This is a genomic window from Cecembia rubra (assembly GCF_003014575.1).
GTDB lineage: Bacteria > Bacteroidota > Bacteroidia > Cytophagales > Cyclobacteriaceae > Cecembia_A > Cecembia_A rubra.
This window is the reverse complement of sequence record NZ_PYGF01000013.1, coordinates 1-57,671: the sequence shown is the minus strand read 5'-3', so window position 1 is coordinate 57,671 and position 57,671 is coordinate 1. Positions and strand designations below refer to the sequence as shown.

Genomic DNA, 57,671 nt, shown 5'->3' with positions numbered 1-57,671 from the left:
TTATAGGCGTGTATCAATCCACCAACACCCAATTTGGTACCCCCGAAATACCTCACTACGACGATCAGGACATTGCAGAGTTGATGGGATCTAATCTGACCCAAAATGGGATCTCCTGCCGAGTGATTGGGCTCGCCATCATCATTTGCCCTGAAAATTGACTGGTCTTTACCCAATATGTAAGCATAACAATGGTGCCTTGCATCGTAATACTTTTTTCTTAACTGATCCAATTTGTCTTTTATCTCGGCTTCATTCCTTACAGGATAGGCAAAAGCCAAAAACTTGCTGCCCTTCTCTTTGTAGAGGCCTTCGGAATCCTCCTTTAATGTCAAATAAGTGTCAATTTGATTGATTGCCGACATATTACTGAAATCCTTTCTCCGCCAAAATTAATAAAATCGGATGGGGATAGGTGGATTTAACTGGATAAGTTAATTTTGGATTCATGAAAACAAAACTTCAAAGGCCTGAATTGATATACCTTCATAGCCATGTTTCTGAAACTGGCAAACTCACCTTTTTTGAAGGAGATGGCCTTTTCCCTTTTCCCATTCGTAGATCATTCTGGATATTGGACGTGCCTAATGGTAATCAGCGTGGGATACATGCCCATAAAGAGGAAAATCAGCTTTTAATTTGTCTGAAAGGAGAAGTTGATGTTAACCTCGAATGCATTGACGGCAAGCAATACCAATTTAAGCTTCATAAAGAAAATGAGGCCTTGTATCTTCCAAGGATGACCTGGTCCTCTGTTAAATTTGGTGAAGGAGCAGTATTGCTTGTGATGTCCGATAGGGCATTCGATGAAGATGATTATCTGAGAGATAAAAATCTGTTTAGGCAATTACAGCTGGACTATCTTAAAACTTTTGAATAAGGAAAAATGAATTCAGCTCCATTGGTAAGTATCATTTGTACGGTATATAATCAAGAAGATTATGTCAATGAGGCATTGGATGCTGTGCTTGAGATTGAATATCCAAATTTGGAGCTGATTATTGTGGACAATGGAAGTACAGACTATTCCGGTCGGCAGATCAAGAATTGGCTGGAGGAACATGGAGGGAAGCTGCAGGTGATTTTTATCTCCCGTTCACCCGGAATGCCATATTGCAAAAGTTTTAATATGGCCTTTGAACAAGCAAAAGGGGATTACTTTATAGACCTTTCAGGAGATGATTTAATTTGTAAAGAACATGTTCAGAAATCAGTAGCCCATCTTGAGAAAAATCCCTTTGCAGCAGTTTGCTTTTCGGATGCCCTCCTTTTTTCCAAGGGGAAGCAATTAAGAACTTTCTATAAAAGAAAGGTTTCCGGAGAGCTTCAGTCAGCTGTAAGTGAGGGGGATATTTATGAACTTTTGGTTGCCAAGCACCATTGTCTTTCTGTCACTATGGTTATCCGGTCTTCGGCTTTTAAATTTGAGGGAGCTTATGATGAGAGTTTGGCATATGAGGATTTTGATATTCAGGTAAGGTTGGCAAGGAAGTATCCCTTTGTTTTTTCGGATCATATCGGAATCAAAAAAAGAATACACTCCAAAGCCATGTCAGTAGACCAATATAAGAGGTACAAATCTGTCATGCTTCCTTCGACTTTGAAAGTCTGTCAAAAAATCAAAACCATGAATAGGACCCAAAAGGAAGATTTGGCACTATTGAACCGTGTGCAATTTGAATTGAAGCATGCCCTTCTCTCAGCCAATTTTCAGGTAGCAGGAGAATTTGTCGAATTGGCCCAGGAACTGGGTGCTGAAGGATTGGGTTTCAGGCTATATAAAAAATGGCTGAAACACCATTGGGATGTTTCAGCCATCTATAGTTTTTTAGAGCAGCTTCGAAGGAATTAACCCACAATGATCTCTACCATTTTTTCTTTTGAAAGGTATTTTTTGCCAATCTCCTGAATCTGCTCAGCTTGGAATGTCTTGATAAATTCTAATTGCTTTTTGTAAAATCCAAAATCCAATCCCGACTGATGGATAGACTTAAATCTCGAGATCAGTTCAAAAGCTGAACTGAAATTGGAAAGTAAATTTCCGATCAGGTAATTGCGTACAGTTTCCAGTTCATCTAATGGAATTTCCTCCATTTGAAGTTTATGGATTTCTTTATAGATCTCATCAATGACTGCTTCTCTGTGTTCTTTGATGACATCGGCCATGACCACCCAATAGTCAGTGGCCTGAAGGCTTCCTATACTACTGTAAATGCCATAAGTATGTCCTTTGTCTTCACGGATATTTTTGATCAACCTGCTTCCAAAATATCCTCCAAGGAACACATTGAATACCCAAAGGCCGAAATATTCAGGGTGGTTTTTTGGAATAAGATGGCAACCGACCCTAATGCTGGACTGCAATGCTTTTTCTCTATCTTCTACCAATCTTAAATGATTGCCATTTCCAAAATTAGGGAGCTTTTTCTCAATTTGAACTACCGGTAATTCACCAAAAAGCCCTTCTATAAGTTTGATTTCCTCCGTGCTCAAATTGCCAGTAAGGAAAATTTCAGGATTTATCCATAATTGCTTATGATAGAATTCAATAAGATCTAATCTTTGAATTTCCTCTACATCTTTTTCTTCTGTTATCTGACCATATGGATGGGACTTCCCAAAGAGTTCCTGCCGGAATAATTGGGATGCCCGATTCCCGGTTTTCTCTTTTAGGATGTTTAAACTCAGGATTTTTTGTGATTTCCTTTTAGCGAGTTCTTTCTCAGGAAATAAAGCTTCTGTAAGTAATTTGAAAAATATGGGTAAAACGGTTTGAAAGTGCTTTTTGGTCGTCAAAAGAGACAAACCATGATGCTCAAAGGTATTGATGACTTCGACCTCTGAAGCATAGGTATCAAAGAAATCATCCAATTCGGCTGAAGTTTTGCCTTTAATCCCCTCCATTAGCATATGAAGGGTAAAATAAGAAGCAAGTTTTTTTTCCTCCATCCCTAGTGTTGCCGGTGCATCTGAATTGATTTCCAGCCTGATGGCACTGATTTCTGGTGTGGGTATAAAATACAAACGGACTCCATTTTTTAGAGTCCTGTGTATAGGTAAAGGAAAGTCAATTCTTTCCGGAATTTGGAATGCCGGAGCAATTGATCTGTCTACAGTCATAATCTTGGAATATTGTAAGTAAGGGATACCCTAAGAGTCTCTGCTAATGGATGGTTCTGTGTTTGTGGTACAAGGTAAGAAAAGTCAAAAGCAAATTTTTCTTTATAGAGGTAACCCAGTCCCATGGTAAAATACCTTCTGCCTCCCTTGTTTGGGTTTTCAAAGAAATAACCCGTCCTTAAGGCAAACATATCATTGTATTTATACTCCATGCCATATGAAATCATCACCTCCTGCATCTCCTCCCTGAAACCTCCTGGCGCATCTGCGAAGGATCCAAACATACCGGACAATAAGGGTCTGTTAGGATTCCTTCCTGATTCAACAATAAGGTTTCCATTGGAATCTGTTGCCAATGAACCGTCCTCATTTCTTCTCCAAATTGGAGGAGAAGGCACCAGTAATTTATTGAAATCCAGGGCAAATGTCAGGGAGTTCATTTCGTTGAAGTTGACAGTGTAAGCTGTCCCCAATCTTAGATTGGCAGGAATGAAGTCCAAATCTTCAGCACTGTTGTAAGTGATCTTAGGGCCGATATTTGTAATAGTGGCACCCCAGGAAAACACCCCTGATTTTTCACCCGGAAATACTTCCTTGGTGTAATAAAGACCAACATCAGTTCCCACGCTTATACCTGGCCGGCTTTCACTTCCTCCAACTGAGGAAATATTACCTGATAAATTGGAATGGATAAACCTAGCAGAAATACCTATACCCAAATTTTCTGAAAGTTTTCTGGAGTAAGTACCTCCAATAGCAATGTCACGAGGTGTAAATTCCCCAAGTTCGTTGCCTCTTCCATCCGTGAGCTGTATATCTCCCATATTGAAATACCTTAGATCGATACCCCAAGCTGAAACATCATCTATCTTTTTGTATCCAGTTAGATACGAGACAAACATGTCATTGACCAGCCTGCCCAGCCAAGGGGAATAGGAAAGAGAAAATGCCATGTCATTTTTCACGAAAGACAACTTTCCCGCATTCCAATGGGCAGAAAACGCATCAGGACTTGTAGCCACACCAACATCTCCCATAGCGGAATGTCTACTATCAGGGGCAAAATTTAAAAATGGAACAGCAGTTGTGATAACTCGCCTATTGGGATCCTGACCGGTAATAATGGGGGAATTCTGTGCTAGGGCTTGTATGGACAGAAGGATTATCCCTAAAAAAATAAATGAACTAACTAATGGTTTTGCCGTTATTTTCATTGAATAATTATTTTTCCGCTCCAAGAATCTGAAGTGCCATCTACTTCAGACCTTAGCTGTAACTTGTAAATATACGTTCCTTTTGTGGGATTTTTCGTTTTGGTATGGAAAAAAATCCACTCCAAATCTTCCAAAATATTTTCCGCCTCAACATAACGTTTTGAGATGTTGAATATTGTTTCTCCCATCACTGAGTAAACCTCAAAAGTAAGTAATAAGTTTTCTCCTGGCCGGTTGTGGAGGATTCTAAATTTACTTAATTCATTCGCAGGATTAGGATAAGTCAGGGCATGAAGGATCTGTATCTTAAGACTTCCTCTTACTTCTATACTGCTGTTCAGTTCAGATTTATTGCCTGAATTATCCCATGCTGATATTTTTAGACTATTCAGGCCTTCCTGTAAGTTGGTCAGGTCAGTAATTATTTCTCCTTTTTTAAAACTGCCATCCAAAGCGAAAAAATGCCTGTTCAGCAATATAGGTGGATCATTATTGATCTGTAAATTAATTCCTTGATTTGGGTCGGATCCGGAAATATTAATGCCGCTTTCGTCCTCAAGCTGGATTTTAACAGGATAAGTTCTGGAAGGAATAATAGGGGCGGTAAGTTCCAGATTTTCCCCAAATAACAGCCTGATTTTTGGTCCTTCTAAATCTTCGGGTTGATTTGGATCCATACCTCCAATTATCAGTCTTTTTGCCCCGAATGCTTCCTCATTTTTACTTTCCAATTCAGCGAAAATCCTTAAAGTTCCTATCCCATGCTCCATTTCAATGTTTCCAGGCAGTATCAAATCCGCAATAAATTCACCATCATTTACTTTCCCAATTCCCTGGAACAAAAGGTTATTTTCCTCCCAAAACTCAACTTCGCTGCTTTCATCTCCCAATGTTTTGACTTTATTGGGGCGGTCAAAAAGACTCAGGATAAATTCTCCTTTGGTATTGATCAAATGGGCACCCGTTAATGGCTCTATGATCTTACCTTTAATTTGGACTTGCTGCAATGCCTTCAGGGTATCTGTTTCCATTTCTAACCTTATATCCCATATTTCAGGGGCGTCAGCCTTTAGTTCGGGTACTGCAAGTCTAAGAGAAGGATCACCTATCAGTGAAAAATTCCTGTTAAAGGGGCCATTAAGACTGTTGTTTTTTGTGGATTTAAAAATGCTCCCAAGGTCCTGAAAACTTCCGTTTTCCCTTTGAAAAACTGCTTCTATAAAAGCTTTATTCAAAGAAAAATTCAATGAACTGAAAACAGGTCTCCCTGTAGTCAATAAACCTATGGCCCCTTTCCTTGGGGCAAATAACAGGTCTTCAGCTCCTGAACGGATAAATGGACTGTCTTGTCTACCAAATTCACAGGTAGCTGTTATAAACAAAGGCAAAAAGGTATTTTCCGGCCAATCGTTGATATCAGAAACAGTAAAGACCCTTTCTGCTGTTAAAGTGGTTTCATTGCCATGTCCAATATAATTCAAAAAAAGGACCCCTTCTTTGATTGTTGATTGTAAAGCATCCCTAGCTTCTGGTGATCTTTGGATATTATTATTCCTTTCCTGCTCAAACCTATCCAAATAAAGTTTGACGATTTCAAATTCAGGATGGTTTTCCTGGATAAAATTGGCATGACTTTCAGCATCATTCAAATGGATGTTATTGTCCCCATCATCTGCAAAAAATGCCAGCCGGCGTTTCCAGGTGCCTTCCATTCCCAGCATGGATTCATAGGAAATGATTTTGTTAACAGCTTCTCTGGCTTCCTGAAAGTTGGTTGCAGGAATCCTTCCAACCCCAACCTGTAGCAGTTCATCTCCAGTGGTATTTTCTGCCCATTCCCCTTGGCCAAAGTCCAGAAAACCAAAATAATCATCTGAACTGAATGTGCTTAAAGGATCTAAACTGTTTCTTGAACTGTAAGTAGGTACCAAATTAGGTCTGCCCCCCAATATTCCTTTGTAATCAAATGTACCTTTGCCAAAAAATAACACGTTTTTTAAAGCCCTGTTTTGATGGTACTGGAAAGCAAGGAAATTTCTAAATGCTGTAATGTCTTTATTTCCATAAGCAAATGCCTCATATAACTGCGATACTGTATAGACCTGCGTCCTAATACCAATTTGATTTTTGTGGGATGCCAGACGGTTTGCCTGGGACAAAAGGGATGAGGAGGTGATGATGATCAATTGAGGGTTATCCCTTTCAGTTCTGGCCTTTAGATCAATACGTTCCAGATTACTGATTGTTGGGATGTTTTGTAAATTGAAAAGTAAAAGTTGATCTCCTGATTGGGCAAGTACGGGATTTTCTATGGAAGTTACTTTATAAAATCCGCGGACCAACCACTGCTGAAACCCAGTCCTTTTAGGTACTACTCCACTTTCTCTGATCAAATACTTACCGGATGGGGCTGAAGAAGGAGAAAAAGGAAAAGCCAATAGGCCATGTGAAAGATAGCCTGTTCCATTTACATCCCCACTATTGAAATTGGCCTGAATATTATAATTTGGAGAGGGGGATAAATTTGTTCGGAAAGTATTCTCCCGCCCTTTAATGCCGTATTGGGAATTGGGAATACTTGCAATCGAAAGGTTACCCACCAAAGTATTGTTATGGAAGAATTCCATTCTTCCTTCAGATAATGATTGCCCCATTACTTTCAGAGTCAATTCTGGACTGCCATTGGCACCTTGCAAGGCGGAGAAATTAAAAGAAATCCTGTCCCTATTGAAAATTGGTCTTGAATACCAGGATCTTCCAGAGGTCAAAAGGTTGGTTTCTTCCCATTTGATAAATTGAATTCCAAACAATCTTGGTAATTCCGGACCTGAGGCCGGTACTGTGGAATCAGGAATTTCTAAATGCTTTTCTGCTGGTCCCAAAAGGTAAAACAAAGTGTCCGAATAATGATGAACCTGGAAATCGAAATTCCCGTCATTGACAGTAATTTGGTGAGGTCCTGTAAGGAAAAAATACAAATCATTTCCAATTCTTTTGGTAGGGATTTGTCTAAATTTTAAGTCCAGGCTATCAAGCTTTTGGGGCAACATCCCGGGGGTGCCATAAATTCCAATTGCATCAAGGTTGGAATAACCTAATGATTGTGCCTGCTGTGCTGTAATTTTATACACACCTGCATCAATAATTGGAAATTTGAAGAAAGCCTGATTTTGTTGGGCCAAAGTCCAGGTGTGCTCAGCAAAAAAGAGACAAAAAAAGCAGAGAGAAAAGGTATAGAATCTAATCGACTTTAGCATTTTTGGTTATTAATCCCTCCATCACCGACAACACAATATAAGAAATTATTACAAAAGGAATTCCACCTAGGCCAAAAGTCAAAATACAGACCAAGCCCATCAAAAGCGTCAAGTATCGGAATACATTTTCCCTGATTCCGAAGTTTTTGAATTTTAAAGCTATCAGAGGCAATTCAGAAATAAGAAGAAAAGATAAAATCAATGCCATGCCCATAATGAAATAAGGCTCGTTGAATACCTGATCCAATGAAGGAAAACGTTCTTTCAAAAAAGGAAGCGTACTGATCAATAAGGCATTGGCCGGGGTTGGGAGTCCTATAAATTGATCTGTTTGCCTGGTATCAACATTGAATTTTGCCAAGCGAATTGCTGAAAATATCCCAACGATAAATACAAAAAAAGGTAAGTATCCCAAATCTGAATGTTGTGTAATCATTTTTAAAAGGATAAAAGAGGGCAATACTCCAAATGTTACCAAGTCTGCCAAAGAATCCAATTCTTTTCCAATCTCTGAATGAACTTTTAAAACCCTTGCTAGGAAGCCGTCCAGAAAATCAAAGAGGGATGCAAGGAAGATGAAATAGGCCCCATAATGGATATTTCCTTCCAATACAAAATAAATTCCCAACATACCAGAAAGCAGGTTGAGAGAGGTAAGGGTATTGGGGATTTGCTTTATGATCATCAGAATCTCGCTCTTTTACCTACAAATGGGTTATGTTCTTTCTCAAATGCAATATTAGTCATGGGACCATGTCCAGGATAAACTTTGGTAGTGTCAGGTAATGAGAACATTTCAGTCCTGATGGCATTCAAAAGCGTGTCATGATCTCCACCTGGTAAGTCCGTTCTTCCAATGCTTCCTTGGAAAAGAGTATCGCCAGCAATACAGATCCCTGTTTCTTGATGGAAAAATACCAAGTGCCCAGGTGAATGCCCCGGGACAAACCTGATTTCCAGGCTGCTGTTGCCGAATTTTATCCGATCGGTCTCACTGATAAAGTAATCTGGGTGTGATTCTTCATAACCAGCAAAGCCATAATTAGAAGCATAGCTAGTTACTGACTTGAGTACAGGTTGTTCTTTTTGATGGAGGTAAAGTGGTACCCCATACTTCCATTTGACAAAAGCATTACCCAAAACATGGTCTATATGGCAGTGGGTGTTGATCAGCATCTTAAGTTCAAGCTCTTCATTTTCTATAAAATCGCTGAGTTCCTTTTGCTCATATTTTTCAAAACACCCTGGATCAAAAATCACTGCTTCACGGGTTTCGTCATAAAGCAGGTAAGTATTTTCCATAAAAGGGTTAAAAGTGAAAGATTTGAGTTGAAGCATATACAATCTTGTCGTTTAGGTCTCAAAATAACAAAGAAAGAATATATTTTTGGGCATGGAAGTAGATTTTTTACTCATTGGTCAGGGCCTTGCCGGAACTGCTCTTTCTTACAGGATGGCAGAAAATGGTCTCAGTTTCATTATTTATGATACTCCTGCTGCCAACGTGAGCAGTAGGGTAGCGGCAGGCTTGTACAATCCGGTGACTGGCAAAAAAATGGTCAGGACCTGGCTTGCAGACCGCTTATTTCCTGAAATCGAGCCATTTTACCAATCCCTTGAGGAATTTTTAGGAAAGAGGTTTTTGGTGCAGAAACAGATCTATAGACCATTCCTGAATATTGAAGAGCAAAATGAGTGGATGGGACACAGTGGGGATCCTTTTTTGCAGCCCTATTTTGAGAAAATCTTTACCAGGGAAGTGTATAAGGAGGTAATCAACCCATATGGAGGTATTCTATTAAAGAATTCAGGCTATTTGGAAATTCCAGTTCTTTTGGATGCTTATGCGAAACGGATGGTTGATGCTGGCTTTTTGAGGCAGGAGTATTTTGATGAAGAAGTTTTGCTGGTAGATAATGAAGGAGTTAGGTATAAGGATGTCAAAGCGAAAGGAATCATCTTTTGCAATGGCCTTGGGGCGATGAAAAGCCATTTTTTCAGCAATTTACCTTTTGCGCCAGTTAAAGGAGAGATTATGGATATTCAACAGGAATTTCATCCTGAGGAAATTATCAATAGGGGAGTTTTTAGGATTTCGCTTTCCAATGGTCTGCATAGGGTCGGCTCCACTTACAGTTGGCATGATTTGGAACTGGGGCCTACCGAAAGGGGGAAAAATGAAATTCTTGAGAAATTGGATAAACTTGTCAAACTAAAAGAAAGGCAAATTGTCAGGCATGTTCATGGGCTCCGGCCGGCAACCAAGGACAGAAGGCCTTTTTTGGGTAAACATCCAAGCTTCAAAAACGTTTACATTTTCAATGGTTTCGGAGCCAAAGGAGTTTCGTTGATTCCTTATTTCAGTAAAGTCTTTATGGAGTTGTTGATTGAGGGAAAAGAACCAGAAATTGAGGCAAACATCAAACGTTGTAAATGAGCATAATAAATTTTTAAGTATATTTAAGTCGAAGTGTATATAACCGCATGAAAGGAAAGTTGAAGCACATTTTATATTCGATTTTGATTTTATTGGCTGTTCACCCTGCCTTCTCACAGTTTGACAGGGAAAGGTTCGGTAAAAGCAGGGTTCAACATGAAACAATAGAATGGTATCAGTATACCTCCAATAATTTTGAAGTCTTTTATTACGGTGGAGGCATGAATAATGCCCGCATGGCAATAGATTATCTGGAAAAGGAATTTGATCGGTTGACCCAACAAATAGGTTATGTGGCCTATACCAAGCCTAAAATTTTCATTTACAATTCCGCAGAAGAGCGCCTGCAGAGTAACGTTAACCTGAACAAGGACCAGTTTACCATTGATGGGCAGAAATTTTTCAGCCGTTTGATAGGGGAGGTGGCCTATTCTGGAACATGGGAGCAGTTCAAAAAAGACCTTATTTATACTACTTCAAAAGTGATAATTGAAGAAATGCTTTATGGTTCCACCATTGCTGATGCATTTCAGTCAACTCTGATTAACAGTTTTCCGGATTGGTATATTGATGGTGCCGCCATGTATTTGGCTTATGGCTGGAGCAGAGAGATGGATGATTTTGTCAGACATTATTTAAGAGATAATAAGAGTGTCAAATTACACCGTTATAAAGAAAAAGAAGCGGCACTTTTGGGTCAGTCAGTCTGGAATTTCATAGTTGAGAGATATGGGAGAAGGTATATGTCCAGCATACTTAATCTAAGCAGAATCAACAGGAATGAAGAGAACAGCATAGCCAATACTATTGGAGTGAATTTCAATGTGTTTCTTGAGCAGTGGAGGCAATACTATGAAAGCTCCAATCAACAGGTTTTCAACGCTTTCAAGGACATCAAAAAAGAGAATGTTATCAGGAGCACAGGCCCTAATCATGAAGGCATTATCAATGATATCAAGTTCAGCCCAGACGCAAAACATCTTGCCTATGTCGTCAACAATGGGGGAAGATACAAGGTACTAGTCAGGGAATTAAGCACAGGTAGGGAAATAAATATTTATTCGGGAGGGTCCATTTCCAATGAGTTGCCTGTCAATAAAACCTCACCTATTATTGCTTGGAGAGATACTTTGAATTTGGCAATTGCCACCTTTAGGAGAGGGACTACGACGATGCGGATGAGAGCCATTGATGGTTCGGCTCAAGATAAAATTTTCCTTAGGAATATTACCCAAATACTTAGCCTTGATTTTAATTCGACAGGTAGAAATATGGTCCTTTCGGCCATTGCCAATGGGAAAACAGATATTTACAGTTTGAATGCAAGAGGTGTTGGCAGGAGGCTTACCAATGATGTGTTTGATAATATCACTCCAGTATTTTTAAATGATAGCACGGTGATTTACGCCTCAAACTTCACCGAAATTCCAGACTCCCTATTGACAAGGGCTCCTGATGTAAAGTTATTGCCGGATTATTTTAACCTCTTCAAGTATGATTTAAGGGATTCATTGCCCATTGAGAAGCTTACCAACATGAATCATAAAGCCTTCCAGCCCAGGGTAATGAATTCTAATAATATCCTATTGATCAGTGATCAAAGTGGAATTAACAATTTAATGCGGCTGACAATTTCCAATGGGATAGCAAGTCAAGTTTCTGCTTTTAATAGAAGTATTGAAGCATTTGACTATTCCTCTAAGGCCAACAGGATTGCATATTCTTACAGAGATGGAAACCAAAGCCGTCTGGTAGTAGAAAGTTTTTCAAATTTAGATCAGTTTACCCCAAGTACTCCTAGGATCCAATTGATGCAGGCCAAAACCCTCTCAGAAAGATTGGCCATCAGAAAAGCTGAAGAACAAGCTACAGAGGACGCCTCTTCCCCTGTTAGGGAACTTCCCAGAGAGAGAAGAGCAATGCAACGTGCAATAGATCCAATGGCTACCGACACTTCTCAAGTTAGGCCTGATACGCTAAGAAATATAAGACTGGAGGACCTGATGTCGGGAATTCCTGTTACCGTTGCTCCACAATTGGGAAGACCGGATTCTTTACAGCGTACGGAAACAGAGGTTTTTGATACTGTGCCCAGGCCAAAAAGTCTGACAGGTGCAATCAGTATGGATAGGTTAAGGTTTGAAAGAAGGGCCGGAGTCGATACAGACAACTATATTTTTGACACTATTCCACAGGCTCAAAGCCAATTGACAGAAAGACCACAGACTGTAGCAGGGCAAAGAAGTAATCTCCTGGAAAACTTCAGAAGGCAGACCTCCCAAAGGAGAGTCACTGGTCCAGCAAGGATGAAACCTCAGTTTATTACCAATAACCTTGGCACAGACTGGGTAGTAGATCCATTAAGAGGTTTTGGAATTTCACTATCTGGAAAAATGACAGATATACTGGATGACCATGTTTTTCAAGGAGGTATCATGTTTCCATTGGATTTCAGATCAGGAAGTGATATTTTCTTCGAATATGAATACCTCAAACAAAGGATAGATGCAAGATTGAGATTTGACAGAAGGGCTATTCAGATAATTCAGGGGGAAACCTTCCAGAAATATGTCATCAATAAAGTTGAAATGGGTTTTGCTTATCCATTCAATACCCATAGTAGGTTCAGTTTGGCTCCTTTTGTTGCCAGGACACAATATTTCAACCTCAATTCGGATTCCATTCTATTTGGACAAGTGCCAGAACAAAATAGATTTGATGTACAATATGCAGGAGGTCGCGCAGAATTTGTTTTTGACAGGACAGAGACTTTGGGCTTGTTTATGCAACAAGGGATGAAGGCAAAGGTTGGGTTTGTACATTATCAGGGATTAAATCACTCATCAAGGTCCTTCTCAAATTTTTACCTCGACTTCAGAAATTATCAGAAAATTCATAAAAACATCACATTTGCATCCAGGTTATACGCAGGCTCCTTCTTTGGTCAAAACCCTCAAAATTACCTGGTTGGCGGCATGAACAACTGGTTATTCAATCAGTTTTATAATCCTCCGGCCAACAGACCAGAGCAATCTCCGGTCAGAAATCCATCAGGAGTTGAGAATTCCAATATCTTATTTGCCGAGTTTGTCGACCTGAGAGGGTATTTATTTGATGAAATTAGGGGGAGAAATGTGATCACTTTCACTAATGAGCTCAGGATTCCATTGTTTGCTTATTTATCAAGGGGGAACATTACTTCAAACTTTGTCAGGAACTTTCAGATGGTTGCTTTTTATGATATAGGTTCTGCCTGGAATGATGCTGCACCATGGGAGAGGGTCAATGATCAAAATACAGAAGTGATTACCTCACCAGGTTCTCCTTTCAAAATCACTATCAATAATTTCAATAACCCATGGCTCCAAAGCTATGGAGCTGGCTTAAGAACAGTCTTGCTTAACTATTACTTTAAATTTGATTTGGCAAGGCCAGTTAGAAATTTTCAACGTGATGATATGAGATTTTATGTTACCTTCGGGTATAATTTCTAATCGATTGCATAATTCTTTATGATTAAATCAATGACCGGCTATGGACTGGCCGGAGTCGATAATGACAAATTCATTATCAGTGTGGAGGTAAAAACCTTGAACTCAAAGTTTTTGGACCTCTCCATAAGAAGTCCCAAGCAGTTTTCTGACAAAGAACTTGAAATCAGGAATTTAGTTACTAAAATACTGGACAGGGGAAAGGTAAATCTAACCATAGAATTTACCAATAAAGAAGGGGTAGATCTTCCCGTTTCAATAAATGAAGAATTGTTCCGATCCTATTATTTCACATACAATAAGTTAGCGGAGGTAACAGGTGCCAAAACAGAGGATTTGTTTAAACTGGCTTTGCAGTCTCCGAGTGTAATTACCCATGTAGTAGAAAAAACCTCTGCTTCTGAAGAATGGGAAGCCGTAAAAGTGGTTTTGGAAGAAGCTTTAAACAAATGCGATTCCTTTAGGATAGATGAAGGGTCCGTATTGCAAAGCAAGTTTTTGGAGAATCTTTCCATCATTAGGGATTGTCTTCAGCATATCAAAACCTCCGATCCATTAAGAAAAGACAGAATCAGGAACAGAATACGTAGCAATTTCAGAGAGTGGTTGGAAGAAAATGATTTTGACAAGAACCGTTTTGAACAGGAACTCATCTATTATTTTGAAAAGATTGATATTACTGAAGAAATAGTCAGGCTAGAAACCCATCTGGATTATTTTGAAAAAAACCTCTTAGAAGACAATAATCAAGGGAAAAAACTTGGCTTTATTTCTCAGGAAATTGGTAGAGAGATCAATACTATAGGTTCTAAGGCAAATGATGCAGACATGCAGCGTTTTGTAGTCCAGATGAAAGATGAGCTGGAAAAAATCAAAGAGCAATCATTGAATATACTTTAAAAAAAGGCGCTTTATGCGCCTTTTTTTATACATTACTAGTACGGGTCCTTTTTAAATTTTGTCTTTCATAAGCTGAAATTGGCTCAAACTTTTCATCGATATCCACACCTGAGAGGTAGTCATTGATAAACTCCCTCACTTCTTGAAAAGAAAGGTTATGTAAAATCTTACCGTTCTTGGCCAATGAAACCTGACCTGTCTCCTCGGAAATTACTAAAACCAAGGTGTCAGTGGCTTCCGACATCCCTATAGCTGCCCTATGTCTTAATCCAAATTGGGCTGGGACATCTCTTTCAGTCACAGGCAATATGCATCTTGCAGCTTTGACTTTTCCATTGTAAACAATAACTGCTCCATCATGCAGGGGGCTGTATTTATTAAAAATGGAAACAAGTAATCTTTTGGAGACTACAGCATCTAAAATATCCCCGCTTTCTGCGTAAAATTTCAGCTCAGAATTGCTTGAAATAACCATTAATGCACCGGTATTGGTCCCTGAAAGGCTCTTGGAGGCTTCAATAATGGGATTGATATTAAAGGCCTGAGATTCCCGTTTTTTCCAAAATAGCAATTCCTGTAGGAAGTTTTCATTGGACAGGAAGGAAGATCTTCCGATGATCAAAAGGAATTTCCTGATCTCCGGTGCAAAGATGATGATGGCAGCAATGACACCTACGCCCATGAACTGACCTAGAATGATGGATAGTAACTCCATCCGCAATGCGCTCACCAATAGGTAAATGAGATATATAGAAAGGAAGCCGAGAAAGATCTTAATTGCGACACTTCCTCTCAGTAATTTGTAAACCTGATAAATAAGCATACTCACCAATGTGATATCTATGATATTCACTATGGAGATGTCCAAAAATCCTATTTTAAATAAAAGATTCAACTGTATAGTCGGTTAAATAATTTTATGGTTTGTTTTGCTTCTTTCACATCATGTACCCTTACCAAATTTGCCCCATTTATGAGCGCAGCCATATTCAAAGCTGTAGTTCCATTTAGGGCCTCCTCTGCAGAAATTTCCAAAGTTTTATAAATCATAGACTTTCTTGAAATCCCTACCAAAATAGGTGATTGAATTGTTTTAAAGTAAGATAAATTTTTGAGAATCCAATAATTTTGTTCCAAAGTTTTGGCAAAACCAAACCCAGGATCAAATATCACATCTTTTATGCCAGCTTTTTTACATTCTTCTTTTTTTCTGGCAAAAAAAAGCATGATTTCAGAAAGGATATCCCTGTAATCTGTCAACGATTGCATATCCTTGGGAGTTCCCCTCATGTGCATGGCAATATAGGGTACATCCATCATTCCTACGGCCCGAATCATCTCCGGATCAAGTTCACCTGATGAGATATCATTGATCAAATCTGCTCCTGAATTAATCCCTTCCTCTGCGACTTTGGCTCTGAAAGTATCCACTGAAATCAATATTTCAGGAAATTTTGACTTTATGGCCCGGATGGCAGGAACAACACGGTCAAGCTCTTCATTTAAACTCACTTCTTCTGCTCCTGGTCTGGAGCTATATCCTCCGATATCTAGAATATCAGCACCCTCTTGGATCATCTGCTCTGCCTTATGTAGAATTTGATCCATATTTCCAAATAGCCTACTCCCGGTATAAAATGAATCAGGTGTGATATTTAAAATCCCCATCACCCATGGTCTGTCCAATATCAAAAGCTTTCCTTTACTACGGAGTGTTATTTTTGATGGAAATGATATATCTTCGGAATCCAAAGTTTTAGGGAATAATTCAGTCATTAAAGTTAAGAGGTTTGAAAACAGAAACAGTCAGCGAATATAATCAAGTAATCAGGCATTGTAAAGAACTTTTCAAGAAGAAAACTGTGGATTATGGAACTGCATGGAGAATTTTGAGATTGCCTTCAATTACAGATCAGATATTTATCAAAGCACAGCGTATCCGCTCTGTTCAGGAAAAAGGCAGCCAAAAAGTAAATGATCCAATAGTTGATGAATTTGTCGGAATAATCAATTACTGCCTTATTGCTTTGATGCAGATTTCCCTGCTTAAGGATGAAAGATTGGAATTGAGTTATGAAGATCTCGAACCGCTTTATGACCATTGGGTAGATGCTACAAGGGGTTTATTGGAGAATAAGAACCATGATTATGGTGAAGCTTGGAGGGACATGCGTGTGTCTTCCATGACAGACATAATTTTGATGAAATTGTACAGGGTCAAACAAATTGAAGATAATCAAGGCGTCACAATTGTTTCAGAAGGTATTGAAGCCAATTATCAGGATATGATCAATTATGCAGTCTTTTGTTTAATTAAATTAGGATATCATCATGCTTAAAAATGCCCTTTTATTTATCATCCGATTGTTTGTTGGTGGCCTGTTTATTTTTTCAGGTCTCATTAAGGTCAATGATCCGGTGGGAACTGCCATCAAACTGGAAGAGTATTTTGATGTATTTTCAAATGACATCGCCTCTTTTTTTTACATTTTTAAGGATATAGCATTGCCATTGGCTGTTTTCTTGGTAGTGGCAGAGGTTGTATTGGGTGTTATGCTTATCTTAGGTGTTAGGTTAAAGTTAACTGTATGGGCTTTATCCTTAATGATTTTGTTTTTTACATTTTTGACATTTTACAGTGCCTATTTCAATAAGGTTACTGATTGTGGCTGTTTTGGAGATGCCATCAAACTGACCCCATGGGAGTCTTTTACTAAGGATGTTATCCTTTTGGTACTGATCGGCATCTTATTTATTTATCGGAAAGATCTAAGCAATGATGGGCCTACATGGGCCAAATGGACTACACGGATAAGTTTGGTGCTTTCCATTTATTTGGCTATTACCGCTATAAGGAATTTGCCATTTATTGACTTTAGAGCCTATAAGGAGGGGGTGAATATTCCAGAAGCCATGTTGCCATCTGCTCCACTTCAGTACAATTATGTGATGAAGAAAGGAGATGATTTGTTTGTTTTTGATCAGTATCCCACTGAGGAAGGATATGATTTTGTGGAAATGAAGTTGGTCAATGAGGATGCCTTGCCTAAGATTTCAGATTTTGCAGTTTGGAATGAAAATGGGGACTTTACAGAAGAAATTCTTAGAGGTAAGAAAGCCGTGGTTTTGGTTACCAATATTGCCAAAATGGATAAATCGCATTTGGATAAAATAGACGCAATGTTAATGGGGATTCAAAAAAGTGATATTGATCCCGTATTGGTTGCAGCTTCTTCTGAAGAGGAAATTAAGGCGCTTATTGCTGAAAGGAAATGGGATTTGGAAGGTTATCAAGGAGATGCTACCGTAATTAAGACCATTATGCGATCCAACCCTGGGCTGATGCTTTTAAAAGATGGCGTGGTGATCAAGAAATATCATTATAGAAATACGCCTACATATTCCGAAGTGTTAGAATTATTGAGGTAATGAGAACCCCACTTAAAATTGTCCTGGTTGGTCTTCCTGGATCTGGGAAATCAAGTTTGGGCAAGCTACTGGCCAAGCAGCTCAATTTTGTATTTATTGATCTAGACCATTTGATTGAGCAGGAAACAGGGAAGAAAATCAGTGAGATTTTTGCAGAACAAGGAGAGGGGAAGTTCCGGGAGTTGGAGAGTATTTACCTGAACAAAGTCCTTGATGGAGTGGAAGGTTTTGTGCTGTCAACAGGAGGGGGAACACCCTGTTTTAATGATAACATGGATCTGATCAATGAAAAGGCTGTATCAGTCTATTTGGAAGTTCCTTTAGAGGAGATTTTAAAAAGGTTATCCAATGATCAAATTGGAAAGAGACCATTGTTTTCAGGATTAGGTCAGGGGGAAATTATCCTGAAATTAAAAAACCTTTTGGCTTCTAGGGAGATGTATTATTTGCAATCAAAAATAAAGCTCCAGGGAGAAGATATCTCCCCGGAGATGTTGATTTCTGAATTGATGACCTTTTTTAGAAATTAATTCCAAAAGTCAGCATTCCAGTATTAATTCTGTTTTTAATTGATATGACAGGGCCAATATTAACACCATTTTCGATCAGCGTATAGGAACTGTAAAGCTGGTCAAATGAAGAGTTGATGAAGGCAAAATCAACATAAAATTTATCTAATCTCATTCCAAATCCACCTGTAATCTGTTGCATACTTCTGTCAAATCCTGCCGGGTTGGCAAATGGATCACCATATAAAGCATAGCCTCCTCTGATTCTCCAAATATCAAATCGGTATTCTCCACCGACCCTATAATTAAAGGTTTGTCCAAAAAGTGCCCGGATTTCCCGGTTATCTTCAGCTGGACTGAAATCTCTGGATCTGATGGAGTTGTTGCTGTAATCTAAAAAATCTATGTCAGCTGTAATGAAGCCATTTTTTCCAAAGAAGTAAGTAGCGCCTGCACTGAACCGCATAGGTGTAGTCAGATTCCATCTACTTAGGATGATATCTGTGGCGGCTTCCTGTCTTCTTAAGAAGACATTTTCAGGCTCAAAGAAGAAATTGTCAAATAGGTTGGACATCCTGGCCTCGTATTGTTCATCGATGGTGTACCAAGTAGGGGATTGGAAGTTGACCCCAAGGTTCAATTGTTCAATAGGTTTGTATATAATGCCCAGATTGATACTTGCGCCATAACCTTCCTGGCTTAAGTTTTCGATAATGGTAGTGGTTGAAAGAGGTTCATCTAAGAATTCTTCTCCATAGTCTTTGGATGAGTTGTACACCAAGGATGTTAGACCCAAACTAGCGCCTATAAAGAGTTTATTTATGAAATTAGCCCCATATGAAAAACTTGTCTGACTGATACGTCCATCCGAAACAACTTGTTCATCTGCAAATGGAGCATTTTCTATACCTACAAAAGGGCTATACTGATTATTGGCAATTGGGTTAATTAAGAATGTTTCATATGCCAAGCTAGTTAATCCTGTCAGTTGATTTGGAGGAGTTCCATTAGCCCTTTGAACAAAAAGGTCTTGAATTGAAGATTGGCTAGGTATATCAGAAAAATATCCAAATTCTGTATTGAAAAGGTTGTTCCTATTGAAGCTAATTCCGAATGTACCTCCTTTAAAAGCACTGGTTGAAAGGGGGCCTTTGGGTCTGCTGATTACCAAACTTAGGTTAGGTACACTAAAGTTGTTGGTTTTAGTCTGTTGAAGTTGGTCCAGATAGTTGGTCTCCGTGGTCCAGGTTCCATAAGAAGGAGTAAAGCTAAACTCAGATCTTCTAAAAAAACCAAGTCCTGCCGGGTTGGTATGGATATTTGAAACATCGCCTCCGAGTGAGGTCTGTGCCCCGCCTAATCCCATAATCCGGGCTGATCCAGTGGAGCGGAACTGACTGAATCTTAAAGCATCTTCAAAGTATCCGATCTGTGCTTCTGCCCATCCCATGAAGAATAAGCTGGTTGCTGTAGTCAATAAAGCTTTTTTAAATGAAATCATATAAAATCATGCTATTTTATAACATTGTTGCAATCAAATAATATGCCTTTAATTTGTTTTTGGGGTAAAAAAAAGGGGGAAATTAATTCCCCCTTCCACCTCTTGAACCTCCAGTGCTAACGGCACCACCGCCACCACCTCGGCTAGCTCCTCCGGAGCTGTATCCTCCTCCGGAGCTAAATCCACCGCCACCGCTGCTTCTGCTTGGGGCGCTATAAGTTGAACCACCACTTCTACTTGGGGTACCCATTGTACCACCTCTGGAAGGCGAAGTATAAGTACTTCTTGTTGGCGCTGTTCTCGTATTTTGCATAGTACCTCCTCTATTATATGAAGGACTGGTACCTCTTGTACCGGTATTGCTCCTATTTAGAGTACCGCTGTTATCTCTGTTAAATGTACCAGCATTGCTTCTGGAAGGAGTTCCATAAGTAGACCTGGTGTTTGTACCGCTCATATTGTCATACGAAGGCCTTGCATTACTGATACCTGTTCTTGAACTTGGTCTTGTTGCAGCAGCAGAACCTGTATTTCTTACGCTTGGCGCAGCTGAAGTGTTGGCAATTCTGCTTCTTCCGCTCAAATACTCGTTCTGAGTGGAGCTAAAATCCCTGCTGGTAGTTCTGTCACCAGAAGTAATTGCTCTGCCACTTGTGGCAGCATCACGTCTGGCAGCTCTTGAGGTAGCGGCAGGCTGATAAGCTCCGGTAGAACCTCTTGTACCGGAAATTGCTGTACTTGATCCTCTGCTATATCTCGAACCTCTTACGATCTGACGGCCTTGTTCTCCTGGAAGCACAATAATTGTGTTGCCCCAGCCAAATCCGGGACCCCAGCCCCATCCGGGCCTCATGCCCCACATTCCGCCCATCCAAGGGTTGCCCCAGCCCATACCAAAGCCGGCATTCCAACCCCACATGGAGTTCCATCCAAAGCCCCATCCTGGTCTCATACCCCAGCCCCAACCGGGACCGAAGCCCATACCTGGACCCCAGAATGGATCCCAAAAAGGATCCCAGAAGCCACCCCACATGGGAGCTCCCCAACCCATCATTGGCATACCCCAGCCCATCATAGGCATTCCCCAACCCCAAGGGGATCCAAATCCGAATCCTAATCCAAGGTTGAAATTGAACCTACTTTGACCGAAGCCAGCTCCGTTAAATCCGGAACCATAGAAATTATTATATACATTAACATTAGGCGCATTTTGAGCTCCCTGATTTTCATCGAAATAAACCATACCAGAATCCTCGGTACCAGTTTGGGATTGATACCTCGCCAGATATTCTGGATTGACATTTCTGGCAGAAAAATTCTCCTGCTCAAAAGCATCTGGTGAAGTGTTGTTTAAAGACTGGAAATTTTGAGGATTGTTGTTGCGGACTGCAAATTCAGTGGCAACCCTTGCATCAGATGCCATGAAATACAAATCATCAGATTCGCCGCCTTTCATTGCATTGAAGCTGCTGCTGCAGGAGGACAGCATAAAAACTGCTCCAGCTCCAAGTGTCAATATTTGTTTGAGGTTCATCATGTTGTTAGTTTTACTAATACTCATATATATACGTGGGTGATTCCATATGGTTTTCAATTTTTGGTTTATATTTGCCACCCACAGTAATGAGCGAAGATAAATAGATTTTTCAAATCAACAAATAACTATGAGTAAAGGATTGCCTAAAAGAAGTGAAGACTACTCTTTGTGGTATAATGAATTAGTCAAAAGGGCTGATTTGGCAGAAAATTCTCCTGTTAGGGGCTGTATGGTAATCAAACCTTATGGTTATTCCATCTGGGAAAAAATGCAGGCCCAATTGGATAAAATGTTCAAGGAAACAGGACATACCAATGCCTATTTCCCCTTGTTTATTCCTAAATCCTATCTCTCCAAAGAAGCAAGCCATGTGGAAGGATTTGCCAAAGAGTGCGCTGTAGTGACGCATTACAGGCTTAAAAATTCAGAGGATGGAAAAGGTGTGGTTGTCGATCCGGATGCAAAGCTGGAGGAAGAACTGATCGTAAGACCCACATCTGAAACAGTAATTTGGAGCACTTACAAAAATTGGATACAATCTTACCGGGATTTGCCACTTCTGGTCAATCAATGGGCCAATGTGGTAAGATGGGAAATGCGTACCCGATTGTTTTTGAGAACCGCAGAATTTCTTTGGCAGGAAGGTCATACCGCTCATGCCAGCAAACAGGAAGCCATTGATGAAACGGTGCAGATGATGAATGTCTATGCAGAGTTTGCAGAAAAATATATGGCCGTACCTGTTATCAAAGGAGTGAAAAGTGCCAATGAAAGATTTGCCGGGGCGGAGGATACTTATTGTATAGAGGCTATGATGCAGGACGGTAAAGCTTTACAGGCAGGTACATCCCATTTCTTAGGACAAAACTTCGCCAAGGCATTTGATGTCAAATTCGCTACAAAAGAAGGGGCACTGGACTATGTATGGGGGACTTCTTGGGGTGTAAGTACACGGTTAATGGGTGCTTTGATCATGGCCCATTCGGATGATAATGGTCTGGTATTGCCTCCAAAATTAGCGCCAATCCAGGTGGTCATCGTGCCGATTTATAAAGGTGATGATGAGCTTGACAGGATTTCCGATAAAGCCAAAGAAATAATTGCCAAGCTAAGGGCTAAGGGTATTACTGTCCATTATGACCATAGAGATACCCATAAGCCAGGATGGAAATTTGCCGAGTATGAGCTTAAAGGAGTCCCATTGAGAATAGCCATGGGGCCAAGGGATCTGGAAAACAATACCATTGAATTGGCAAGGAGGGATACCTTGACCAAGGAAACTATAAACCTCAATGATGTTGAGATTGATGCATATGTTGAGGCGCTTTTGGAAAAAATTCAGGAATCCATTTATCAAAAGGCTTTGAATTTCAGAAATGAAATGACCACAGAGGCAAACTCATGGGAAGAGTTTGAGGATTTGATTGAAAACAAGGGTGGATTCCTTTCTGCCCATTGGGACGGAACTACAGAGACGGAGGAAAAAATCAAAGAGTTGACGAAGGCCACAATCAGGTGCATTCCCATAGATCAAAAAGCAGAAGAGGGGAAGTGTATCCTTTCCGGCAAGCCCTCTAAAGGCAGGGTGCTGTTTGCAAGAGCTTATTGATCGATTGAATTGAAAGGAAATCAACTGGCTGTCCAATGGGCAGCCAGTTTTTTTTGCTTTACGTACTTCCTTCATTTGCATTTATATTGCCTACCGGAGTCCGATTCTTGGCTGATAATCATTTTTTCAAACCTTTTTTGATGCCTGTTCCGTAAAGAGTTTCTAGATTATGGATGCATGTATAGTTGGGTTCACTATGATAATAATATGGGCTTTGGTTTCAGGAATATTTAAAAAAGAGTAATTTCAGGAAAAAAATAATGACCTGGTTCATTTTACTATCCTTGTTGACCGTTGGGCTGCTTTTGGTCCTAACTGAAATCCTATTTGTTCCCGGCACCACTCTTGTCGGAATCATTGGTGTTCTTTTCACTGCCGGAGGGATTTATTATGCATTCTTGAAATTTGATAACCAAACGGGTTGGATCATACTTTTACTGGCAGTTTTGGTCAATTTTTCAGCCATCATATATGGTTTCAGGTCGGGTGTATGGAGCAAATTTGCATTGAAAGATGCGATAACCGGTCATGCATTTGAAGACAGGCTGCAAGGATTGGAATTGGGAATGGAAGGAAAAGCAGTTTCTGATATCAAGCCTATAGGAAAAGCAGAAATCGGTGAAAAAATCTATGAAGTCAAATCAGATTCAGGTCTTATCCGTGCCGGTACCAAAATTTATATACACAAATTGGAAAACAATAAAATCATCATTAAAGCATAATATATGGAAATTACAGATTCAGCTTTCATTTTATTTGCAGCCTTCGCTGGGCTGATTTTACTATTTATCTTTCTCTATTTTGTGCCGGTCAATCTCTGGATCACCGCAATCTTTGCCAATGTAAGGGTAAGCATAGGGGAGTTGATAGGTATGCGTATACGGAAAGTGCCTCCAAGCGTGATTGTGAATTCATTGATTACAGCTACCAAGGCAGGTCTTCAGTTGACTACCAATGAACTGGAAACCCACTATCTGGCGGGGGGCAATGTACCCAATGTAATCAGGGCCCTGATTTCAGCAGACAAGGCCAATATCAATCTCAGTTTCAAACAGGCAACAGCTATTGATCTGGCTGGCAGGGATGTGTTTGAAGCCGTTCAGATTTCCGTTAACCCTAAAGTGATCAATACGCCTAATGTGGCAGCAGTTGCAGCAGATGGGATTCAGTTGATAGCCAAAGCAAGGGTGACCGTAAGGGCGAATATTGCACAGCTTGTAGGTGGTGCCGGTGAAGATACCATTTTAGCTAGGGTAGGAGAAGGTATAGTTACTTCAATTGGCTCTGCACAAAACCATAAGAGCGTATTGGAAAACCCTGATAAAATTTCAAAACTTGTATTAGAAAGGGGATTGGATGCAGGTACTGCCTTTGAAATCCTTTCTATTGATATTGCAGATATTGATGTGGGAACCAATATCGGAGCAAAGCTGCAGATTGATCAGGCTTCAGCCGACCTTAAAGTGGCTGAGGCTAAAGCTGAAGAAAGGAGAGCTATGGCAGTGGCCCTTGAACAGGAAATGAAGGCCAAAACTGTTGAAATGCGTGCAAAGGTAATTCAGGCAGAAGCAGAAGTTCCCAAGGCAATTTCAGAAGCTTTCCGTAGCGGAAAATTGGGAGTGATGGACTATTACCGAATGGAAAATATTAAGTCCGATACAGACATGAGGTCTTCAATCGCAGGCTCTGATAGCTCCGGTTCTTCAGAAGGAAATAAAGGAAAAGGAGGGGAGAAGAAGTAAGAATAATACGGAATCCTGGAAGATAAATCCGGAATTATCCGGGAGAGTTTTAATCCGGCTGAACCAATCAGCCGGATTTTTTTTGACCTTTCAAGACTGCTGAACCAGCCTGGTTGTCCAGCTAAATCCATACATTGATAATTATATCCCCTCAACTACTAGTTGCTAAATAGATCTTCAATTTTAAATTAAGAAAGTGATTCTTAATGTGCTGATTTAAAATTATTTAAATCAATATTAGTCTAACCTAAATTTGTCTAGGCTAAAAAAATTAGCTATGACTAAAAAATCATTTTAGCCTAAATTTTTTGTTCCTGCCTGAGATAATGTCAATTAATTTGTACATTTAAACCACTTTTTCCAGATCGGTTAGAGGTCCCTAGAATACTACTTGAATAGAGAGAGAATAATTGTCAGAATTTTATAAATAATGGTAATGAGCAGAATGGTAAACAGAATAATTTTTGTTGATGACGATACCATACAGCATATGATCAACCGGAAGAATCTGCAGCGGCTAAAACCGGACATTGAGCTTTTCTTTTTTGAAAATCCGTATAATGCTTTAGAATGGTTGGATGGCAATGAAGCTGACCTTTTGATTTTGGATGTCAATATGCCGGAGATGACCGGATGGGAGTTTTTGGATCTACTTGGTCAAAAAGAGAAAAGTATTGAAGTAAAGATGTTGACTTCCTCTATGGACCCCGTAGATATAGAGATGAGTTTGAATTATTCATTGGTATCCGGGTTTTTAATCAAGCCTTTAAAGAACGAAATTATGTCTGAGATTTTGGGTATTGTTCCGTAAGCTCAATTGTTTTGCCTATTTTAGCGTTTCGTTAGAAAAAGAATTAAGATTTTATGAAAGATAAGCGCCCGGTCTTAAGCAAAAAGTTGGATAATTTTTTCAGAGGTCTGGCAGATGCTTTTGCGTTTGTTAAGCGATTTTTTCAGGAGGTTTGGTTTCCTCCTTATGAATTCAAAGAAATCCTCCGGCAGTGTTATGAAATAGGTTATAGGTCCCTGCCTTTGATCTCCCTAACGGGATTTATTATAGGGATAGTATTTACCAATCAGTCCCGTCCTTCTTTGGCAGAATTTGGAGCTACATCCTGGCTGCCTGCCTTGATTTCAATTGCAGTGGTGCGGGCCTTAGGTCCATTGGTAACAGCACTTATCGCTGCAGGTAAAGTGGGCTCCAGTATAGGAGCAGAGCTGGGCTCTATGAAAGTGACCGAACAGATTGATGCCATGGAGGTATCCGCTATCAATCCATTTAAGTATTTGGTTATAACCAGGACATTGGCCACTACCTTTATGATTCCGGTATTGGTGATGTATACTGATTTTGTGGCTTTGATGGGCTCTTTCATCAATGTCAACCAAAATGAGCTTGTTTCCCTTTCTACGTTTTTCGTACAGGTTTTTGAGTCAATTTCTTTTCTGGATATTTTCTCTTCTGTAATCAAATCCTTGGTGTTTGGATTTACGATTGGAATTGTGGGCTGTTATAAGGGATACAATTCTACTAAAGGTACTGAAGGTGTAGGGCAGGCTGCCAATTCATCTGTGGTCATGTCTATGTTTCTGATTTTTATTGAAGAACTTCTGGCACTACAGATTGTCAATGCCATCCGATATGCATAAACTATGAGGGAGTCAGTTATTGAAATAAGAAACCTGTATAAATCATTCGGCGACAATGATGTCTTGAGAGGTGTTGATCTTGATTTGTACAAAGGGGAAAACCTGGTAGTATTGGGAAAGTCAGGTAGTGGAAAATCAGTATTGATCAAAATATTGGTACAGCTACTTAAGCAAGATGAAGGCTACATTAAGATTTTGGGCAAGGACCTTTCAAAGTTGAATCTTAGGGAACTGAATCAGCTCAGGCTTAAGATAGGTTTTGCTTTCCAGGCATCAGCGCTCTACGATAGTATGACTGTTAGAGAAAACCTGGAATTCCCACTTACCAGAAATGTCAAAAATCTTAGCAGAAAGGAAATAGATTACAAAGTAGAACGTCTCCTTGATTCCGTGGGTTTACCCAATACCATCAATCAAATGCCTTCGGAACTTTCCGGAGGTCAGAAGAAAAGGATAGGTGTGGCAAGAACATTGATTCTTAACCCTGAGATTATGTTTTATGATGAGCCAACCGCAGGTTTGGATCCAATTACCTGTATTGATATCAACAACCTGATCAATCAGGTGAGGGAGGAATATAAGACCTCTTCTATTGTCATTACCCACGACCTTACCTGTGCCAAAGTAACAGGAGACAGGATGGCAGTTTTGGTAAAAGGACAATTTAAAGCAGTAGGTTCATTTGAAGATGTGTTTGAAAATGCAAGTGATCCTAATATTAAATCATTCTATGACTATAACTTCATCAAATAATGAGAAACGATAATAAAAAATCCGTCATTGTAGGCATTTTTGTTCTGATCGGCATTATCATCTTTATTACGGGTGTTTTAACCTTAGGTGGGCAGCAAAAGAAATTTGTGAAAAGTATTCAGCTGACCACTGTTTTTGATGATGTAGCAGGCCTTCAGGCAGGGAACAATGTGTGGTTTTCTGGAGTGAAGATCGGAACTGTGAGAAGAATCAATTTTTTTGGAGATTCCCAGGTGGAGATTGTAATGAATGTGGAGGAAAAAGTTAGGGAATATATCAGGAAAGACTCAAAAGCAACGATTAGTTCAGACGGTCTGATAGGAAACAAAATTATTGTTATATACGGAGGAACTACGCAGGCACCACCAGTTGAAAATGGAGACAGGCTTATGTCTGAAATGCCATTGGATACGGACAAAATGATGGAGACTTTACAGGAAAATAATAAGAACCTTGTTACGATCACAGAGAATTTAAAAGTTTTGACAAGCAAAATTGCTCAGGGGGAAGGAATTGTTGGTGCAGTGATGACTGATAGTGTCCTCGCTGATAATTTCAAAAGCATATTGAGTAATTTGGAAAAAGCTTCGGTTAATAGCAATAGGATGTTGGTGGAGTTGAATAAGTTTTCATCTAGCCTGAACAAGGAAGGTAACTTGGTCCATGACCTGATGAACGATAAGGAACTATATAAAAATCTTCAAACGTCCATTCAGGGGCTACAGGCAACTGCAGATAATGCTAAGGTGCTGACAGAAAATCTCAATGAAGTCACTTACAAATTAAATGATAAAAGCAATGCATTGGGTATGGTTCTCAATGATGAGGAATTTGCATCAAGACTGAAGCATACATTGATTTATGCAGATAGTTCTACGATGAACTTAAACAGGGGACTGGAGGCATTGGAATATACCTGGCCTTTTAGGAAAGGATTTAAGCGGATGAACAAGGCGAAAGAAAATAACTGATTATAGAACACCGTTGAAGGTGTAAATATTTGGGCCAAATTTCTCTAAAAGTTTGGCCATTATTTTTTAATAAATTCTGTTTTCATTAGGATTAAGCGCGGTTTTTTCGGCCTAAATGATTAAATTTAAGGGTATTGTATTTTTTTAATGATCCATTTAAACCCCTAAACGTCATGTCCCGAGATCCATTTAACTCCATAAAATCATTAAAAACCAATAAAGGAGAATTCCAATACTGGAGTTTTGAAGGTTTGACCAAGGCGGGTTTTGATATCGAAAGCCTGCCTTTTTCCATTAGGATACTATTGGAAAATGCTTTAAGGAATTTTGATGACTTTGGTATAACCAAAGAGCATATTGAGACCTTGGCCTCTTGGTCTCCCGAACCTTCAGATAAAGATATTCCTTTCAAGCCTGCAAGGGTATTGATGCAGGACTTTACGGGAGTACCAGCCGTAGTGGATATTGCCTCATTGAGGGCAGAGGCAGTCCGTAAGGGTAAGGACCCGCAAAAGATTAATCCTTTGATTCCTGTGGATTTGGTCATCGACCACTCGGTACAAGTGGATTATTTTGGAACGAATTATTCCTATCAGAAAAATGTAGAAGTAGAGTATGAGCGAAATGGTGAACGGTACCAATTTCTGAAATGGGCTCAAAAGGCCTTTGATAATTTTTCAGTTGTGCCCCCGGGAATGGGTATTTGTCATCAAGTTAATTTAGAATATCTGGCTCAAGGGGTCATCGCCAAAGAAGGAAAGGTTTTCCCTGATACTTTGGTAGGTACAGACTCCCATACGCCTATGGTCAATGGGATAGGCGTCATTGCCTGGGGAGTGGGTGGAATTGAGGCCGAAGCTGCAATTTTGGGCCAACCGATTTATTTTATAATGCCGGAGGTAGTGGGATTGAAGTTGAAAGGAAAACTTCCGATTGGTACTACCGCAACTGATATGGTTTTGACCATTACAGAATTATTGAGGAAGCATGGCGTAGTTGGGAAATTTGTCGAAGTTTTTGGCTCGGGACTCGATACATTGACTGTTCCTGACCGGGCGACCATTTCCAATATGTCACCGGAATTTGGTTGTACGGTTACTTATTTTCCAATAGATGAAAGGACATTGGATTATATGCAGAAGACCAATCGATCAGAGGAGCAGATTGACTTAGTTGAAGCTTATTGTAAGGCCAATATGCTTTGGAGAGAAGGGGAGGGAAAAATAAAGTACAGTTCAATTGTGGAACTTGATCTGAGTACTGTGGAGCCAACTGTCTCGGGCCCCAAGAGACCTCAGGATAAAATATTGCTTAGGGAATTTAAACAGAAATTTGGCGAAATCCTTGCCAAAGCCCATGGTAGGGAATATATACCCATTGATAAGAGGGATGTGAGTAGGTGGTTTGAAGAAGGAGGAAGCCAACCTTCAGAAAGTGGCAGAGAAAGTTTGTTGGATGTAGAATACGAGACCAAAGTCAAAAAAGGTTTAAAAACAGTAGCGGTAAAGCTGCATAATGAGGAATTTGTCCTTCATGATGGATCCATCGTAATTGCAGCCATTACTTCTTGTACCAATACTTCCAATCCTTCCGTGATGTTAGGTGCGGGATTGATAGCAAAAAAGGCAAGAGAAAGGGGGTTGGATGTGAAACCTTGGGTAAAGACTTCACTGGCCCCTGGTTCTAAAGTGGTTACAGATTACCTTGAAAAAGCCAATCTTTTGGATGACTTAGAGGCACTTCGATTTCATGTGGTAGGTTTTGGCTGTACCTCTTGTATAGGGAACTCAGGTCCACTTCCCAGACATATTGCCCAGGCAGTTGAATCTAATGATCTGATTGTAAGTTCAGTTTTGTCAGGCAACAGAAATTTTGAAGCCAGGGTACATCCCCAGGTAAAAATGAATTACCTGATGTCACCTATGCTGGTAGTGGCATATGCCTTGGTAGGGAGAGTAGATGTGGATTTGGAACATGAACCATTAGGTTACGATCCAAATCTTGAACCAGTCTATCTCAGGGATATATGGCCTTCCAATGATGAAATTTTTGAAGTTATGTCCAAGGTCCTGTCACCAATGGATTTTGAAAAAAATTACGGAGAGATTTTTGAAGGAAATCAGATGTGGCAACAATTGAAGGTGCCAGAAGATCAGGTTTACCAATGGTCTAAGGAGAGTACCTATATTAAGGAAGTTCCATTTTTCAGAGGAATTTCGGAGACTGTTGATGAACCAAAGGATATCATTGGAGCAAAGGTTTTGCTCAAACTGGGAGATTCCATCACTACTGACCATATTTCACCTGCAGGGTCTTTTTCGGAAAATAGTCCAGCAGGACAGTACCTTGTTCAAAGGGGAGTGGACAAATCAGATTTCAACTCTTATGGTTCCAGAAGGGGCAATGATGAAGTCATGGTCAGGGGAACTTTTGCCAATGTCAGGATAAAAAATCAACTGGTGAGTAGGGAAGGAGGTTTTACTTTGCATATTCCTTCTGGGGAAGAAATGTCGGTTTTTGATGCTTCCCAAAAATATAAAGAGGAGAGTATCCCGCTAATTGTATTGGCCGGCAAAGAATATGGTAGCGGATCTTCAAGAGATTGGGCGGCAAAAGGTACCAACCTTTTAGGAGTGAAGGCTGTTTTGGCAGAAAGCTATGAAAGGATCCACAGAAGCAATTTAGTAGGAATGGGAATTCTTCCTTTACAGTATTTGACGGGAGAAAGCGCTGAAGGTTTGGGATTGACCGGTAAAGAGACTTTTCATATACATGGTATAAGTGATGGATTATCAGCCCTGAAAAGACTTAAAATAAAAGTTCAAATGGAAGGCAAATCGGATTTTGAATTTGAGGTTATCAGTCGTCTTGATTCATTGATTGAGGTAGCGTATTACAAAAACGGAGGAATTTTGCATTACGTACTGAGAGATTTTCTGAAAAGATAAAATGCATAAAATCCAATTTAGAGGATTAGGAAACTGAAATTTCCATTATTCTGAGTAAAAAATACCTAATGTTAGGTATTTTTTAGAAATTTTCTTTTGACTAATTTGCTCGTCCCAGCACAATCTGTTCTTCAACTTAAATTATTTTTAAATGCACAGGTTAAAGAGACATTGCCTCTACTGTAATTCAGCGATTTATGGTAGGGCGGACAAGAGATTTTGTGGAGACAATTGTAGGAGCGGTTATAATAATGGCCGGAGAAAAGATGTGGAAGATGAGGTGAACCTGATCAGAAACATTTTGATGAGAAACAGAAGGATTTTATCCAAGGTATTGAAAGATGGGGAAGAATCTGTAAAGTTTCAGAAGGATAGGTTGTCGTTGATGGGATATAATTTCAAATATCATACCCATCATTTTTTGTTAGGAAAAGATAAATTAATCTGGTTTAATTTTGAATATGGTTACTTGGACCTTAGTAATGGATGGATATTGGTATTAAGGGATATCGGAGAAAATTACCTCAGGAAATTTGGGTAATTACTGTGATTATTTCCAAAGTAAAATCGTTTCTTTATAGTTAGAAACGAGGACTGCTTTTGGCTTATACAGAACAATATGATGAGATAGCATTGGCTGAGTTAATTGCTTGGTTATATAAAACTAAGAAGAAACCTTCCATTGTCAACAAACTGACAAAAGGTACTCAGAGGGCTATCAATGACCTTATACCTGAAAGGGTTCATAAGGTCATTACCTTTGCTATAGAAAATATGATCAAGGGAGTTCTTTTTGGGACAAAGTACATCACTCCCAAACCCTTTGCTGCATCCAATCTTTCCCAAAGGGAAGAGAAAGTAAGAAAGATTATCAAAGTCTATAGAAGGGCTGCCTCTGTGGAGGGAGCAATTACTGGGGCAGGAGGTCTGTGGTTAGGTCTTGCAGACTTTCCTGCTTTTTTAAGTATAAAAATGAAAATGCTCTTTGAAATAGCTGCTGCATACGGTCATGATGTAAAAAAATTCCAGGAAAGACTTTTTATGCTGTATGTGTTCAAACTTGCTTTTTCAAGTCAGGAAACCAGGAATCTTACGATTGAGATCATCGAAAATTGGGATGGTTATTTGGAAAATCTTCAAATAGATGAAAAAGAGTTTGATTGGAGGAACTTTCAGTTAGAATATAGGGACTATATGGATCTGGCGAAGCTGGCTCAGTTAATACCGGTAATTGGAGCCGGAGTTGGGGCAATGGCCAATTATTCATTGAGTTCAACATTGGGCGAAACTGCCATACAGTGTTACCGCAGTAGGTATTTCTGTTGGGACTCAAATCTTTAATGGAATAGCTGATTTTATTCCCTGAAATTCTCCTTTCTTACCTGATTTAGCTCATTGATAGAATTACCTGCTTTTTTGGAAAATGCATTCCCTATTTTTAGGCTACCCAAGCACATTTATCCTTATTTGATGAAAAAATTAATTCCTTTGGTTCTGCTTATAATAGGGATCCAAAGTGCCGTCAATGCCCAAAAAATCAATTCTTCTTATAGGTTGCATATTTCCAGAACAGTAGATCCTATCACTGTGGACGGAGTCATGGATGAACTTACTTGGAAGGGAGCAGAAGCAGCAGACAATTTTTTTATGATTACTCCTATGGACACAAGTTTTTCAAAGGTCCAAACGGAAGTACGCATGGCTTATGATGACAAAAACCTATATATTTTAGTCATCAATCACCACGCTGTTGAGGGGCCATACATGGTTGAATCATTAAGACGGGATTTTTCTTTTGGAAAGAATGATAATTTCCTTCTATTTATGGATCCGTTTGAAGACCAGATGAACGGTTTTTCATTTGGAGTCAATGCTGCCGGTGCCCAATGGGATGGAATTATGTATGATGGGGGAAAGGTTGATTTGAGTTGGGACAACAAATGGATTTCCAAAGTAAAAAATTATGATGATAGATGGATTTTTGAAGCAGCAATTCCATTTAAATCCATCAGATATAAGGCTGGAATCAAAGAATGGGGGATCAATTTTAGCCGGATGGACCTAAAAACTACCGAGAAATCCGGTTGGGCCCCTGTGCCAAGGCAATTTCCTTCTGCATCTTTGGCTTATACGGGTGTTTTGGTATGGGATAATTCCCCGCCCTCTTCAGCCCCCAATATTTCCTTGATCCCATATGGATTGGGAGGTATGAGGCAAAGTAGGGGTGAAGGCGGATCTTCAAGTTACCGTTATGATTATGGTTTGGATGCCAAAATTGGATTAGGATCTGCATTGAATCTGGACATGACAATCAACCCGGATTTTTCCCAAGTGGAGGTGGATAGGCAAGTGACCAATCTGGATAGATTTGAATTGTTTTTTCCCGAAAGAAGGCAGTTTTTTCTCGAAAATGGGGATCTTTTTGCCAACTTTGGTTATGAGACTATCCGTCCTTTTTTTTCCCGGAGAATAGGTTTGAACGCACCCATTCAAGCTGGAGCGAGATTGAGTGGGAAAATCAACCAGGACTGGAGAATTGGAGCTATGAGTATGCAAACCGCCCAAGTGGAGGAGAAAGAGCTTGATTCCCAAAATTTTTCAGTGATTTCTTTACAACGTAGGGTATTTGCAAGATCTAATATTGGCGCCATTTTCGTCAACAGGCAGGTAGGAATGTTCAGGCCACCTTCCAATTTAGGTAAGGTTGGACTTGCTGATTATGACCGGAATGTGGGAATGGAATTTAATTTGGCATCTTCAAACAATCACTGGACAGGTAAAGCATTTGTTTTAAAATCATTTAATTCTGGACAGGATGGATCGGGCTTAGCCTATGCAGCTAACCTGAGGTATACCAGTGGTAATTTGTATTGGAACATGCAACAGGAATATGTTTCTGAAAATTATTCTGCTGAGGTAGGTTTTGTGCCCAGAAAGGGATTTACTAAGATCCATCCTACTGTTGGGTATCTGTTTTTCCCTAAAAGCAGAAAAGTACTCAGTCATGGGCCTGAGTTTAATTCCAGAAGGTTTTTTGATACAGAACTAAACCAAACAGATAATGAGTCCTGGCTTTCCTATAGAGTAAGATTCAGGTCACAGAGCAATTTGGTGGTATGGGGGGGCAGAGATTACATCAAATTGTTGGCTCCATTTGATCCGACCAATTTTCTTGGAGATACTTTAGCTAAAGGTACTGAACACAGGTGGTATGCATGGGGCACTGAGTATACGTCCAAGCCTCAAAGCATTTTTACTTATGCCTTTTCGACAAGGTATGGCGGTTATTTTGCAAGTGGAAACCGTTACAATGCTATGGGTGAAATCGGCTACAGGCTTCAGCCCTATTTCAGTCTGAGCCTAAATGCCAATTATAATGAGATTCATTTGCCAGAACCTTGGAGTGTTACCAGGTTTTGGTTGATTGGTCCGAGATTCGATGTGACTATGACCAATACTTTCTTTTTGACTGCTTTTTTCCAGTACAATGAGCAAAGGGAAAATATCAATATGAATACCAGGTTGCAATGGAGATTCAAACCTGCATCGGATATTTTTCTGGTATTCACTGACAATTATTTGCCTGCACCATTTCAGGCAAAAGATAGATCAATTGCCTTAAAATTTACTTATTGGTGGAATATTTAAAGCCCTAAATAATCCATTTTGTTTTTAAGGTAACCTTCTCTTTCTGGGGCATGGGCGAAAAGGGAGCCATAAATTCCGGCTTCTTTTGATAAGGCTCGTAGGAAATTGCCTCCTGCGGGAAGGGTTTTGGGCTGATGTTGGTAAATCGGATCCTCGTAAGCCTCCATGGCATCAACGATTTCCCAACCTTCTGCGGTAAGTGCCTCCAGTAGATCACCTAAAAATAGACTTGCAGCAAAGTTGTGGTGAAGCAACAGCACATGGGAAACTTTCCTATCTGTCAAAACTGTTGCTAGACTATCATTGAAATTTGCCCTTTCCACATGGTGTTTGACATACCAGTCTCTGAAATCAGAGATATCGGCATTTGGGTTTCTTTTTAGTCTGCCGAGTAGTCTACTGTTGATGTACCAGTCGGAACCGTCGATGGTGACATGTCCATTTCTATAGCCATTTTCTTCTAAAAATTTCCTAAATCCATCCCTTTTTTCAATGGTTTGGCCTTCTTTTAAATAAGGGAATCTAAAGAAAGGAACGAAGTTGTCGAATTTGGATAAGAAAGGGTTATTTTTTAGAAAATCCCTTTTATAATCCTCTAAGCTTACTTCTTCACTATTGAAACTGGGGTGTGTGTAAGTATGGTTGCCGAGGTAATGTCCTGATTGAACCCATTTTTCCAATAAATTCCGGCCCCTTTGGCTATTCAGTTGTCCTCCTGTAGCAAAGAAAATGGCCTTTGCTCCATATTTTTCCAAATGTTGGAGAATCAGTCCATCCCATTCATCCAACGAATAACCGGGCATATCGGCAGTATTCCCATCATCAAAGGAGATTGCCAAGCGGGGTTTAGTTTCTGTTATCTCTATTTCTACAACTTCATTTGATTTTTGAGGTGGTTCTTCCATTGACGGTTGAGGCACCGTGGTCATCCAAGAAAGCAGGAAGTACAGCAGGCTGTATGTAAACATCAAATAAATATGGAAATTAAAACTCAATATAATAAATGAACTTTGTTAAACCAAAGAAAAACTGGGTAGTAATATGAAAAAAACAGGCTGCAATGAATCTTTGAAAATTAAAAAAACAGATAATCAGACAATTAATATTCAGCTAAAGTTTTTTGGTGTTTTGTGGTTTGTAAATTCAAACTAATCGGCTACATTTGCAATCCAAAACAAGGGTACTTGTTTGGAATAGAGGAGTGGCAGAGTGGTCGATTGCGGCGGTCTTGAAAACCGTTGTACCGAGAGGTACCGGGGGTTCGAATCCCTCCTCCTCTGCATAAAATAAGCCAAGCGAAAGCTTGGCTTTTTTCATTTTGAGTCGTCGGCAGCAGGCCTGCAAGCTGGCTCATCGCCAAAATGATTCACAGAATTATTTTTTAACGCTCAGCCCTATCAGACTGTTTTTTAGCGCTCCGAAACTCCTCTGAAATAAAAAAGCCGGACAATTGTCCGGCTTTTTTAGTAAAATAGGTCTTAAAAATGGTGCTTTTGGTGACTGCATTTATTACATGACAATAAAAGCGGTCCATTTTCCAGAGTTTCTCAAGTGGTTCAAGTTTCCTTTTAAAGAAAATTAAAAGCTTTATTTGGATTTATTTTTTCTTCAGCACTACTGCCGATTCAAGATTGCTTTCAATTTGTGAATACAATAGGGCATTTGCTCCAGTACTGTTTGGCCCAATTTCAATTTTTCCAGTTGATGTAGCTGATGTTGCAGTCGCAAAATTTACATTGGCAAATAATTTTTCCATGTCAAAAACTAGGACCATTTCTGTTTGTCCATCAACTTCCACTCCTTGAGCAGATTCGGCTTTTGCTCGAATCATTTTCTCAGAATTGAACCAGATTTCTGCAGCTTTTCCTTCGACTTCACCGGTGATGGCCAAAGATTTATCATATAATGGATCGGAAGAACTCACTTCGGTATTCTTAAATAGCCTAAATGTCACTTCCATGTAATTGCCTCTTGGAGTTGAGCCTTCTCCGACAGTGGAAGTTCTCATCTGCCCATTACTTATTAGGGTAACTTTTTTTCTGGACGTTGAAGAAGTATGCAAGCCGGCATTGGCATTTGTTTTTAAGCTGATGTTGCCAATATTAATACCAGCAAGGATATCAGCTCTTGCAGCATATTTCATTTCCACATCTTTAGTACCCACATGGAATTCACTTGTAGCAAATCCAGCTACTATTACCCTTTCATTGTTATTCTCAGCACTGTTGCTGGCTGTAGCTGCCTCAGCACTTAATTTTGCTTGCGTTTCAGGATTGTTAAAGTCGGAATCGTCTTTTTCGGAACAAGAATATCCCAGTAATCCCGTAATTACGACAAAAAGGACAGCAATTCTTTTGAGATTTCTTTTAGAATTTTTCATGTGCTTAAATGTTAAGGTTTATAGCTCACATTTTGCAATTGATATGCCAAAAGTAGGTTGGAATTATACCTAAATTCCTTTAAAAAGGGCCAGTTATTTTTATAAAATGACAAATCCTGGTACTTAAGATTGAATTGAGAAAAATTTATCATTGATTCGGTTCAATTTTTTAGACCATGCTTGAGCTTTTAAAAAGGGGCTGATTAAGAATTTAAACTTGTCTTCAATTTTTGAATTATCTTTAGCCTTGTCCAACCTTTCCATTCAGATGAAGCAGTTGACTTTACCACATCCTGCTGGATTTATAAGATTTTTGTTTTTTTATCATGTGGCTTTTGCCTTTATTTTTACTTGGTACCTCAATGAGTACGGCGGAGATGCCATTCGATATTGGCAGTTGAGCGCTGAAACTTCGCATCATCCGCAAAGTTGGGCAGATCATTTCGGGACTCGAACCTATTTTATCCAATGGCTCAATTACCTGCCTTCCAAAGTCCTTGGATTTCCGTTCTGGCTTGGCAATGTCATTTATGCTTTGGTTTCCTTTTTAGCTCTCCGGATTTTATTCGGCATGGTAATCAATATTCTACCTCCAAGGCCAAATCCTTGGACCCTTAGTCTCCTTTATTTGGTTTTTCTCTTGCCAAACCTCCATTTTTGGACCTCTGGTATTGGAAAAGAATCCTTGAGCTTGTTGGGATTGGTTTTATTTCTTAAAGGAACCCAAAATCTGAAAACGTCTTGGTATTTGCTCACATTTGGTATTTTACTTTCCTTTTTTGTGAGACCACTTCAAGGGGCCCTGCTTTTGGGGATTGCTCTGCCTGTGGTATGCTTTGAAAAAGGAATTCATTTCCAATTGAAACTTTTAATCATCCCTATCTGGATATTGGTGGGTTGGCATATGTTACAGTTCCTATTGTATATCACTCATATGGAAGGTATTTCCCCAACGGATATTATGGGTTTTAGTGAAGAGCAGTTAAGTTTTTTGGATCAGTTTGCTGCAGGTTCCTCCATTCCCATGGAATCATATTCCTGGCCAATGAAATTATGGACATTGTATTTCAGACCCATGCCGGGAGAATCGGCCGATTTTTGGAGGCTTATTGCAGGAATAGAAAATAGCATTAGCCTAGCTTTCTTTCTTTTGCCATTGATATTTTTTAGAAAAATGAATTGGACACTCACGCCTTCTTGGATTTATTGGGCAGTGCTTTTTGGATTTACATTGATGTTGGTATATGGGATTACCTTAAATAATCTTGGAATCATCATGCGCATGAAATCATTTTTTATGATCTATTTTCATTTAATGACAGTTGCTTTACTTTCAAATTTGAAACTAGAAAATAATATATAGATTTATGGCAACTAAAATCTGATCTGTGAAGCCATTTTTGATCATATCACTTGATTTTGAACTCCATTGGGGGCGGTTTGATAAAAAGGATTTGGAACAGAACTTATTATATTATCGGCGGACCAGAGAAAGTATACCTGAGGTGTTAGAGTTATTTCATCAGTATGAAATACATGCTACTTGGGCCACAGTTGGAAGTTTAATGGCAGAAAGTGAAGAGGAATGGAAGACTTTTTGGCCAGAACTTAAGCCAACATATGAGGAAAACAGATTTTCAGCCTATGTATGGAGACAAAATCAAAGTAAAATCTGGGAGGAAGCATTATTTGCTCCTGATTTGGTAAAAAGGATCATTGATTGTCCAGGTCAGGAGTTGGGCAGTCATACTTTTTCCCATTATTACACTTGCGAAAAGGGACAGCAAAAAGAGGAATTCAGGGCAGACTTGATTGCTGCAAAAAAAATAGCTTGGGAAAAATTCGAAAGAAAACTCTATTCACTGGTATTTCCCAGGAATCAAATGGACCTGGAGTCAGTAAATATTGTAAAAGAAGAAGGGTTTAGAGCAATAAGGACCAATCCCAGTGATTGGTATTGGAAGAAGCCTGAAGATGAGAATCTGGTGAAGCGGATTTTTCGGACAGGAGACACCTTGTATCCCCTTGGCAGTAAAACTACTTTTAATAAGCCTTTGCGGAAACAAGGTGAAATATTGGAAATTCCCGCTTCAAGGTTATTGAGACCATTTAAAGAAAGTTCTCTTTTTAACCAAAGAAGAATTAGAAGGATTAAGGGAGAAATGGATTATGCCGCACGAAACGGAGAAGTTTATCATTTGTGGTGGCATCCACATAATTTTGGGAATTTTCCTAAAGAAAATCTTTTATGTTTAAAGGAGCTTTTGGATCATTTTAAATATCTAAGAAATGAATTTGGAATGACAAGCATCTCCATGTCTGAGGTTTAAATCAGAAAAGATTTTTTTGGTTTTATTCAATATGTCCAGTTTCCTGGGTACGAAAGGCAAATTTATTTACATTAAAATTCACTCATCAGGGTAGTTGGATTTTTGTGTAGCTTAATTCTTATATTTCTTTATATTTGATCCGGTTTCTATGCATGAATTATCCATGAGAGTAATATTTCTTTTTTCTTTGATTGTACTTTTTGCATCTTCCTGTATCAGCAATAAGCGGATTACCTATCTTCAGAATTTGCCAGGTAATGAGCCTATTGAATTAGATGAGTTTATCCCATTTGCTGAATACGAAAAAAATTATATTCTTCAGCCATTTGACGTAGTTGATATAGATTTTGCTTCTGCTGACGATGAATTGACAAAGGTATTTGAATTTCAAGGTTCAAGGAATATGAGGATGGGAGGGGCTGGTATGATGGGTGCAGGTGACCTTTTCTTTTTTACAGGTTATGCGATTGATGCGGACGGTTATGTTCAGGTTCCCAGACTGGGAAAGATTAAAATTGCAGGCCTCAATGAAGAACAGGCCAGGTTAGAAGTAGAGGAAGCTATAAAAGCCTATTTTAAAGATGATGTTTATGTCAGGCTTAGAATTGGAGGTATCCGTTTTACAGCTTTAGGAGAGTTTAGCCGATCAGGAACAATGACCTTACTGAAACACAGGGCCACAATATTTGATGCAGTAGCGATGGCTGGGGAATCCGATATTTTGGCCAAGAAAAACAAGTTGTTTTTGGTACGGCAATATGACGGTGGGACAAAAATCCATCAGATTAACCTCAATGACCGGGCATTATTGGCATCACCCTTTTATTTTATACAAAATAATGATATTTTGTATTTGGAACCCATGAATATCAGACAGTTTGGGCGGGCGGACAACCTGTCATCATCACTTAGTCTGATTTTATCCATCTCCTCTTCCTTATTGTTGTTGGTCGCCTTGTTTACTAGGAATATATGATTGACGGAAAGGTTGATATATCGAAGTTTGAGGACGATGTCAAACCTATTGACATCAAGTATTATCTGATTAAATATGCCAGGTATTGGCCTTTGTACCTTACCTGTATTTTTATAGCATTGGTGGTAGTATTCCTCTTTCATAGGTATACTGTTGAAGAATTTGAAGTCCGGGGCAGTATTTTGATCAAGCAGAAGAATACACCGGAAGCGAGGATTTTGGATAGATCCAATATATTCAGTGGAGGGCAAAACCTAGAAAATGACATCCTTTTACTGACTTCCAAAAACCTAGCTCAGGAAGCATTAAATAAACTTCATTTGGATGTCAGCTATTTTGCTTACACTACCATCAAGGAAGTTGAGCTGTATGATAAATCTCCTATCAAAGTGGAGGTGGACAGGTCCGGCCCTCAATTTCAAACAGGTGCTATCTTTCTCACTAAGGTTTCAGAAAATGAATTTATCTTATCCAAAGAGGAAAAGGGATTCTTTGATTTCCTAAATGCCAAGGCAGAGGGTCCGGTAGATGATGAAATCCTCAATAAGAAATATAAGTTTGGAGAGGAAATTAGGTCATCCAGGGCAAATTTTTCTGTTCATGAGATCAAACCTATGAGGGAGGGCGATAAATTATATTTTGTCATCCATAATCCTTCCCAAGTAGTAGATGAATATGCGAGATCCATTTTCGTACGGCCAATCAATAGCTATGGTACAGTCCTTCAGGTTTCCATGGTAACTAGAGTAGTTGAAAAGGGAAGAGATTATGTCAATGCTTTAATGGAATCCTATATTGATTATGACCTGAAAGAGAAAAACCGGATTTCAGAAAACACCCTTAAGTTTATCGATGAGCAGATGAGGATTTTGGAGGATTCTCTCAAAATGGTAGAAAGGGTCATGCTCAATTTTAAGGTTGAAAACAAACTCTTAGATGTCAATTCCGAGTTTGGAGGCGTTTTGGGAAATATTCAAAACCTAGAGGATATTATTCAAAACATTGATTTTGAACTTAGTTATTACCAATCCCTGCAACAATACCTTCAGACCAAAGGCAATGATTACACCGATATTATAGCTCCATCAGTCGTTGGCCTTAATGATAGTTTCCTGAACGGATTGATCCGGTCATTGGTAGATGCTTCTTTGGAAAGAAGAAAACTTTTGGTGCTTGTCAATGATAACCATCCAAAGGTCAAAGAAGTGGATGAAGAAATTGCCAAGCTGCGAGAGAATATATTTGAAAACATCAATAATCTTGTAGCAAATACATTGAAGCGAAAAAAAGAGGCAGCAAGCAAATTGGAAAAATTTGACAAGGAGTTCTCCAAATTGCCTCAGACTGAATCCAATTATACCAATATTTTCAGACAATATAGATTAAGGGAAAATCTATATAATTACCTGCTTGAGAAAAGGGCGGAAGCAGGGATTGCAAAGGCTTCAAATATCTCAGATAATTCGGTTCTTGATTATGCAAGAATGGGGAGTTTGATTTTTCCTCAGAAACCCAAAAACTATGGAATGGCTGCTGGATTGGGATTATTGATACCCTTAGTTTTTCTATTTGCATATCATTATTTCAACAATAGAATAATGGATCAAATCCAACTTAAGAACGCGATCAGGATTCCACTTTTAGGGACTATCGGCTTGAGTAACAAGGAGACGAATATGTTAGTGGCAGAGCATCCAAAATCCATGGTTGCTGAATCGTTCCGTTCTTTAAGATCGGCTTTGTTTTACATAGCCAGTGAAAAAAAGTGTAAAAAAATACTTATTACTTCCTCAGTTTCCGGTGAAGGAAAGACTTTTGTAAGCCTTAACCTGGCTGCAGCCATGGCTTTGAGTGGAAAAAAAACATGCTTGTTGGGCCTTGATTTAAGAAAGCCCAAAATGGCAGAATATGTAGGGCTTGATTCCAAGACCGGATTATCCAATTATCTGGTCAATAAAGCCGAGAAAGAAGAAATCATCATGGAGACCAAGTATGAAAACCTTTATTTGGTTCCATCAGGACCTATACCCCCAAATCCTGCTGAACTCTTACTTAAGGATAAAATGGAAGAGTTTTTGAAACATTTGGAAACTGAATTTGAGATTGTGGTTATGGATACTCCTCCAATTGGCCTGGTGTCTGAAACCATGGATTTACTCCGTTTTTCGGATGTTAACCTGTATATCGTCAGACAAAATTATACGCACAAGAAATACCTTTTGATGATCAATGACCTTTATGCAAATGATCAGATAGACAAAGTTTATGCAGTATTCAATGGCATCAAGGCAGGAGGGGACGTCTATGACTTTGGAGGATACAATTATGGGTACGGTTACAACTATTCTTATCTGAGAAAAAACAAGTATACTGGTAACTATTATGAAATGGAAGAAAAAAAGCCACCTTCACAGTGGCTTGATAAATTGATTTCGAGATTTAAAATTTAATTCTTCAATTCTCCTTTTTCTGCTTTATTGATAAGGTCTTCATTTGCCGTAATCAGGATTTCCACTCTTCTGTTTTTGGCACGCCCTTCTTCAGTATCATTTGTGGCTACAGGTCTGTCAAAAGAATAACCTACTGTCTGCATTCTGGCATCTGATACGTTTTTCATTTTGAGGTAGTTTCGCACAGATTGTGCTCTTCGTTCAGAAAGCCCCTGATTGTATGAACGGCTACCTTTGTTGTCGGTATGGCCTTCAATCATAATATCTGTGTCCGGATATTCTCTTAAAATTTCCGCAAATTTTTGAAGGTTTTCCTGAGAGGCAGGGGTAAGGGAATGGGAGTCAAACCCAAATAGAATTCCTGAGGCAAAGGTAACTTTGATGCCTTCGTCAACCCTTTCGATTTCAGCATCTTTGATTTGCTCCTCCATCTTTTTGGCCTGCTTATCCATATAGACGCCTATTGCAGTTCCCGCTACACCGCCAACTACCGCTCCAATTCCTGCGCCACGGGCTGCCTGTCCACTTTTATTGCCTATAACCGCTCCTACAGCAGCACCAGTTCCCGCACCTATGACAGCACCTTTTTGGGTATTGTTCCAGTTTTTGCAGGAGGAAAGAATAGAAACTAAAATTAGAAAAGATAATAGTTTGGAAAATAAGGCTTGGTGTTTCATTGTCTTATGTGATTTGATTTCACACAAGGGAAATCCAATTTCATGCCAAAAATATCATCAAGTCCTAAACTTATCCATCATGGGTCTTGCTTGAATCTGCTACAAGAAGGTTGATTTCCTTAAGTTCTTCAGGATTAAGGTCCCTCCATTTCCCAATAGGCAAATCAAGAGGGATATTCATGATTCTGATTCTCTTTAATTGGGTGACTTTGTAGCCAAGGTATTCACACATTCTTCGGATCTGCCTGTTGAGTCCTTGGGTTAAAATGATTTTGAATTTGTATTTGCCCAATGCTGTAACTTCGCATTTTTTGGTGACAGTCCCCAAAATGGGAATACCATTGGACATCTTCCGGATAAATTCAGATGTAATGATCCTATCCACTGTCACGATATACTCTTTTTCATGGTTGTTTTTAGCCCTCAGTATTTTATTGACAATATCTCCATCACTTGTCAAAAGAATCAGTCCCTCACTGGGCTTGTCCAATCTTCCTATTGGAAAAATCCGCTTTGGATGATTGATGTAATCGATGATATTGTCTTTTTCAGACTTGGTGTCAGTCGTACATACTATTCCAACTGGTTTGTTGAAGGCTATATAAACATGTTCTTCCTTTGGTTCTGATATGAGCTTTCCATTCACGCGAATCTCGTCACCTGGAATGATCTTGGTCCCCATTTCTGGTACCTTACCATTGATGGTGACTTTTCCTTCTTCAATGAGTTTATCAGCAGCCCTTCTTGAACAAAAGCCCACCTCACTGAGATATTTGTTGATCCTGATTCCATGGGAGTCGCTCATACTTTTTGCATTGGATGTACAAAGTTAGGAAAATGAATTGAGGAAAAGGGCGGGTTTTTGGACTGAGCGTTAAGAAATCAGCTCTTTGCTTAATATCTATCGATCTTGGCAGTTAGCTTGGATTACAAATCCATTGTATCGTGGATCGGGATTGCAAATCCCGATCAGCACCGTGAATATCTCAAAAGGGTAAAAAGAGAAAATGGCTTATCCTTGTCACCTCGACGAAGGAGAGGTCTTTTTTGTAGGATGTAGAATGAGGAGTCTTGAAGGGTTGAGGATGTCATTTCTGAAGTGGGAAAGAATTTTTTAGCCACTAATTACACGAATTTCACTAATTGACCAGATTTTGATGTTTGTAGGGATTTTGGTCTTTTTCTTTCCTCATAGCATCATGGGAAATACAATTATGCGCGAGGCTTGCGAATTTTCACGAACACCAATAGCCAAGTAGCAGTTGATTTTTCGGATGCCAGCCCAGAATGGGCTGAACCATCAATAGCCCCGGGTCTAAGGCGATGGCCTGGTGGGTGGTAAAGACCCGGGGTATTAGGAGAGCACCACGTTTCCCGAGTCGGCGCACTGAACTCCTAAATAAATGAATAGCCCGACGCCGACGATACAGTGGGGGAATTAAAAATGTAGAATTAGGAATCTTGAAGGGTTGAGGATGTCGTTTCTTAACTAGTAGAGGATTTTAAAACCACAAATTGCACTAATTTCACTAATTAACTGGGTTTTGATGTTTTCGGGGACCTTGAAAGATAGGATGGATTACAAATCCATTGTATCGTGGATCGGGATTGCAAATCCCGATCAGCACCGCGCAGAGCTTTCGAATTTTCACGAAAGCCAGTAGCTGAATCGGCGATTTTTAAGAAAAAGGCCTGAAGGGCCTGCAAAGTAACAGCCCAGGGTGAGCGGCAGCAGGCCGCGGAACCCTGGGTTGAATAAGTTCACCACGTTTCCCGAGTCGGCGCACGCATCTTCTGAAAAAATGAATCGTCCAACGCCGACGATACAGGGGGGGAATTAGGAATGGAGAATGTACAATTTAGAATGAGGAATGTAGAATGAAGAATGTGCGAATCTTGAAGGGTTGAGGATGTCATTTCTGAATTGGAAAAGAATTTTCTAACCACGCCTGCCTGCTGCAGGTAGGAATTTCACAAATTAACTGGGTTTTGATGTTTTCGGGGACTTTGAAGGTTAGTATGGATTTCAAATCCATTGTATCGTGGATCGGGATTGCAAATCCCGATCAGCACCGCGCAGAGCTTTCGAATTTTCACGAAAGCCAGTAGCTGAATCGGCGATTTTTAAGAAAAAGGCCTGAAGGGCCTGCATAGTAACAGCCCAGGGTGAGCGGCAGCAGGCCACGGAACCCTGGGTTGAATAAGTTCACCACGTTTCCCGAGTCGGTGCAGGGATCTGCTGAAAAAATGAATCGTCCAACGCCGACGATACAGGGGGGGAATTAAAAATGTAGAATGTAGAATGTAGAATTAGGAATGTAGAATGAGGAGTCTTGAAGGGTTGAGGATGTCATTTCTGAATTGGAAAAGAATTTTCTAACCACGCCTGCCTGCTACAGGCAGGAATTTCACAAATTAACTGGGTTTTGATGTTTTCGGGGACTTTGAAGGTTAGTATGGATTTCAAATCCATTGTATCGTGGATCGGGATTGCAAATCCCGATCAGCACCGTGAATATCTCAAAAGGGTAAAAAGAGAAAATGGCTTATCCTTGTCACCTCGACGAAGGAGAGGTCTTTGGTGTAGAATGTAGAATGAAGAATTAGGAATGAAGTGTCATGTCGGGCTGTCATTGTTCCGCCCCGCTTGTGCGCCTGTGGCGTAGCGGACAAGTGTCAGGTTGGAGCTTTGAAGGTTGGAGATATAATTAAGAATTAGCAGTGGAGAATGAAGTCAGGGTTGTCGAGTTGTCATTGTTGTCATGGTTGCCCCGCATGAAAAAGACGTCCTTTTTTTGATGGTTTTGCGTCCTTTGCGGATTTCATTGCGCTCCTTGCGGTTTAAATTACTTCAAAACCATATATTTTTTTAGGTCGGAATGCAGGATTTCGTTCAACTCCCTTTCATTTCCTTCACTTGTTTCTGTAAAAAGAAACCCAAATACTCCAAATTTGTCCATATTGACCTTTCGGACATGAAGAGGATGCTCAAAATCCCTGGCCAATGCCTCAAAATCAAAATAAGCTATGGCATCTTGAGGCACATCGGATTGGTTGTCCAATAAGATCAGGCTGTATTTTTTATTTTTTCTTGCTCCGAACACCTTTTCCCAATCTGGCTTTAGGGATCGGAAAAAGTATTCATAGGAATTGATGCCATAAGCAAACCAAGTCAGGTCAGCAGTGGTACACCAGCCCCCAAAACGCATAGGGTTTACCTCAATCGGTATTATTTTTCCTGGGGATGTTTCCCTGATTTCTATATGTAAAGGAAAATTTCTAAGGTCTATTTTTCTGCCTACCAGCTGTAAAAACTCCAGAATTGCCGGACTCAATCTATCAATAATGGCCTTTGAACTGGTGTAAACCCTATCGCTTACATCCGATTCTGACATGAAAATATGCTGAAGTACATTGAGAATAGTAGGTTCACCTTTTTCATCAAAATAACAGTCAAAGGCATACTCCTCTCCATGTATATAGGATTCAATGATAAATTCAGTATTGCTTACCACTTCTTTGGGATAGAGACTGCTTGATTTTTTGATTTGTTCCTCTATTTTTCCGACAACTTCCGCCCAGTCCTCTGCCCGGTCTACTTTGTGAACCGCTATACTGAAAAATCCAACGGCCGGTTTGATGATAAATGGAAATTTAAATTCCTTGATGTCCATTTCCCTTAATTCCGAAAGCTGGGCTGAGAGGAAGAAATAACCTGGAAAAGCTTCCTGAATCAAATTCCTGAACCTGTATTTGTTTTTAAAAGTCTCAATTTTTTCGGGAAGGGGGGTGCCTACCAAGTTCTTTTGAATCCAAGCAATGCTGTTTTCCGAATTGGTATATAAGGGAAGTATTGGATTTTTCCTGATTTGGTTGACGGCATCTTCCTCCGAAACCCAATTGACAGGCCTTTCTTCCATAATAGACCGGGCTTCAGGGGTAGCAATTACAGGGAAATTATTTTTGATTATCGTCTCTTTCAGAAATTCAGAAACATAGGGGTAATCCAGTAATATCATTGGGCGAATAATTTTCCGCAAAAATATATTATCTCAGGTTGATCTGCACATGATTTTTACTGGCGGTAACTTTGAAAGAGGCTTTTTCAAAGCTGGGAGGCCCAAAGGTGCCCATGGCATCGTTTGAAAATCCGTATCCATCCCTCGGAATTCCAAAAGCATTGGTTCGGAGTTTACCGGTATTTTGACTATCATGAAATACTGATAAGGCATAGATTCCTTCAGGTATATTCTCAAATGTCACTACGGCCTTATTTCCAACAATCTTTATAGATGCGCTTTTATATGCCTTCTCCGGGCTGTCAGGAAAACCTGTTTCTCCTTTGAATAGAAGAACCCTGATAAACCCTTGTTCATTTTTTACTTTGTCCACAGTCAAAGTCAGACTGTTGTTTGCCTGGGTGGTTTTCACCGCAAATAGCATTAAAATAAATGTGAGAAATGTTTTCATTTTGCAATTTTATAGGACTCGGGTCTATTGATTTTTCCTGAGGCTGTCTTTACCAGTTCATCAACATACAAAATTTCTTTGGGTAAATGGTACCTGTTGAAATTTTCCTTTAGGGCAAGCAACAAATCCTGTTCCTTTTTCACATCTTTTTCTTTTTGCTGGATGACCAACACTAATTTTTGTCCCAATCTCTCATCAGGTTTTCCAAAAAGAAAGAATTCCTGATGACCGAAAAGGGATTGGATGATTGGAATAATTTTGGGTTCCATGAGTTCGGGCTGTAATTTAATACCTCCTGAATTGATGGTAAAATCTGCTCTTCCCTGCCATTTGAAACTATCTTCGTCCAAAAGTTCCACAAGGTCATTGGTCTGAAGCTTTTTTTCACCGGCCATAGGGGCCTTGATCCAAAGCCTTTTTTCTTTGTCGGTACCGATTTTTACCCCGGGCAAAACTTTATATATCAAGTCTCCTGCACTTATTTTGGCCAGTGCAATATGGGAAACAGTTTCTGTCATACCATAGGTCTGGAAAGCCGAAATTCCTTGTTCCAGTATTTTTTCAATCAGCAAAGATGAAGAAGGTGCACCTCCGATGATCAGGTTTTTGATTTGCCTAATTCTTGGACGGGTTATGGGATGGTCCAAACAGGCAGCCACTTGCATAGGAACCATGGCAACAAAATCAAAATTATCGTCCGTTTCCAGTAATGGATTCTCGATGGGTTTGACCACTGTAACCTCTGCATCCCATTCCAAAGCTCTGACCAGCATCATTTTACCTGCCACCATCCAGATATTCAGGCAGCAAAGCAATTTTGAACCTTTGTCCAGACCAAAAAAATCCCCCGTTCCGGCAGCAGAAACCTCCATTTGCTTTCTTTTGACCTGAATATTTTTTGGTTCTCCAGTTGATCCGGAAGTGGACATTTCAAATTCTTCTTTGCCGCAAAGCCAGGATTGGCAAAAACTGAGGGCCTGATGGAAATAAGGGTCAGATTCCGACCAGTTGCCCAGACGGATATCTTCAAAACTGTAAATGCTTTTTTCTATGATGATTTTGCCCATAATGATCATTCCCGTTTTAAAATTCAACAAAATTCCTGTAAGGCTGTTATCTTGCGGGAAAATTTTAAATCAATAAGTCATGAATATAAATTGGAAAACTGTCAAAACATACGAAGATATTACCTATAAAAAGTGTGATGGGGTAGCCAGGATTGCATTTAACCGTCCAGAAGTTCGGAATGCCTTCAGGCCTAAAACCACTTCTGAACTTTTGGATGCTTTCAAAGATGCCCATGAGGATACCAGCATTGGTGTAGTCTTATTGACTGGAGAAGGACCTTCACCCAAGGATGGTGTGTATTCCTTTTGCTCAGGAGGTGACCAAAAAGCCAGAGGACATCAGGGATATGTTGGGGAAGATGGATACCATAGACTGAATATTTTGGAGGTTCAAAGGCTGATCCGATTTATGCCCAAAGTAGTAATAGCGGTGGTTCCAGGCTGGGCAGTAGGTGGGGGGCATAGCCTTCATGTAGTCTGTGACCTGACCTTGGCGAGTAAGGAACATGCTATTTTCAAACAGACTGATGCTGATGTGACCAGCTTTGATGCGGGTTATGGATCGGCTTATTTGGCCAAAATGGTCGGTCAAAAAAAGGCTCGGGAAATTTTTTTCCTGGGAAGGAATTATTCAGCACAGGAGGCATTCGATATGGGCATGGTCAATGCGGTGATTCCCCATGCTGAACTGGAGGCTACTGCATATGAGTGGGCACAGGAAATTTTGGCCAAATCCCCAACTTCTATCAAAATGTTGAAGTTTGCCATGAACCTGACAGATGACGGGATGGTGGGGCAACAGGTATTTGCCGGTGAGGCAACGCGTCTGGCTTATATGACTGAAGAAGCCAAAGAGGGCAGGAATGCTTTCTTGGAAAAAAGAAAACCAAACTTCAAGCATATCAAGTGGATTCCTTGAAAATTGAAGCGTGATGAAAGAGGGCTAGGATGTGGCGGAGGCAATGGGGAATGTAGAATGAAGAATGTGGAATTAGGAATGTAGAATGTATAATTAGGAATGGAGAATGTAGAATGGGGAATGTGTGCTATGAATGATGAATGGAGAGTGGAAAATGAAATGGTGGTTGTCGGGTTATCATGGTTCCGCCACAGACAAGTGTCAAGTTTAATTTGGAGGTAAGTTTGGGAAGATAGTTTCTAAAGGAGAGTTTGTTGGAAGGCCTGAAAGGCCAAAATAACCAAGGGATGGATGCAGTCCATCCCGGTTGAAGCAAAAGCTCAAGCATAACCCGCCGGGCCTGACGGGCACGGATAGACATCAATATTTAACAATGAAATTCAATCACAAACCGGTCAACACTAATCAGGGATACACAGTGTGAGTCTTGAAGGGTTGAGGATGTCGTTTCTGAATTGGAAAAGAATTTTTTAGCCACCCCTGCCTGCTGCAGGCAGGAGTTTAATTAATAAACTATTTTTGGCGTTATGGGGGACTTTGAAGGTTAGTATGGATTTCAAATCCATTGTATCGTGGATCGGGATTGCAAATCCCGATCAGCACCGCGCAGAGCTTTAGAATTTTCACGAAAACCAGTAGCTGAATCGGCGATTTTAAAGAAAAAGGCCTGAAGGGCCTGCATAGTAACAGCCCAGGGTGAGCGGCAGCAGGCCGCGGAACCCTGGGTTGAATGAGTTCACCACGTTTCCCGAGTCGGCGCACTGAACTCCTAAATAAATGAATAGCCCGACGCCGACGATACAGTGGGGGAATTAAGAATGTAGAATGATGAATGGGGAATTTAGAATGGAGAATTAGGAGTGAAGAATGTGAGAGTCTTGAAGGGTTGAGGATGTCGTTTCTGAATTGGAAAAGAATTTTTTAGCCACTAATTACACGAATTTCACTAATTGACCAGATTTTGATGTTTTCGGGGACCTTGAAGGTTAGGATAGATTTCAAATCCATTGTATCGTGGATCGGGATTGCAAATCCCGATCAGCACCGCGCAGAGCTTTCGAATTTTCACGAAAGCCAGTAGCTGAATCGGCGATTTTAAAGAAAAAGGCCTGAAGGGCCTGCATAGTAACAGCCCAGGGTGAGCGGCAGCAGGCCGCGGAACCCTGGGTTGAATGAGTTCACCACGTTTCCCGAGTCGGCGCACTGAACTCCTAAATAAATAAATAGCCCGACTCCGACGATACAGTGGGGAATTAAGAATGAGGAATGAAGAATGGGGAATGAGGAATGAAGAATGTGCGAATCTTGAAGGGTTGAGGATGTCGTTTCTGAAGTGGGAAAGAATTTTTTAGCCACTAATTACACGAATTTCACTAATTGACCAGATTTTGATGTTTTCGGGGACTTTGAAGGTTAGTATGGATTTCAAATCCATTGTATCGTGGATCGGGATTGCAAATCCCGATCAGCACCGCGCAGAGCTTTCGAATTTTCACGAAAGCCAGTAGCTGAATCGGCGATTTTAAAGAAAAAGGCCTGAAGGGCCTGCATAGTAACAGCCCAGGGTGAGCGGCAGCAGGCCGCGGAACCCTGGGTTGAATGAGTTCACCACGTTTCCCGAGTCGGCGCACTGAACTCCTAAATAAATGAATAGCCCGACGCCGACGATACAGTGGGGGAATTAAGAATGTAGAATGTAGAATGAGGAATGAGGAGTGAAGAATGTGGGAGTCTTGAAGGGTTGAGGATGTCGTTTCTGAATTGGAAAAGAATTTTTTAGCCACCCCTGCCTTCTGCAGGCAGGAATTTCACTAATTAACCAGGTTTTGATTTTGTTAGGGATTTTGGCTGTATGATAGGATTACAAATCCCGATCAGCGCCAAATCCCGATCAGTAACGATTGTAGGGTCCAGGTATGAAATTCGGACTTAGTTTAAATCCAGAAAATAAATTGGATTTGCTGGAATTTGGTTATATTTCTATTCCTAAAACCCTACTGCTATGAAAATAAAATCTATGGTCATTTTTTGGCTGCTACTTTCTTTTATATTACTCCCTGTCACCGAAAATTATGGACAGGACTATCAAGAAGAAATTCAAATCTACAGGGTAAAAACCAGAGATGGGAATGAATTTATTGGCCAGATTACGCAGGAAGATGACGAGAAACTGGTTATTGCCACAGAGAAATTTGGAAATGTAACCATTAGGAAAACAGATGTCCTGACGAGGGAACTCATCAATTCAGGCCAAATGAAAGATGGTAAATTATGGTTTGAGAATCCCCAGTCCACCCGTTACTTTTTTTCACCAAACGGCTATGGACTTAAGCCAGGGGAAAGCTATTATCAAAATGTATGGATATTCTTCAACCAGTTTTCTTTTGGGATAACAGAGAATTTCTCCATGTCTGCCGGAATTGTTCCTTTGTTTTTGTTTGCAGGTGCACCGACCCCAGTCTGGTTAAATCCCAAATTTTCAATTCCTGTGGTGAAAGACAAATACAATGTTGGGGCAGGTGCATTATTGGGAACCGTGATTGGAGGAGGGGGAGCATTTGGGATTTTGTATGGAGTAAATACTTTTGGCAATAGGGATAAAAACATCACCCTCGGACTGGGATGGGGTTTTTCTGATGGAGAAATAGCCAATTCCCCGACAATCACACTTGGTGGTATGATAAGAACAGGTCCAAGAGGATATTTTTTAACTGAGAATTACATCATCAATACAGGCTTTGAAACATTCGGAATGTTATCTTTTGGAGGAAGGAGAATAATTGGGGATGTAGGCCTTGATTATGGTTTGATTTTACCGATAAGCGGTAACTTCGATAGTTTTATAGCTGTTCCATGGCTTGGATTGACTGTACCACTGAGGAAAAAATAAGGAAAGTCGCTTCTTTAAGGCAATTTGAAATTATGAACCATTTTGAGACTAAATATATTACCCATGATAATCTGGAACTCTACTTACAAGCTTGGTTGCCGGTGCAGCCAAAGGCCTCGGTCTTAGTGGTCCATGGCTTGGCTGAGCACAGCGGCAGATATGCTCATTTTGCCAAAAAGCTTGTTGCTGAGGATGTGGCAGTATTTACTTTTGACGGTAGGGGGCATGGAAAGTCTTCACATCCTAAGCCAACAGCATTTTTTGCCAATTATCAGGACTATTTGAAAGATATCGATGCCTTGTACCAAAAAGTCAAATCCTATATCCCCGGCATACCTGTATTTCTTTTTGGCCATAGTATGGGCGGGGGGTTGACCGCGGCATTTGCCTTACAATATCAACCTGAAACGCATGGCATCATTCTCAGTGCTCCAGCCTTACAGCCTTCTGATGATGTTTCCCATTTATTGATTGCCATATCAAGTTTGGTGGGGAGGTTATTACCCAAACTCAAAGTGCTCAAACTGGACAGCACCAAAATTTCCCATGATCCGGAAGAAGTCAATAAGTACAATAACGATCCTTTGGTTTATCATGATCCAATTCCTGCCAGGACAGGGTATGAATTACTGAAGATGATGGATGCTATAGAGGAACAGGTGAAAATATTCAATTATCCACTTCTCCTGCTTCATGGTACTGAAGACCAATTGACCAATCCCAAGGGATCTGAATTTTTTTTCAGGAATGTTTCCTCAGCAGATAAGACTTTTCATCGCTATCCTAATTTCTATCATGAACTCCTCAATGAATATGAAAAGGAAGTTGTGATGGGAGATGTGCTGCATTGGTTGAAGGAGAGGATCAATAAGATCGGAGAGTGACCTGTGGGGAAAAAAGGTTACATTCTTATTGAAAAGTAATTTTTGGATTCTATGTAAGGGGTCAATTTTCGAGGCATTATTGCGTTGAACTTAGTAGTTAAATAACGAAAATTGACAAAAATAAGCTTTTGGTTTACAAAGCTCACTCACAGTTTTTTGTATAGCCTAATTTCGTGGCATCTGATCCTTTGGTAGCAGCCTCCTATTCCTTTCCCACACCCAGGAAAGTTTGAATAGGCTTGTTAATGAAGGCAATAATCCCGGAGCCCAAAACACGTGAAAAAAGTTTTCTTAATCATCCTTTTATTTTCAATCGTATTTTTTCAAATAATTGCTGAAAAACTTCCCATACAGGAAAGTACTATTGGGGATTCGACGTTTTTCCTTAAAGTATCCATGGAATTCTTGGATACTTTCGAAAAAAACAATTATAGCCTATGGCAGGTAAGTGAAATACTGCCTTTTGCTTTATTGAATATAATCTTTGTTTTTGCGGGATTTGGACTGGAACCTGCATTCCTTCAAAGCGGTATGATCCTCCTGAATTTATTCTTTTTACTTATTTCCGTTTATTCATTTTTCAGGATTATGGATATGCTTCAATTGAATAAAAATTTAGAATGTTTGGCTTTTGTTATCCTGTTTTTTAATTACTTCTTTCTCAAAGAGATCTGGTACAATCCCTTTAACAATGAATTGGCTGTGTTGGCTACTGGACTGGTCCAGGTAAATTTGTTTTTGAGAAATAAGCGTGATGTTCTTCTGCTTGTTTCTTTTGTGGGGATGTTTGTTTCCCCATTTCTACCTTTGATAGGTTTATTATTCTTGGTGTTTCCTTATGATTACCATGATGTGAAAATTTCAGAGAAGCCCATTTCAGGTATTTCAAAAGTGCTGATCCTGGCCTTTGTCCTTTTGTTATTCGTATTGGGATTAATTTCCGGCAGGTTGGAGCAAAGTTGGACCTACTGGATGGGATTTGTAATGTCTGTTTTGGCATTTGCATCATTGCTTTATTGGACAGCAAAAATTTCACCCATTGAATTGCATGTTGCCTGGGGATTTGTAAAGAAGGGAATTTCATCAAAACAGATAATGATTCTGATTTCGGGTTTGGCAGTGGTATATACATTGTTGTTCTTGCTTTCAGGTGCCAAAAAAACTTTTGGAATATTACAGTTCTATCAGGATGAATTAGTTTCGGCATTTCAATTTCCATTTGATTTTCTCATCAGCCATACTCTCTATTTCGGCTTGTTGATTCCCTTTTCATTGATTTTTTTAAGGAAACTAATCCAAGAGTCCTTGTTTATGGGGCTCGGATTTACCTTAATATTGACTATTTTTTTGTTTATAGCCATTCATCCTACTTCCGGTCATTTGGTTGCCTTTGTCCCAGCTTTGTTTCTGGGTCTAATGAAAGTGTTGAGGAGGTACAGGTTAAAAGGTAAAGACCTAGTAAAAGTAAGTTTATTGAATTTGTCCTTATCCATGTTCTGGATGGATTTCAACAACCAGATGCTAAAGGGAGCGATGGAAAAAAGAGTTTCTGTAGACTTTTTGCTAAGACGGAATTGGACGGGTATATCTAATCCCCAGGATTATTTGGTTATGATTTTGGTGTTTTTTGCAATTTTATCTTTGCTTTTTATGCTGGAATTAGGCAAAAGAAGGTATGTCAGAAGGATAGGGCATTAAGCACCTGCTTCCAGAAAGTATTACAATATTCCCACTCACTTTTTTTAAATGCCTGGTATCCATACCTGTACAGTGTCCAAGCTACAGGGCAATTCTCCAATTGAAAAATATTTACAAATTCTTGCAAAAATTCATTAACTGAGTAAATTTGTTACTCATGAGTAAGATTTTTACTCAGATTTTTGCTAAGTCTGTCTGTGACTGAAAGGGCGAAGCTGTTTAGGATGGAGGATGGGGAATGTAGAATGGGGAATGTGTTTCAAGTTTCAATTGAAGTTATTTGTTTTGTTTTGCGGTAATGAGGATTGAATCTAAGATTTTAATGATTTCTTTTATTTCTATTTTCAGGTATTCAAAGTCAGGAAGTTTTTTAAGAAGTTCCTCCCTATCAAAAAGGTTTAACCAAAATGCAGTTTCACGGGCTTCTTTAGCAGCCACACTGAATTTATGAATGAAATCATTTTTAGATTCGGCAGCCTGACCTTCTACTACATTCGCACCTATAGAAGTTCCAGAACCCACAATCTGTTCAGATAATCTATAATGCTTTTGTTCTCTTAGCTAAAAATAGACATTTAGTATTTTCGCTGCGAAAACTGTAGTCTTTTCTAAAATGATATTCTTCATGGCTTTTTTCTTCAAAAAAATAAAATTAGCAAAAAACAGAGCCCATTTTATCCGATTAACTTAAGAGCCATTTTCTTGATTATTTAAATAAATCAATGATTCGTTTGAAGATCATTCCTCATTCCTAATTCCTCATCCTCCATTCCATTGCTCGATTCCCTCGTCACTTCCAAAACCCGCATTAAGCTCCTGCTGAAGTTTTTTGCCCATAACAATTCAGGTTACCTGCGCTCACTGGCCAAGGAATTTGATGAGTCCACGAATTCGGTGCGTGTGGAACTCAACCGCCTGACGGATGCAGGTTTGCTACAAGCCGGGGAGAATGGGAAAACCAAGCTCTACCGTGCCAATGAATCCCATCCGTTTTACCAGGAAATCAGGAACATGGTATCCAAGTTTCTAGGTTTGGATGAACTCCTGGAGAAAGTGGTCAAGCGCATGGGAAATGTGGAAAAGGCTTATATCGTGGGCGATTATGCGCAGGGCATTGATTCCGGTACGATTGAAATGATCTTGGTTGGGCGGGACCTGGATCTGGAATATTTGGACTTTTTGACTGAGAAGACCTATGAGAAGCTTCAACGAAGGGTACTTGTCCAAGTTCTGGAGGACGATCCGGAGGAGGTGAGTGGGTTTCTGGTGTATGGGTGATGGGAGTGGGGAATGATGAATGTAGAATTTAGAATGAGGAATGGGGAATGTATAGAATTAGGAATGAAGAATGTGGGAGTCTTGAAGGGTTGAGGAGGTCGTTTCTGAAGTGGGAAAGAATTTTTTAGCCACTAATTACACGAATTTCACTAATTGACCAGATTTTGATGTTTTCTGGCACCTTGAAGGTTAGGATGAATTACAAATCCATTGTATCGTGGATCGGGATTGCAAATCCCGATCAGCACCGTGAATATCTTAAAAGGGTAAAAAGAGAAAATGGCTTATCCTTGTCACCTCGACGAAGGAGAGGTCTTTTTTGTAGGATGTAGATTGAAGAATGTGGGAGTCTTGAAAGTTAGGATGGATTACAAATCCATTGTATCGTGGATCGGGATTGCAAATCCCGATCAGCACAGTAGCTGCATGTGTAATGAAATTTGGCGCGAGGCTTGCGAATTTTCACGAAAGCCAGTAGCTGAATCGGCGATTTTTAAGAAAAAGGCCTGAAGGGCCTGCATAGTAACAGCCCAGGGTGAGCGGCAGCAGGCCGCGGTACCCTGGGTTGAATGAGTTCACCACGTTTCCCGAGTCGGCGCATGGATCTTCTCAAAAAATGAATCGTCCGACGCCGACGATATAGTGGGAGAATTTAGAATGGAGAATTAGGAATGGAGAATTAGGAATGGAGAATGAAGAGTTAAGAATGAAGAATGAGCGAATCTTGAAGGGTTGAGGATGTCGTTTCTGAATTGGAAAAGAATTTTTTAGCCACTAATTAAACGAATTTCACTAATTGACCAGATTTTGATGTTTTCGGGGACCTTGAAGGTTAGGATGGATTACAAATCCATTGTATCGTGGATCGGGATTGCAAATCCCGATCAGCACCGTGAATATCTTAAAAGGGTAAAAAGAGAAAATGGCTTATCCTTG

The 57,671-nt window shown here is 39.8% G+C and carries 45 protein-coding genes, 1 tRNA gene and 1 pseudogene (1 of these 47 running past the window's edge); 29 read left to right on the top strand and 18 right to left on the bottom strand.

Features of this window, described 5'->3' with window-relative positions; translation table 11 throughout:
- Positions 1–365, bottom strand: partial view of a YigZ family protein gene (locus CLV48_RS17770; protein WP_106568639.1) — the 5' portion only. 259 nt of this gene lie to the left of the window's left edge; the window shows 365 of its 624 coding nt (coding positions 1–365); the start codon lies at positions 363–365; the stop codon falls past the left edge of the window.
- Positions 366–448: 83 nt separating this feature from the next.
- Here CLV48_RS17770 and CLV48_RS17765 point away from each other — a divergent pair, with 83 nt between their 5' ends.
- Both CLV48_RS17765 and CLV48_RS17760 read left to right on the top strand, forming a co-directional pair.
- Entirely contained in the window at positions 449–880 is a 432-nt protein-coding gene (locus CLV48_RS17765) for a sugar 3,4-ketoisomerase (protein ID WP_106568638.1), read from the top strand.
- A gap of 6 nt (positions 881–886) precedes the next feature.
- Positions 887–1,852: a glycosyltransferase family 2 protein gene (locus CLV48_RS17760; RefSeq protein WP_106568637.1), complete on the top strand. Its 966-nt coding sequence runs from the start codon at positions 887–889 to the stop codon at positions 1,850–1,852.
- Here CLV48_RS17760 and CLV48_RS17755 read toward each other — a convergent pair.
- Genes CLV48_RS17755 through CLV48_RS17735 form a run of 5 tightly spaced genes read right to left on the bottom strand, consistent with a single transcriptional unit; the run spans position 1,849 to position 8,929 of the window.
- Positions 1,849–3,120, bottom strand: a complete 1,272-nt coding sequence (locus CLV48_RS17755) for a M16 family metallopeptidase (protein ID WP_106568636.1) — start codon at positions 3,118–3,120, stop codon at positions 1,849–1,851. The two genes, CLV48_RS17760 and CLV48_RS17755, sit on opposite strands and share 4 nt — an antisense overlap.
- Positions 3,117–4,334 carry a type IX secretion system outer membrane channel protein PorV gene (porV, locus tag CLV48_RS17750; protein WP_106568635.1) on the bottom strand — a complete coding sequence of 406 codons (1,218 nt, stop codon included), beginning with the start codon at positions 4,332–4,334 and terminating at the stop codon, positions 3,117–3,119. The genes CLV48_RS17755 and porV overlap by 4 nt, the downstream gene beginning before the upstream one ends.
- Complete coding sequence (porU, locus tag CLV48_RS17745; protein WP_106568634.1) at positions 4,331–7,591, bottom strand: type IX secretion system sortase PorU; 3,261 nt, start codon at positions 7,589–7,591, stop codon at positions 4,331–4,333. The genes porV and porU overlap by 4 nt, the downstream gene beginning before the upstream one ends.
- Positions 7,575–8,279, bottom strand: a complete 705-nt coding sequence (gene pssA, locus CLV48_RS17740; RefSeq protein ID WP_245889606.1) for a CDP-diacylglycerol--serine O-phosphatidyltransferase — start codon at positions 8,277–8,279, stop codon at positions 7,575–7,577. Before pssA ends, porU begins: the two co-directional genes overlap by 17 nt.
- On the bottom strand, positions 8,276–8,929 hold the full coding sequence (locus tag CLV48_RS17735) for an MBL fold metallo-hydrolase (RefSeq protein WP_106568632.1): 654 nt from the start codon (positions 8,927–8,929) through the stop codon (positions 8,276–8,278). The genes pssA and CLV48_RS17735 overlap by 4 nt, the downstream gene beginning before the upstream one ends.
- 55 nt (positions 8,930–8,984) lie before the next feature.
- Between CLV48_RS17735 and CLV48_RS17730 the strand changes: the two genes are divergently transcribed.
- From CLV48_RS17730 to CLV48_RS17720, 3 genes are read left to right on the top strand one after another with little or no spacing between them, the layout of a single operon-like run.
- Entirely contained in the window at positions 8,985–10,028 is a 1,044-nt protein-coding gene (locus tag CLV48_RS17730; RefSeq protein ID WP_106568631.1) for an NAD(P)/FAD-dependent oxidoreductase, read from the top strand.
- Between the two features lie 47 nt (positions 10,029–10,075).
- Positions 10,076–13,522, top strand: a complete 3,447-nt coding sequence (locus CLV48_RS17725; protein WP_106568630.1) for a WD40 repeat domain-containing protein — start codon at positions 10,076–10,078, stop codon at positions 13,520–13,522.
- A gap of 18 nt (positions 13,523–13,540) precedes the next feature.
- Positions 13,541–14,419, top strand: a complete 879-nt coding sequence (locus tag CLV48_RS17720) for a YicC/YloC family endoribonuclease (RefSeq protein ID WP_106568629.1) — start codon at positions 13,541–13,543, stop codon at positions 14,417–14,419.
- Positions 14,420–14,444: 25 nt separating this feature from the next.
- Here CLV48_RS17720 and cdaA read toward each other — a convergent pair whose 3' ends face one another.
- Entirely contained in the window at positions 14,445–15,314 is an 870-nt protein-coding gene (gene cdaA, locus CLV48_RS17715; protein WP_106568628.1) for a diadenylate cyclase CdaA, read from the bottom strand.
- Positions 15,311–16,195 (bottom strand): dihydropteroate synthase, encoded by an 885-nt coding sequence (gene folP / locus CLV48_RS17710; protein ID WP_211299970.1) that lies wholly within the window; start codon positions 16,193–16,195, stop codon positions 15,311–15,313. The genes cdaA and folP overlap by 4 nt, the downstream gene beginning before the upstream one ends.
- Positions 16,196–16,209: 14 nt before the next feature.
- On the opposite strand from folP, the gene CLV48_RS17705 reads away from it, so the two are divergent.
- The 3 genes from CLV48_RS17705 to CLV48_RS17695 are packed head-to-tail and all read left to right on the top strand — an operon-like array spanning position 16,210 to position 18,378.
- The gene (locus CLV48_RS17705; protein WP_106568627.1) at positions 16,210–16,758 is read left to right on the top strand and encodes a DUF1599 domain-containing protein; all 549 of its coding nucleotides are present in this window, start codon (positions 16,210–16,212) and stop codon (positions 16,756–16,758) included.
- On the top strand, positions 16,751–17,848 hold the full coding sequence (locus tag CLV48_RS17700) for a BT_3928 family protein (protein ID WP_106568626.1): 1,098 nt from the start codon (positions 16,751–16,753) through the stop codon (positions 17,846–17,848). Before CLV48_RS17705 ends, CLV48_RS17700 begins: the two co-directional genes overlap by 8 nt.
- On the top strand, positions 17,848–18,378 hold the full coding sequence (locus tag CLV48_RS17695) for a shikimate kinase (protein WP_106568625.1): 531 nt from the start codon (positions 17,848–17,850) through the stop codon (positions 18,376–18,378). Before CLV48_RS17700 ends, CLV48_RS17695 begins: the two co-directional genes overlap by 1 nt.
- On the opposite strand, the gene CLV48_RS17690 is transcribed toward CLV48_RS17695, so the two are convergent.
- Both CLV48_RS17690 and CLV48_RS17685 read right to left on the bottom strand, forming a co-directional pair.
- Positions 18,368–19,858: an OmpP1/FadL family transporter gene (locus CLV48_RS17690; RefSeq protein ID WP_106568624.1), complete on the bottom strand. Its 1,491-nt coding sequence runs from the start codon at positions 19,856–19,858 to the stop codon at positions 18,368–18,370. The two genes, CLV48_RS17695 and CLV48_RS17690, sit on opposite strands and share 11 nt — an antisense overlap.
- 82 nt (positions 19,859–19,940) lie before the next feature.
- A complete protein-coding gene (locus CLV48_RS17685; protein WP_245889603.1) occupies positions 19,941–21,395 on the bottom strand; it encodes a hypothetical protein in 1,455 nt (484 codons plus the stop codon).
- A gap of 127 nt (positions 21,396–21,522) precedes the next feature.
- On the opposite strand from CLV48_RS17685, the gene proS reads away from it, so the two are divergent.
- The 11 genes from proS (at position 21,523) to CLV48_RS17630 (ending at position 34,716) form a co-directional block, all read left to right on the top strand.
- Positions 21,523–23,004: a proline--tRNA ligase gene (gene proS, locus CLV48_RS17680; RefSeq protein ID WP_106568623.1), complete on the top strand. Its 1,482-nt coding sequence runs from the start codon at positions 21,523–21,525 to the stop codon at positions 23,002–23,004.
- Between the two features lie 260 nt (positions 23,005–23,264).
- Entirely contained in the window at positions 23,265–23,726 is a 462-nt protein-coding gene (locus CLV48_RS17675; RefSeq protein ID WP_106568622.1) for an NfeD family protein, read from the top strand.
- Between the two features lie 3 nt (positions 23,727–23,729).
- Positions 23,730–24,746, top strand: a complete 1,017-nt coding sequence (gene floA / locus CLV48_RS17670; protein WP_106568621.1) for a flotillin-like protein FloA — start codon at positions 23,730–23,732, stop codon at positions 24,744–24,746.
- A gap of 436 nt (positions 24,747–25,182) precedes the next feature.
- Positions 25,183–25,557 carry a response regulator gene (locus CLV48_RS17665; RefSeq protein WP_106568620.1) on the top strand — a complete coding sequence of 125 codons (375 nt, stop codon included), beginning with the start codon at positions 25,183–25,185 and terminating at the stop codon, positions 25,555–25,557.
- Between the two features lie 53 nt (positions 25,558–25,610).
- The gene (locus tag CLV48_RS17660) at positions 25,611–26,396 is read left to right on the top strand and encodes an MlaE family ABC transporter permease (protein WP_106568619.1); all 786 of its coding nucleotides are present in this window, start codon (positions 25,611–25,613) and stop codon (positions 26,394–26,396) included.
- Positions 26,397–26,399: 3 nt separating this feature from the next.
- A complete protein-coding gene (locus tag CLV48_RS17655) occupies positions 26,400–27,149 on the top strand; it encodes an ABC transporter ATP-binding protein (protein ID WP_106568618.1) in 750 nt (249 codons plus the stop codon).
- Positions 27,149–28,120: an MlaD family protein gene (locus CLV48_RS17650; RefSeq protein ID WP_106568617.1), complete on the top strand. Its 972-nt coding sequence runs from the start codon at positions 27,149–27,151 to the stop codon at positions 28,118–28,120. The genes CLV48_RS17655 and CLV48_RS17650 overlap by 1 nt, the downstream gene beginning before the upstream one ends.
- Positions 28,121–28,293: 173 nt before the next feature.
- On the top strand, positions 28,294–31,068 hold the full coding sequence (gene acnA, locus CLV48_RS17645; RefSeq protein WP_106568616.1) for an aconitate hydratase AcnA: 2,775 nt from the start codon (positions 28,294–28,296) through the stop codon (positions 31,066–31,068).
- Positions 31,069–31,219: 151 nt separating this feature from the next.
- Complete coding sequence (locus tag CLV48_RS17640) at positions 31,220–31,609, top strand: DUF2116 family Zn-ribbon domain-containing protein (RefSeq protein ID WP_106568615.1); 390 nt, start codon at positions 31,220–31,222, stop codon at positions 31,607–31,609.
- Between the two features lie 59 nt (positions 31,610–31,668).
- A complete protein-coding gene (locus CLV48_RS17635; protein WP_245889602.1) occupies positions 31,669–32,409 on the top strand; it encodes an EcsC family protein in 741 nt (246 codons plus the stop codon).
- 129 nt (positions 32,410–32,538) lie between these two features.
- Positions 32,539–34,716, top strand: coding sequence for a DUF5916 domain-containing protein (locus CLV48_RS17630; protein ID WP_106568613.1), 2,178 nt, complete (start codon positions 32,539–32,541; stop codon positions 34,714–34,716).
- Here the strand turns inward: CLV48_RS17630 and CLV48_RS17625 are convergent.
- On the bottom strand, positions 34,713–35,684 hold the full coding sequence (locus CLV48_RS17625) for a polysaccharide deacetylase family protein (protein ID WP_106568612.1): 972 nt from the start codon (positions 35,682–35,684) through the stop codon (positions 34,713–34,715). The two genes, CLV48_RS17630 and CLV48_RS17625, sit on opposite strands and share 4 nt — an antisense overlap.
- 227 nt (positions 35,685–35,911) lie before the next feature.
- On the opposite strand from CLV48_RS17625, the gene CLV48_RS17620 reads away from it, so the two are divergent.
- Positions 35,912–35,996 (top strand) — tRNA-Ser (locus CLV48_RS17620).
- 317 nt (positions 35,997–36,313) lie between these two features.
- Here the strand turns inward: CLV48_RS17620 and CLV48_RS17615 are convergent.
- On the bottom strand, positions 36,314–37,096 hold the full coding sequence (locus CLV48_RS17615; RefSeq protein WP_106568611.1) for a hypothetical protein: 783 nt from the start codon (positions 37,094–37,096) through the stop codon (positions 36,314–36,316).
- Between the two features lie 217 nt (positions 37,097–37,313).
- On the opposite strand from CLV48_RS17615, the gene CLV48_RS17610 reads away from it, so the two are divergent.
- The 4 genes from CLV48_RS17610 to CLV48_RS17595 all read left to right on the top strand — a co-directional run bounded on the left by CLV48_RS17610 (position 37,314) and on the right by CLV48_RS17595 (position 42,852).
- Positions 37,314–38,459: a hypothetical protein gene (locus CLV48_RS17610; RefSeq protein WP_245889601.1), complete on the top strand. Its 1,146-nt coding sequence runs from the start codon at positions 37,314–37,316 to the stop codon at positions 38,457–38,459.
- A 25-nt stretch (positions 38,460–38,484) separates the two neighbouring features.
- Positions 38,485–39,426, top strand: a complete 942-nt coding sequence (locus CLV48_RS17605; protein WP_211299969.1) for a polysaccharide deacetylase family protein — start codon at positions 38,485–38,487, stop codon at positions 39,424–39,426.
- 163 nt (positions 39,427–39,589) lie between these two features.
- Positions 39,590–40,402, top strand: coding sequence for a polysaccharide biosynthesis/export family protein (locus tag CLV48_RS17600; RefSeq protein ID WP_106568692.1), 813 nt, complete (start codon positions 39,590–39,592; stop codon positions 40,400–40,402).
- Positions 40,399–42,852, top strand: coding sequence for a GumC family protein (locus tag CLV48_RS17595; RefSeq protein ID WP_106568609.1), 2,454 nt, complete (start codon positions 40,399–40,401; stop codon positions 42,850–42,852). The genes CLV48_RS17600 and CLV48_RS17595 overlap by 4 nt, the downstream gene beginning before the upstream one ends.
- On the opposite strand, the gene CLV48_RS17590 is transcribed toward CLV48_RS17595, so the two are convergent.
- The 5 genes from CLV48_RS17590 to CLV48_RS17570 form a co-directional block, all read right to left on the bottom strand.
- Positions 42,849–43,529: a YiaD family glycine zipper/OmpA-like lipoprotein gene (locus CLV48_RS17590; protein WP_106568608.1), complete on the bottom strand. Its 681-nt coding sequence runs from the start codon at positions 43,527–43,529 to the stop codon at positions 42,849–42,851. The genes CLV48_RS17595 and CLV48_RS17590 overlap by 4 nt on opposite strands.
- Positions 43,530–43,599: 70 nt before the next feature.
- Positions 43,600–44,334 (bottom strand): 23S rRNA pseudouridine(2604) synthase RluF, encoded by a 735-nt coding sequence (rluF, locus tag CLV48_RS17585; protein ID WP_106568607.1) that lies wholly within the window; start codon positions 44,332–44,334, stop codon positions 43,600–43,602.
- A gap of 2,041 nt (positions 44,335–46,375) precedes the next feature.
- The gene (locus CLV48_RS17580) at positions 46,376–47,548 is read right to left on the bottom strand and encodes an ATP-grasp domain-containing protein (RefSeq protein ID WP_106568606.1); all 1,173 of its coding nucleotides are present in this window, start codon (positions 47,546–47,548) and stop codon (positions 46,376–46,378) included.
- 28 nt (positions 47,549–47,576) lie between these two features.
- Positions 47,577–47,999 carry a DUF2141 domain-containing protein gene (locus tag CLV48_RS17575; protein WP_106568605.1) on the bottom strand — a complete coding sequence of 141 codons (423 nt, stop codon included), beginning with the start codon at positions 47,997–47,999 and terminating at the stop codon, positions 47,577–47,579.
- Entirely contained in the window at positions 47,996–49,066 is a 1,071-nt protein-coding gene (locus CLV48_RS17570; RefSeq protein WP_106568691.1) for an AMP-binding protein, read from the bottom strand. Before CLV48_RS17570 ends, CLV48_RS17575 begins: the two co-directional genes overlap by 4 nt.
- A 79-nt stretch (positions 49,067–49,145) precedes the next feature.
- On the opposite strand from CLV48_RS17570, the gene CLV48_RS17565 reads away from it, so the two are divergent.
- The 4 genes from CLV48_RS17565 (at position 49,146) to CLV48_RS17545 (ending at position 55,457) form a co-directional block, all read left to right on the top strand.
- The gene (locus tag CLV48_RS17565; RefSeq protein WP_106568604.1) at positions 49,146–49,985 is read left to right on the top strand and encodes a 1,4-dihydroxy-2-naphthoyl-CoA synthase; all 840 of its coding nucleotides are present in this window, start codon (positions 49,146–49,148) and stop codon (positions 49,983–49,985) included.
- Positions 49,986–51,987: 2,002 nt separating this feature from the next.
- On the top strand, positions 51,988–52,875 hold the full coding sequence (locus CLV48_RS17555; RefSeq protein WP_106568602.1) for a DUF1292 domain-containing protein: 888 nt from the start codon (positions 51,988–51,990) through the stop codon (positions 52,873–52,875).
- A gap of 32 nt (positions 52,876–52,907) precedes the next feature.
- Complete coding sequence (locus CLV48_RS17550) at positions 52,908–53,759, top strand: alpha/beta hydrolase (protein ID WP_106568690.1); 852 nt, start codon at positions 52,908–52,910, stop codon at positions 53,757–53,759.
- A gap of 276 nt (positions 53,760–54,035) precedes the next feature.
- Complete coding sequence (locus tag CLV48_RS17545) at positions 54,036–55,457, top strand: hypothetical protein (protein WP_106568601.1); 1,422 nt, start codon at positions 54,036–54,038, stop codon at positions 55,455–55,457.
- Between the two features lie 276 nt (positions 55,458–55,733).
- Here CLV48_RS17545 and CLV48_RS17540 read toward each other — a convergent pair.
- Positions 55,734–56,003 (bottom strand): annotated as a pseudogene (locus CLV48_RS17540) (four helix bundle protein); the annotation flags it as partial.
- 228 nt (positions 56,004–56,231) lie between these two features.
- Here CLV48_RS17540 and CLV48_RS17535 point away from each other — a divergent pair.
- Entirely contained in the window at positions 56,232–56,735 is a 504-nt protein-coding gene (locus CLV48_RS17535; protein WP_106568600.1) for a helix-turn-helix domain-containing protein, read from the top strand.
- The last annotated feature ends 936 nt before the right edge of the window (positions 56,736–57,671 follow it).

What these genes read in the sequence shown, in the direction of transcription:
- CLV48_RS17625 (WP_106568612.1), bottom strand. Translation starts at nt 35,684, where the DNA reads ATGTTTACATACAGCCTGCTGTACTTCCTGCTTTCTTGGATGACCACG.
- CLV48_RS17600 (WP_106568692.1), top strand. Translation starts at nt 39,590, where the DNA reads ATGAGAGTAATATTTCTTTTTTCTTTGATTGTACTTTTTGCATCTTCC.
- CLV48_RS17685 (WP_245889603.1), bottom strand. Translation starts at nt 21,395, where the DNA reads ATGATGAACCTCAAACAAATATTGACACTTGGAGCTGGAGCAGTTTTT.
- CLV48_RS17550 (WP_106568690.1), top strand. Translation starts at nt 52,908, where the DNA reads ATGAACCATTTTGAGACTAAATATATTACCCATGATAATCTGGAACTC.
- CLV48_RS17655 (WP_106568618.1), top strand. Translation starts at nt 26,400, where the DNA reads ATGAGGGAGTCAGTTATTGAAATAAGAAACCTGTATAAATCATTCGGC.
- CLV48_RS17575 (WP_106568605.1), bottom strand. Translation starts at nt 47,999, where the DNA reads ATGAAAACATTTCTCACATTTATTTTAATGCTATTTGCGGTGAAAACC.
- CLV48_RS17735 (WP_106568632.1), bottom strand. Translation starts at nt 8,929, where the DNA reads ATGCTTCAACTCAAATCTTTCACTTTTAACCCTTTTATGGAAAATACT.
- CLV48_RS17755 (WP_106568636.1), bottom strand. Translation starts at nt 3,120, where the DNA reads ATGACTGTAGACAGATCAATTGCTCCGGCATTCCAAATTCCGGAAAGA.
- CLV48_RS17630 (WP_106568613.1), top strand. Translation starts at nt 32,539, where the DNA reads ATGAAAAAATTAATTCCTTTGGTTCTGCTTATAATAGGGATCCAAAGT.
- CLV48_RS17615 (WP_106568611.1), bottom strand. Translation starts at nt 37,096, where the DNA reads ATGAAAAATTCTAAAAGAAATCTCAAAAGAATTGCTGTCCTTTTTGTC.
- CLV48_RS17590 (WP_106568608.1), bottom strand. Translation starts at nt 43,529, where the DNA reads ATGAAACACCAAGCCTTATTTTCCAAACTATTATCTTTTCTAATTTTA.
- CLV48_RS17690 (WP_106568624.1), bottom strand. Translation starts at nt 19,858, where the DNA reads ATGATTTCATTTAAAAAAGCTTTATTGACTACAGCAACCAGCTTATTC.
- CLV48_RS17565 (WP_106568604.1), top strand. Translation starts at nt 49,146, where the DNA reads ATGAATATAAATTGGAAAACTGTCAAAACATACGAAGATATTACCTAT.
- CLV48_RS17580 (WP_106568606.1), bottom strand. Translation starts at nt 47,548, where the DNA reads ATGATATTACTGGATTACCCCTATGTTTCTGAATTTCTGAAAGAGACG.
- CLV48_RS17765 (WP_106568638.1), top strand. Translation starts at nt 449, where the DNA reads ATGAAAACAAAACTTCAAAGGCCTGAATTGATATACCTTCATAGCCAT.
- porV (WP_106568635.1), bottom strand. Translation starts at nt 4,334, where the DNA reads ATGAAAATAACGGCAAAACCATTAGTTAGTTCATTTATTTTTTTAGGG.
- acnA (WP_106568616.1), top strand. Translation starts at nt 28,294, where the DNA reads ATGTCCCGAGATCCATTTAACTCCATAAAATCATTAAAAACCAATAAA.
- CLV48_RS17675 (WP_106568622.1), top strand. Translation starts at nt 23,265, where the DNA reads ATGACCTGGTTCATTTTACTATCCTTGTTGACCGTTGGGCTGCTTTTG.
- CLV48_RS17555 (WP_106568602.1), top strand. Translation starts at nt 51,988, where the DNA reads ATGAAAATAAAATCTATGGTCATTTTTTGGCTGCTACTTTCTTTTATA.
- CLV48_RS17650 (WP_106568617.1), top strand. Translation starts at nt 27,149, where the DNA reads ATGAGAAACGATAATAAAAAATCCGTCATTGTAGGCATTTTTGTTCTG.
- proS (WP_106568623.1), top strand. Translation starts at nt 21,523, where the DNA reads ATGAGTAAAGGATTGCCTAAAAGAAGTGAAGACTACTCTTTGTGGTAT.
- CLV48_RS17660 (WP_106568619.1), top strand. Translation starts at nt 25,611, where the DNA reads ATGAAAGATAAGCGCCCGGTCTTAAGCAAAAAGTTGGATAATTTTTTC.
- CLV48_RS17595 (WP_106568609.1), top strand. Translation starts at nt 40,399, where the DNA reads ATGATTGACGGAAAGGTTGATATATCGAAGTTTGAGGACGATGTCAAA.
- floA (WP_106568621.1), top strand. Translation starts at nt 23,730, where the DNA reads ATGGAAATTACAGATTCAGCTTTCATTTTATTTGCAGCCTTCGCTGGG.
- CLV48_RS17665 (WP_106568620.1), top strand. Translation starts at nt 25,183, where the DNA reads ATGAGCAGAATGGTAAACAGAATAATTTTTGTTGATGACGATACCATA.
- CLV48_RS17570 (WP_106568691.1), bottom strand. Translation starts at nt 49,066, where the DNA reads ATGGGCAAAATCATCATAGAAAAAAGCATTTACAGTTTTGAAGATATC.
- porU (WP_106568634.1), bottom strand. Translation starts at nt 7,591, where the DNA reads ATGCTAAAGTCGATTAGATTCTATACCTTTTCTCTCTGCTTTTTTTGT.
- CLV48_RS17720 (WP_106568629.1), top strand. Translation starts at nt 13,541, where the DNA reads ATGATTAAATCAATGACCGGCTATGGACTGGCCGGAGTCGATAATGAC.
- folP (WP_211299970.1), bottom strand. Translation starts at nt 16,195, where the DNA reads ATGACTGAATTATTCCCTAAAACTTTGGATTCCGAAGATATATCATTT.
- CLV48_RS17760 (WP_106568637.1), top strand. Translation starts at nt 887, where the DNA reads ATGAATTCAGCTCCATTGGTAAGTATCATTTGTACGGTATATAATCAA.
- CLV48_RS17730 (WP_106568631.1), top strand. Translation starts at nt 8,985, where the DNA reads ATGGAAGTAGATTTTTTACTCATTGGTCAGGGCCTTGCCGGAACTGCT.
- CLV48_RS17700 (WP_106568626.1), top strand. Translation starts at nt 16,751, where the DNA reads ATGCTTAAAAATGCCCTTTTATTTATCATCCGATTGTTTGTTGGTGGC.
- CLV48_RS17640 (WP_106568615.1), top strand. Translation starts at nt 31,220, where the DNA reads ATGCACAGGTTAAAGAGACATTGCCTCTACTGTAATTCAGCGATTTAT.
- CLV48_RS17695 (WP_106568625.1), top strand. Translation starts at nt 17,848, where the DNA reads ATGAGAACCCCACTTAAAATTGTCCTGGTTGGTCTTCCTGGATCTGGG.
- rluF (WP_106568607.1), bottom strand. Translation starts at nt 44,334, where the DNA reads ATGAGCGACTCCCATGGAATCAGGATCAACAAATATCTCAGTGAGGTG.
- CLV48_RS17725 (WP_106568630.1), top strand. Translation starts at nt 10,076, where the DNA reads ATGAAAGGAAAGTTGAAGCACATTTTATATTCGATTTTGATTTTATTG.